At 32.4% G+C, this 57,671-nt stretch carries 45 protein-coding genes, 1 pseudogene and 1 riboswitch (2 of these 47 cut by a window edge); of the genes and pseudogenes, 42 read left to right on the top strand and 4 right to left on the bottom strand.

All coding sequences use genetic code 11. The annotated features are described in order from the left end of the window. From CLRAG_RS18465 to CLRAG_RS18365, 21 genes are all read left to right on the top strand, one after another. Nucleotides 1-382, top strand: the 3' portion of a protein-coding gene (locus CLRAG_RS18465) for a formate--tetrahydrofolate ligase (RefSeq protein WP_065079737.1). Its footprint begins 1,295 nt before the window's first position; the window shows 382 of its 1,677 coding nt (coding positions 1,296-1,677); the start codon falls outside the window, past its left edge; its stop codon occupies nucleotides 380-382. Nucleotides 383-402: 20 nt separating this feature from the next. Then, nucleotides 403-1,035 carry a cyclodeaminase/cyclohydrolase family protein gene (locus tag CLRAG_RS18460; RefSeq protein ID WP_013240368.1) on the top strand — a complete coding sequence of 211 codons (633 nt, stop codon included), beginning with the start codon at nucleotides 403-405 and terminating at the stop codon, nucleotides 1,033-1,035. 102 nt (nucleotides 1,036-1,137) lie between these two features. After that, nucleotides 1,138-1,992 carry a bifunctional 5,10-methylenetetrahydrofolate dehydrogenase/5,10-methenyltetrahydrofolate cyclohydrolase gene (locus tag CLRAG_RS18455; protein ID WP_065079736.1) on the top strand — a complete coding sequence of 285 codons (855 nt, stop codon included), beginning with the start codon at nucleotides 1,138-1,140 and terminating at the stop codon, nucleotides 1,990-1,992. A gap of 27 nt (nucleotides 1,993-2,019) precedes the next feature. After that, entirely contained in the window at nucleotides 2,020-2,670 is a 651-nt protein-coding gene (locus CLRAG_RS18450) for a methylenetetrahydrofolate reductase C-terminal domain-containing protein (RefSeq protein ID WP_013240366.1), read from the top strand. 22 nt (nucleotides 2,671-2,692) lie between these two features. Beyond that, nucleotides 2,693-3,574 (top strand): methylenetetrahydrofolate reductase, encoded by an 882-nt coding sequence (locus CLRAG_RS18445; RefSeq protein WP_065079735.1) that lies wholly within the window; start codon nucleotides 2,693-2,695, stop codon nucleotides 3,572-3,574. A 34-nt stretch (nucleotides 3,575-3,608) separates the two neighbouring features. Next, complete coding sequence (lpdA, locus tag CLRAG_RS18440) at nucleotides 3,609-4,991, top strand: dihydrolipoyl dehydrogenase (RefSeq protein ID WP_065079734.1); 1,383 nt, start codon at nucleotides 3,609-3,611, stop codon at nucleotides 4,989-4,991. Between the two features lie 138 nt (nucleotides 4,992-5,129). Beyond that, a complete protein-coding gene (locus tag CLRAG_RS18435; protein ID WP_065079733.1) occupies nucleotides 5,130-5,903 on the top strand; it encodes an ATP-binding protein in 774 nt (257 codons plus the stop codon). Nucleotides 5,904-5,921: 18 nt separating this feature from the next. Continuing rightward, complete coding sequence (gene acsD, locus CLRAG_RS18430) at nucleotides 5,922-6,866, top strand: acetyl-CoA decarbonylase/synthase complex subunit delta (protein ID WP_065079732.1); 945 nt, start codon at nucleotides 5,922-5,924, stop codon at nucleotides 6,864-6,866. A gap of 38 nt (nucleotides 6,867-6,904) precedes the next feature. Next, entirely contained in the window at nucleotides 6,905-8,257 is a 1,353-nt protein-coding gene (gene acsC, locus CLRAG_RS18425) for an acetyl-CoA decarbonylase/synthase complex subunit gamma (protein WP_065079731.1), read from the top strand. A 110-nt stretch (nucleotides 8,258-8,367) separates the two neighbouring features. After that, nucleotides 8,368-9,153: a carbon monoxide dehydrogenase/acetyl-CoA synthase methytransferase subunit gene (acsE, locus tag CLRAG_RS18420; RefSeq protein WP_013240360.1), complete on the top strand. Its 786-nt coding sequence runs from the start codon at nucleotides 8,368-8,370 to the stop codon at nucleotides 9,151-9,153. A 58-nt stretch (nucleotides 9,154-9,211) separates the two neighbouring features. Next, nucleotides 9,212-11,338 (top strand): acetyl-CoA decarbonylase/synthase complex subunit alpha/beta, encoded by a 2,127-nt coding sequence (gene acsB / locus CLRAG_RS18415; protein WP_065079730.1) that lies wholly within the window; start codon nucleotides 9,212-9,214, stop codon nucleotides 11,336-11,338. 156 nt (nucleotides 11,339-11,494) lie between these two features. Further along, nucleotides 11,495-11,869 carry a glycine cleavage system protein GcvH gene (gene gcvH / locus CLRAG_RS18410; RefSeq protein WP_063554284.1) on the top strand — a complete coding sequence of 125 codons (375 nt, stop codon included), beginning with the start codon at nucleotides 11,495-11,497 and terminating at the stop codon, nucleotides 11,867-11,869. 37 nt (nucleotides 11,870-11,906) lie between these two features. Further along, the gene (acsV, locus tag CLRAG_RS18405; protein WP_065079729.1) at nucleotides 11,907-13,841 is read left to right on the top strand and encodes a corrinoid activation/regeneration protein AcsV; all 1,935 of its coding nucleotides are present in this window, start codon (nucleotides 11,907-11,909) and stop codon (nucleotides 13,839-13,841) included. A gap of 194 nt (nucleotides 13,842-14,035) precedes the next feature. After that, nucleotides 14,036-14,230 carry a CooT family nickel-binding protein gene (locus CLRAG_RS18400; protein ID WP_065079728.1) on the top strand — a complete coding sequence of 65 codons (195 nt, stop codon included), beginning with the start codon at nucleotides 14,036-14,038 and terminating at the stop codon, nucleotides 14,228-14,230. A gap of 23 nt (nucleotides 14,231-14,253) precedes the next feature. Continuing rightward, the gene (locus CLRAG_RS18395; RefSeq protein WP_065079727.1) at nucleotides 14,254-14,598 is read left to right on the top strand and encodes a DUF8180 domain-containing protein; all 345 of its coding nucleotides are present in this window, start codon (nucleotides 14,254-14,256) and stop codon (nucleotides 14,596-14,598) included. A 311-nt stretch (nucleotides 14,599-14,909) separates the two neighbouring features. Then, nucleotides 14,910-15,545 carry a DUF3786 domain-containing protein gene (locus CLRAG_RS18390; RefSeq protein WP_065079726.1) on the top strand — a complete coding sequence of 212 codons (636 nt, stop codon included), beginning with the start codon at nucleotides 14,910-14,912 and terminating at the stop codon, nucleotides 15,543-15,545. Between the two features lie 24 nt (nucleotides 15,546-15,569). Continuing rightward, nucleotides 15,570-16,412: a formate/nitrite transporter family protein gene (locus CLRAG_RS18385; RefSeq protein ID WP_065079725.1), complete on the top strand. Its 843-nt coding sequence runs from the start codon at nucleotides 15,570-15,572 to the stop codon at nucleotides 16,410-16,412. A 199-nt stretch (nucleotides 16,413-16,611) separates the two neighbouring features. Continuing rightward, a complete protein-coding gene (locus CLRAG_RS18380; RefSeq protein WP_065079724.1) occupies nucleotides 16,612-18,063 on the top strand; it encodes an NAD(P)/FAD-dependent oxidoreductase in 1,452 nt (483 codons plus the stop codon). A 21-nt stretch (nucleotides 18,064-18,084) separates the two neighbouring features. Beyond that, nucleotides 18,085-19,350: an NAD(P)/FAD-dependent oxidoreductase gene (locus CLRAG_RS18375; RefSeq protein WP_065079723.1), complete on the top strand. Its 1,266-nt coding sequence runs from the start codon at nucleotides 18,085-18,087 to the stop codon at nucleotides 19,348-19,350. 1 nt (nucleotide 19,351) lies between these two features. Beyond that, on the top strand, nucleotides 19,352-19,726 hold the full coding sequence (locus CLRAG_RS18370; RefSeq protein WP_065079722.1) for a DUF1667 domain-containing protein: 375 nt from the start codon (nucleotides 19,352-19,354) through the stop codon (nucleotides 19,724-19,726). A gap of 302 nt (nucleotides 19,727-20,028) precedes the next feature. Continuing rightward, nucleotides 20,029-20,613, top strand: a complete 585-nt coding sequence (locus CLRAG_RS18365; protein WP_065079721.1) for a DUF1836 domain-containing protein — start codon at nucleotides 20,029-20,031, stop codon at nucleotides 20,611-20,613. Nucleotides 20,614-20,675: 62 nt separating this feature from the next. Here CLRAG_RS18365 and CLRAG_RS18360 read toward each other — a convergent pair whose 3' ends face one another. After that, nucleotides 20,676-21,308 (bottom strand): RusA family crossover junction endodeoxyribonuclease, encoded by a 633-nt coding sequence (locus CLRAG_RS18360; RefSeq protein ID WP_065079720.1) that lies wholly within the window; start codon nucleotides 21,306-21,308, stop codon nucleotides 20,676-20,678. 502 nt (nucleotides 21,309-21,810) lie between these two features. On the opposite strand from CLRAG_RS18360, the gene tsaD reads away from it, so the two are divergent. From tsaD to CLRAG_RS18335, 5 genes are all read left to right on the top strand, one after another. Next, the gene (gene tsaD, locus CLRAG_RS18355) at nucleotides 21,811-22,836 is read left to right on the top strand and encodes a tRNA (adenosine(37)-N6)-threonylcarbamoyltransferase complex transferase subunit TsaD (protein ID WP_065079719.1); all 1,026 of its coding nucleotides are present in this window, start codon (nucleotides 21,811-21,813) and stop codon (nucleotides 22,834-22,836) included. 508 nt (nucleotides 22,837-23,344) lie between these two features. Further along, nucleotides 23,345-26,791: a pyruvate carboxylase gene (locus tag CLRAG_RS18350; RefSeq protein ID WP_207644840.1), complete on the top strand. Its 3,447-nt coding sequence runs from the start codon at nucleotides 23,345-23,347 to the stop codon at nucleotides 26,789-26,791. A gap of 174 nt (nucleotides 26,792-26,965) precedes the next feature. Next, complete coding sequence (gene proC / locus CLRAG_RS18345; RefSeq protein ID WP_065079717.1) at nucleotides 26,966-27,778, top strand: pyrroline-5-carboxylate reductase; 813 nt, start codon at nucleotides 26,966-26,968, stop codon at nucleotides 27,776-27,778. Nucleotides 27,779-27,805: 27 nt separating this feature from the next. Further along, nucleotides 27,806-28,660, top strand: coding sequence for a patatin-like phospholipase family protein (locus tag CLRAG_RS18340; protein ID WP_065079716.1), 855 nt, complete (start codon nucleotides 27,806-27,808; stop codon nucleotides 28,658-28,660). A gap of 22 nt (nucleotides 28,661-28,682) precedes the next feature. Next, nucleotides 28,683-31,604 (top strand): insulinase family protein, encoded by a 2,922-nt coding sequence (locus CLRAG_RS18335; RefSeq protein WP_065079715.1) that lies wholly within the window; start codon nucleotides 28,683-28,685, stop codon nucleotides 31,602-31,604. A 78-nt stretch (nucleotides 31,605-31,682) separates the two neighbouring features. Here the strand turns inward: CLRAG_RS18335 and CLRAG_RS18330 are convergent, their stop codons facing one another. Both CLRAG_RS18330 and CLRAG_RS18325 read right to left on the bottom strand, forming a co-directional pair. Further along, nucleotides 31,683-33,473: a carbon starvation CstA family protein gene (locus tag CLRAG_RS18330; protein ID WP_023162325.1), complete on the bottom strand. Its 1,791-nt coding sequence runs from the start codon at nucleotides 33,471-33,473 to the stop codon at nucleotides 31,683-31,685. A 289-nt stretch (nucleotides 33,474-33,762) separates the two neighbouring features. Beyond that, complete coding sequence (locus CLRAG_RS18325) at nucleotides 33,763-35,556, bottom strand: carbon starvation CstA family protein (protein ID WP_023162324.1); 1,794 nt, start codon at nucleotides 35,554-35,556, stop codon at nucleotides 33,763-33,765. A 316-nt stretch (nucleotides 35,557-35,872) separates the two neighbouring features. On the opposite strand from CLRAG_RS18325, the gene CLRAG_RS18320 reads away from it, so the two are divergent. The 7 genes from CLRAG_RS18320 (at nucleotide 35,873) to CLRAG_RS18290 (ending at nucleotide 43,388) form a co-directional block, all read left to right on the top strand. Then, on the top strand, nucleotides 35,873-37,561 hold the full coding sequence (locus tag CLRAG_RS18320) for a LytS/YhcK type 5TM receptor domain-containing protein (protein WP_065079714.1): 1,689 nt from the start codon (nucleotides 35,873-35,875) through the stop codon (nucleotides 37,559-37,561). Further along, the gene (locus CLRAG_RS18315; protein ID WP_065079713.1) at nucleotides 37,554-38,324 is read left to right on the top strand and encodes a LytR/AlgR family response regulator transcription factor; all 771 of its coding nucleotides are present in this window, start codon (nucleotides 37,554-37,556) and stop codon (nucleotides 38,322-38,324) included. The genes CLRAG_RS18320 and CLRAG_RS18315 overlap by 8 nt, the downstream gene beginning before the upstream one ends. 130 nt (nucleotides 38,325-38,454) lie before the next feature. After that, the gene (locus CLRAG_RS18310; RefSeq protein WP_065079712.1) at nucleotides 38,455-38,742 is read left to right on the top strand and encodes a thiamine-binding protein; all 288 of its coding nucleotides are present in this window, start codon (nucleotides 38,455-38,457) and stop codon (nucleotides 38,740-38,742) included. Nucleotides 38,743-38,782: 40 nt separating this feature from the next. Next, nucleotides 38,783-39,724: a 3-hydroxyacyl-CoA dehydrogenase family protein gene (locus tag CLRAG_RS18305; RefSeq protein WP_065079711.1), complete on the top strand. Its 942-nt coding sequence runs from the start codon at nucleotides 38,783-38,785 to the stop codon at nucleotides 39,722-39,724. Nucleotides 39,725-40,095: 371 nt separating this feature from the next. Further along, nucleotides 40,096-41,367 carry a dihydroorotase gene (locus CLRAG_RS18300; RefSeq protein WP_065079710.1) on the top strand — a complete coding sequence of 424 codons (1,272 nt, stop codon included), beginning with the start codon at nucleotides 40,096-40,098 and terminating at the stop codon, nucleotides 41,365-41,367. A 290-nt stretch (nucleotides 41,368-41,657) separates the two neighbouring features. Further along, nucleotides 41,658-42,575, top strand: a complete 918-nt coding sequence (locus tag CLRAG_RS18295) for an ABC transporter ATP-binding protein (protein ID WP_154105028.1) — start codon at nucleotides 41,658-41,660, stop codon at nucleotides 42,573-42,575. Nucleotides 42,576-42,593: 18 nt separating this feature from the next. After that, nucleotides 42,594-43,388: an ABC transporter permease subunit gene (locus CLRAG_RS18290; protein WP_065079708.1), complete on the top strand. Its 795-nt coding sequence runs from the start codon at nucleotides 42,594-42,596 to the stop codon at nucleotides 43,386-43,388. 379 nt (nucleotides 43,389-43,767) lie between these two features. On the opposite strand, the gene CLRAG_RS18285 is transcribed toward CLRAG_RS18290, so the two are convergent. After that, complete coding sequence (locus CLRAG_RS18285) at nucleotides 43,768-45,681, bottom strand: ABC-F family ATP-binding cassette domain-containing protein (protein ID WP_065079707.1); 1,914 nt, start codon at nucleotides 45,679-45,681, stop codon at nucleotides 43,768-43,770. A gap of 423 nt (nucleotides 45,682-46,104) precedes the next feature. On the opposite strand from CLRAG_RS18285, the gene CLRAG_RS18280 reads away from it, so the two are divergent. From CLRAG_RS18280 to guaA, 9 genes and pseudogenes are all read left to right on the top strand, one after another. After that, nucleotides 46,105-46,737, top strand: a complete 633-nt coding sequence (locus CLRAG_RS18280) for a redox-sensing transcriptional repressor Rex (RefSeq protein ID WP_065079706.1) — start codon at nucleotides 46,105-46,107, stop codon at nucleotides 46,735-46,737. A 392-nt stretch (nucleotides 46,738-47,129) separates the two neighbouring features. Continuing rightward, entirely contained in the window at nucleotides 47,130-49,403 is a 2,274-nt protein-coding gene (locus CLRAG_RS18275; RefSeq protein WP_065079705.1) for a bifunctional dihydroorotate dehydrogenase B NAD binding subunit/NADPH-dependent glutamate synthase, read from the top strand. 143 nt (nucleotides 49,404-49,546) lie between these two features. Then, nucleotides 49,547-50,455 carry a DNA-3-methyladenine glycosylase family protein gene (locus tag CLRAG_RS18270; RefSeq protein ID WP_065079704.1) on the top strand — a complete coding sequence of 303 codons (909 nt, stop codon included), beginning with the start codon at nucleotides 49,547-49,549 and terminating at the stop codon, nucleotides 50,453-50,455. An 86-nt stretch (nucleotides 50,456-50,541) separates the two neighbouring features. After that, nucleotides 50,542-50,712 (top strand): annotated as a pseudogene (locus CLRAG_RS21335) (4Fe-4S dicluster domain-containing protein); the annotation flags it as partial. Between the two features lie 143 nt (nucleotides 50,713-50,855). Beyond that, nucleotides 50,856-51,572 (top strand): TVP38/TMEM64 family protein, encoded by a 717-nt coding sequence (locus CLRAG_RS18265; protein WP_065079703.1) that lies wholly within the window; start codon nucleotides 50,856-50,858, stop codon nucleotides 51,570-51,572. Between the two features lie 511 nt (nucleotides 51,573-52,083). After that, nucleotides 52,084-52,368, top strand: coding sequence for a co-chaperone GroES (gene groES / locus CLRAG_RS18260; RefSeq protein WP_013240324.1), 285 nt, complete (start codon nucleotides 52,084-52,086; stop codon nucleotides 52,366-52,368). Nucleotides 52,369-52,427: 59 nt separating this feature from the next. Then, nucleotides 52,428-54,062 carry a chaperonin GroEL gene (groL, locus tag CLRAG_RS18255; protein WP_065079702.1) on the top strand — a complete coding sequence of 545 codons (1,635 nt, stop codon included), beginning with the start codon at nucleotides 52,428-52,430 and terminating at the stop codon, nucleotides 54,060-54,062. Between the two features lie 331 nt (nucleotides 54,063-54,393). Further along, nucleotides 54,394-54,491, top strand: a riboswitch (purine riboswitch). 113 nt (nucleotides 54,492-54,604) lie between these two features. After that, entirely contained in the window at nucleotides 54,605-56,059 is a 1,455-nt protein-coding gene (gene guaB / locus CLRAG_RS18250; protein ID WP_065079701.1) for an IMP dehydrogenase, read from the top strand. A 91-nt stretch (nucleotides 56,060-56,150) separates the two neighbouring features. After that, on the top strand, nucleotides 56,151-57,671 hold the 5' portion of the coding sequence (gene guaA / locus CLRAG_RS18245; RefSeq protein WP_065079700.1) for a glutamine-hydrolyzing GMP synthase. 12 nt of this gene lie beyond the right edge of the window; the window shows 1,521 of its 1,533 coding nt (coding positions 1-1,521); the start codon lies at nucleotides 56,151-56,153; the stop codon falls past the right edge of the window.

Genomic DNA, 57,671 nt, shown 5'->3' with positions numbered 1-57,671 from the left:
GAAAAATGACTTCCAGTTTGCTTATGATGAAAAATTACCAATTAGAGATAAAATAAGAGCAGTAGCTCAAAAGATATATGGTGCTGATGATGTTACTTTCACAAGTCAGGCAGAAAAAGAAATTGATGAGCTTGAAAAATTAGGATTTGGTAAAACACCAGTATGTATAGCAAAGACCCAATACTCCTTAACTGATGACCAGACTAAACTTGGAAGACCAACAGGATTTAATATTACAGTAAGACAGGTTACAATTTCTGCTGGAGCAGGTTTTGTAGTTGCAGTAACTGGTTCAATAATGAAGATGCCAGGTCTTGGAAAAGTTCCATCTGCTGAAAAAATAGATGTAGATGAGAATGGAGTAATAAGCGGATTATTCTAAAACATTTAGGAGGAAACAATATGAAATTAGCAGATAAAAGTTGCACAGATTTTATAGAAGTTCTTGCATCTAAAGCTGCAACTCCTGGTGGAGGCGGAGGATCAGCTATTACAGGTGCTATAGGAATGGCACTTGGAGGCATGGTATGTAACCTTACAATAGGAAAGAAAAAGTATGCACAGTATGATGAAAAGGTAAAAGGCATACTTAAAAGATCTGATGAGCTTCAAGCAGAGCTTTTAAAGATGATGGATGCAGATGCAGAATGCTTTCTGCCTCTTTCAAAGGCTTATGGAATGCCAAAAGACACTGAAGAGCAGAAAAAAATAAAAGAAGAAACTCTAGAAAAGTGTCTAAAGCAAGCATGCAGTGTTCCAGTAAGCATTGTTAAGCAAGCTTATGAAGCAATAAAACTCCACGAGGCACTTGTAGATAACTGCTCCAAACTTGCAATAAGTGATGTTGGTGTAGGAGTTCAGTGTCTAAGAGCTGCTATTATTGGAGCACAGCTTAATGTCATAATCAACATTAATTCCATTAAAGATCAGGAATATGTTAAAAAGGTAAAAGCAGAGACGGAACCTTTAGTTGAAGAAGGCATTAAGATTGCAGATAAGGTATATGAAAAAGTAGTTAGTGCACTTTCCAAATAAAATTATTATTCTCCAGAAGAAATCTTAATTTCTTCTGGAGGCACTTGTAAATTAGTTTAGTATGGTACAGATAGCTAATTTTAATATGAAGGAGATATAAGTATGGGTCAAATAATTAAAGGTAAACCAGTGGCAGATGCTATAAGTGAAGCTTTAACTAAAGAAGTTAATGATTTAAAGGTAAAGGGTATTACTCCAAAACTTACATTAGTAAGAGTTGGAGCAAACGGAAGTGACCTTGCTTATGAAAAAGGAGCTCTAAAAAAGTGCGAAAAAATTGGAATAGAGGCAGTTGTTAAAGAGCTACCAGCAGATATATCACAAGACAAGTTTATTGAAGAATTGAAAAAAATAAATGCGGACAAGACTGTAAATGCAATAATGGTATTCAGACCATTTCCTAAGCAATTAGATGAAAGCGTTATAAAATATATAATCGCCCCTGAAAAAGATGTAGATTGCTTTAGTCCTGTAAATGTTGCTAAATTGATGGAAAAAGATATGACAGGATTTGCACCTTGTACACCATCTGCTGTTATAGAAATCCTTAAGCATTATAAAGTTCCTATGAAGGGAAAGAATGCAGTTATAGTAGGAAGATCTATGGTAGTTGGAAAACCAGCGTGCATGCTCCTATTAAATGAAAATGCTACAGTTACCGTATGTCATTCAAAAACTACTGATATGCCAAAGGTTTGTTCCCAGGCAGACATACTGGTAGTAGGCATAGGAAAAGCTAAAATGATAGATTCAAAATATGTAAAAGATGGTGCCGTAGTTATAGATGTAGGCATAAATGTAGATGAAAGTGGAAAGCTATGTGGAGATGTAGATACAGAAGACTGTGAATCAAAAGCTTCAATGATAACACCTGTTCCTAAAGGAGTAGGCTCTGTTACATCATCTATACTTGCACAGCATATTGTAAAGGCCTGTAAGTTACAAAATAACCTATAAACCTGTGAAATAAATGGAGGAATAAATATGATTATTTCAGAAAAAAAATCTTTTGATGAATTATTGGATTACCTTAAAGACAGTGAAAAAGTAATAATCACAGGATGTTCTTTATGCGCAACTACCTGTAAAGTAGGCGGAGAAGAAGAAGTATTAGCAATGAAAGCCAAGTTAGAAGAACAAGGCAAAAAAGTTTTAGGCTATAAAATACTTGATCCTTCCTGCAATCTTTTAAAAACAAGAAAAGATTTAAAGTCCTTAAAAGCTGAATTAAAAGAAGCAGATGCAGTAGTATCCCTAGCTTGTGGTGATGGAACTCAAACTGTAGCCAAGTTAGTAAAGATTCCCGTTTATCCAGGTAATAACACTATGTTTATAGGCGAAGTAGAAAGAGTTGGACAATATGCAGAAGCTTGTAAAGCTTGTGGAAATTGCCAGCTTGGATGGACAGGGGGAATATGTCCAATTACAATGTGTGCAAAGGGACTTTTGAATGGACCTTGCGGTGGTGCAAGAGATGGTAAATGTGAAGTTGATCCTGAAAATGATTGTGCTTGGATATTAATATACAATAAATTAAAAGAACTAGGACAGCTCGATAATTTGACAGAATTAAGAAAGCCAAGAGATTATCAAATAAGTGCTCATCCTAGAAAAATAAATTTAAATGCTAAGTAATAATCAGAAGGGGGATTAAAAAATGAGCTTATTGAAGGAAGCTTTTGAAAAGGGAGAGTTTGCAGTTACAGCTGAAATGGCACCTCCAAAGGGAACGGATCTTTCTCATTTAATTGAATGTGCCAAAAAGATAAAAGGAAGAGTTCATGGAGTTAATGTAACGGATTTTCAGTCTGCTACGTTAAAAGCTACATCTTTAGCTACTTGTAAAGTGTTAAAAGATGCAGGATTAGAACCTGTATTTCAAATAACAGGAAGAGATAGAAACAGAATAGCAATTCAAGGAGAATTGTTATCTGCAGGTGTTTTTGAAATTGAAAATGTTTTAGCTCTTACTGGAGATTATACTGCTACAGGAGATCACCCTGGTGCAAAGCCAGTTTATGATCTAGATAGTGTTGGAATATTACAGGTGGCAAGCATTTTAAATGGCGGAAAAGACATGGGTGGAACTGATTTAAAAGGGAAACCAGATTTCTTTTTAGGGGCCTGTGTTACACCTAGATATGATCCGTTAGAGCTTCAAGTTATAAAGATGAAGAAGAAAATTAAAGCTGGAGCTAAATTCTTTCAAACTCAAGCTGTTTATGATATGGAAACTTTAAAGAAATTCAAAGAAGAGACTAAAGCTCAAGGTGTAGATGCTAAAGTTATGGTAGGCATAATACCTTTAAAGTCAGCTGGTATGGCTAAATACATGAATAAAAACGTGCCTGGTATATTCGTACCTGATGAACTTATAGATAGAATGAAAAATGCTGAGGATAAAGTTCAAGAAGGCATAAAGATAGCAGGAGAATTTATAAAGGCCGTAAAAGAATCAGGACTTTGCGATGGAGTTCATATAATGGCAATTGGTGCGGAAGAAAATGTGCCATTAATATTGGACGAAGCAGGATTATAAAAATATAGGATTAAAAAATAAGGGGCGATTAGGAATGAAATTAGTTGTAATTGGTGGAGGACCAGGAGGATATGTAGCTGCACTGCAAGCTGCAATTTTAGGAGCAGATGTTACTGTAGTTGAGAAGAAAGCTGTAGGAGGAACTTGCTTAAATGTAGGATGTATACCTACAAAAGCACTGCTTGCTTCCACAGATGTTTTAAGTGTAATAAAAGGAGCATCAAAATTTGGAATTAATGTTGAAGGTGAAGTAAAACCTGATTTTGATGCAATTATGAAGAGAAAAGATAAAGTAGTAGATCAACTTGTAAAAGGCATAGAATATATGTTTGAACATAGAGGGGTAAAGCTTATAAGGGGAACAGGAAAACTTATAAGCAATAAAGAGGTAGAGGTTACAAAGCAGGATGGATCTAAAGAATCCATAACGGCAGATAAAATTATACTTGCTACTGGTTCTGTACCTGTTACACCTGGAGTATTCAAGTATGATGGTAAAAAGGTTATAACTTCAGATGAAGTTTTGAATTTAGAGAAACTTCCAAAGTCAATGATACTAGTTGGTGGAGGTCCTATAGGATGTGAAATAGGATTCTTCTTAAATAGTATGGGAGTAGAAGTTAAGGTAGTTGAAGCTCTTCCACATCTTGCACCACTTGAAGATGAAGATGTTGCAAAACAACTTCAGAGAATTTTCAAACAGCATAAGATTAAATACTTTGTAGGCGATGGTATAACTAGTGTAGAAGTTAAAGGTGATACGGTAACTGCTACATTGGGAAGCGGAAAAGTTTTAGAGGCTGAAACACTTCTCATAGCAGTTGGAAGAAGAGCTTATGCTGAAGGTTTAGGTTTGGATGATATTGGTATTAAGAAAGATCAAAAAGGAAGAATAATTGTAAATGAATATTTAGAAACTAATGTAGAGGGAGTTTATGCAATAGGTGATTTAATTCCTACTGCTGCTCTTGCACATGTAGCTGAAAGAGAAGGTATTGTAGCTGTTCAAAATGCAGTTTTAGATAAAAAGAAGAAGATGAGTTACAAAGCAGTACCTGGTTGTACATTTGTAGAACCAGAAATAGCTTCTGTAGGTATGAAAGAGAAAGATGCTGAAAAAGCAGGAATCCAGTACAAGGTTGGAAAATTTGACTTTAGGGGGCTTGGAAAAGCTCAAGCTATGGGTAAATTACAAGGATTTGTAAAGATTATTACAGACGAAAAGGACGTAATAATTGGAGCTGCTATTGTAGGTGATAGAGCAACAGATATGATTTCAGAATTAGGTGTTGCTTGTGAGCTTGGTTTAACAGCAGAACGAGTTGGTGAAGTTATTCATCCACATCCGACTTTATCTGAGGCAATGATGGAAGCTCTTCATGATGTACACAAACAATGTGTTCATTCTGTTGATTAAATTGTTTAATGTGTATAGGGCTATCGTGCCCTATACATATAATATATAATTAAAGATGTTTTCTACATAAGAGGCATAAAATTTATAATAGGCTTTTTATAAGTAATCTGAAACACAGCAATATAAGGAGGTTGTACTATGGGATATAAAATAGCTGTAGCAGGTAAGGGTGGTACCGGCAAAACTACTTTGACAGGTCTTTTAATAGATTATTTGACAAAAAAAGGTTCAGGACCTATTTTAGCAGTAGATGCTGATGCAAATGCTAATTTAAATGAAGTACTTGGAACAGACATTGAGGAAACTATTGGAGAAATAAAAGAGGACGTAAATAAAAAATCACTTGAAGGGGATAATTTTCCTGGAGGTATGATGAAAGCAGATTATTTAAAGTATAAATTAAATGCATCAGTAGCTGAAGGAGACGGTTATGACCTTATTGTTATGGGAAGATCCCAGGGGCCAGGATGTTATTGTTATGTTAATGGAATACTTAAAGCACAAGTGGATTCACTTTCTGGTAATTATGATTACATAGTAGTTGATAATGAAGCAGGAATGGAACACTTAAGTAGAAAACTTATAGATCCTATTGATACTCTATTTCTGATAAGCGATTGTTCCAGAAGAGGCATACAGGCTGTTGGAAGAATAAAACGGTTAGTTGCTGAATTAAAGTTAAAAGTTGGCCAAATCTTTCTTATCGTAAATAGAGCTCCAGAAGGTAAATTGAATTCAGGAATAAAAGAAGAAATAAAAAAGCAAGAACTGGATTTAGTAGGAGTTGTGCCGATGGACCAAATGGTCTATCAATTTGATTCAGATGGAAAAGCATTAGTAGAGCTGCCAGAGGATTCTTCATGCAGAAAAGCATTGAATGAAATACTATCAAAAATTCAATTTGAAAATTAAATTAAGGAGGCATACATTATGTTCAAAAAACCAACACAAAAATTTTCAGGCAAAATTGGTGAAGTTGAAATTGGAACAGGAGAAAAAGTATTAAAATTAGGAGGAGAATCAGTATTACCATTTTACACTTTTGATGGAGATACAGGAAATAGCCCAAAAGTAGGTATGGAAATTTTGGATGTATATCCAGAAGACTGGATAGATCCTTTAAAAGACATATACAAGGATGTTGCAAAAGATCCTGTTAAATGGGCACAATTTGTAGAAGAAAAATATAGTCCAGATTTTATATGCCTAAGACTTATAAGTGCTGATCCAAACGGTACAGATGCTGCACCAGAAGATTGTGCTAAAACAGCTAAAGCAGTAGTTGAAGCTATAAAAACTCCATTAGTAGTTGCAGGTACAGGAAATCATGAAAAAGATGCAAAATTATTTGAAAAAGTTGCTCAGGAAACTGAAGGACACAATATACTTTTAATGTCTGCAGTAGAAGATAATTATAAGACAGTAGGAGCTGCAGGCGTAATGGCTTATAATGACAAAGTTGTAGCTGAATCTTCAGTTGATATAAACCTTGCAAAACAGATAAATATTTTAATGAATCAACTTGGAATAGACAATACAAAGTTTGTTGACAACGTAGGATGTGCAGCAGGTGGATATGGTTATGAATATGTTATATCAACTTTAGACAGAGTAAAACTTGCAGCACTTGGTCAAGATGATAAAACTCTTCAAATTCCTATAATAAGCCCTGTTTCTTTCGAAGCTTGCAAAGTAAAAGAAGCAATGGATTCAGAAGAAGATTCACCACAATGGGGAAGTCAGGAAGACAGAACAGTTTCCATGGAAGTTGCAACAGCATCCGGAGTATTAGCATCAGGAACAGATGCTGTAATATTACGTCATCCAAAATCTGTAGAAGTAATTAGAAATTTTATTAAGGAATTATTAGGTTAATTAAAATTTATACTGGGATTAAATAAGGAGGATTAAAAATGGCTTTAACAGGATTAAATATATTTAAATTAACACCAAAAAAGAATTGTAAGGATTGTGGTTTTCCTACTTGTCTAGCTTTTTCAATGAAAGTAGCAGCAGGAGCTGTGGAAATAGGAAAATGTCCTCATATGAGTGATGAGGCAATGGAAAAATTAGCTGAAGCTACTGCACCAATTATGAAGACAATAACTATTGGTAAGGGAGATAATGAATATAAATTAGGTGGAGAAACTGTTTTATTCCGTCATGAAAAAACTTTTGTAAATAGAAATAGATTTGCAGTTGCATTTTCCGATAGTATGGATGATGCAGAAGTAGATGCTAAGATCCAACATATAAAAGATGTAGATTATGTTAGAATCGGTGAACAAATGAAAACCGAATTTGCTGCAATAAAATATGCAGGAAATAAAGACAAATATCTTGCTTTGATAAATAAAATAAAAGCAAGTGGAGTAAAAGTAGCTTATGCTCTAGTTTGTGAAGATGCAGCAGTAATGAAAGAAGCTCTTCCACTAGTTAAAGATGAAAATCCATTAGTTTATGGAGCTAATAAAGATAACTTCAAAGAAATGGTTGAACTTGTAAAAGAAGATAAATTAGCTTTAGGTGTAAAGGCAGACGGATTGGAAGCTCTTTATGGTTTAGTAGAAGAAATACAAAAATTAGGATATAAGAACTTAGTACTTGATCCAGGTGGAAAATCCATTAAAGAAGCTTTTGAAAATACAGTTCAAATTAGAAGAATAAATATTGAAAATCAGGATAGAACTTTTGGATATCCTTCTATACTATTCCTAGATGAACTTACTAAAGCTGATAAATTTATGGAAGTAGCTTTATCTACATTATTTACTTTGAAATATGGTTCATTACTTGTTTTAAGTGATATGGATTATGCAAGAGCACTTCCTCTTTATAGTATAAGACAGAATGTATTTACAGATCCACAAAAGCCAATGACAGTTGATTTGGGCATACATGGAATTAACAACCCAGATGAAAACTCACCAGTATTATGTACTGTTGACTTTGCTCTTACTTACTTCCTAGTTTCAGGAGAAGTTGAAAGATCTAAAGTTCCAGTATGGATGGTTATACCAGATGCAGGTGGATATTCTGTTCTTACATCTTGGGCTGCAGGTAAATTTACTGGTGCTGCAATAGCTGATGAAATAAAGAAATGTGGAATATCAGAGAAGACTAAGAACAGAACTCTTTTAATCCCAGGAAAGGTTGCAGTTTTGAAAGGCGAATTAGAGGAACTTCTTCCAGACTGGAATATAGTAATTAGTAGTACAGAAGCTATGTTTATTCCTAAGTTATTAAAAGAGTTAACTGCTAAGTAAGAAATATTTAAGTAAGAAATAGGCAATAATTAAAAATTTTTAATTATTGCCTGACAATATAAATTAACACTAGTTTATAAAGATTAAGGTAAATAGGAGGTCATCTGAACATGGATAAATTTATGATTATAGGCGAAAGAATTCACTGCATATCTCCATCTATAAGGAAGGCTATTGAGGAGAGAAATCCTGAACCAATATTTAAAAGAGCAAAAGAACAATTGGATGCAGGAGCTAATTATCTAGATTTTAATATAGGACCAGCAAGAAAAGATGGAGAAGAAATAATGCAGTGGGGTGTTAAGGCTCTTCAAAGTGAATTTGACAATGTTCCACTAGCACTTGATACAACAAATAAGAAGGCTATAGAGGCAGGACTTAAAGTTTACAATAGAGAAAAAGGAAAACCTATCATAAATTCTGCAGATGCAGGAGAAAGAATTGGAAATATAGATTTAGCTGCAGAGTATGATGCTATGAGCATAGCTCTTTGTGCAAAAGAAGGAATAACAAAAGACAATGATGAAAGAATAGCATATTGTACAGAAATGCTTGAAAAAGGTATGGGTCTTGGAATGGAGCCTACAGATTTACTGTTTGATCCATTATTTTTAGTAATAAAGGGCATGCAGGATAAACAAAAAGAAGTATTAGAGGCTATTAAATTAATAAGTGATATGGGTCTTAGAACTTGCTGTGGATTAAGCAATGTTTCAAATGGAGCACCTAAGGAAATAAGACCAATAATGGATGCAACTTTTGCAGCTATGGCAATACAATGTGGTCTTACTTCTGCAATAATGAATCCATGTGATAAGAGATTAATGGAGACAATAAAGACTTGTGATGTTGTAAATGGTGCTGTTTTATATGCAGATTCTTACTTAGAGTTATAATTTAGAGTTATAATTTAGAGTTATAATATATAATATTTTAAATTAGGAGGGGCTAAAAATGAATTTATTTCAAACTGTATTCACTGGTTCAAAGCAGGCTTTAGCAGCTGCTGAAGGCATAGTTAAGCAAGCTGTTGACGAGAAGGGTAGAGACTATAAAGTAGCATTTCCTGATACTGCATATTCATTATTAGTAATTTTTGCAGCTACAGGAAAAAAGATAACTAATGTAGGAGAATTAGAAGGTGCATTAGATATAGTAAGAAGTTTGATAGTTGAGGAGGAAATGCTTGATAAGCTTTTAAATTCAGGACTTGCAACAGCTGTTGCAGCAGAAATTATAGAAGCTGCAAAGTATGTCCTTTCAGATGCTCCTTACGCAGAACCATGTGTAGGATTTATCTCAGATCCAATAATTAGATCATTTGGAGTACCACTTGTTACAGGTGATGTTCCAGGTGTAGCAGTTGTACTTGGAGAATTCCCAGATTCTGAAACTGCAGCAAAAGTAATAAAGGATTACCAATCAAAAGGATTACTTACTTGTTTGGTAGGCAAAGTAATAGATCAGGCTATAGAAGGCAAAGTTAAGATGGGACTTGACCTCAGGGTTATTCCACTTGGATATGATGTTACATCCGTAATTCATATTGTAAGTTTTGCTATAAGAGCTGCACTTATATTCGGAGGAATTAAGGGCGGACAGTTAAATGATATATTGAAATATACAGCAGAAAGAGTACCTGCTTTTGTAAATGCATTTGGACCATTAAGCGAACTTGTAGTTTCAGCAGGTGCAGGAGCTATAGCACTTGGATTCCCTGTAATAACTGATCAGGTTGTACCAGAAGTTCCTACATTGTTGTTAACTCAAAAAGATTACGATAAAGTTGTTAAAACTTCATTAGAAGCTAGGAATATAAAGATAAAGATAACTGAGATCCCAATTCCAGTTGCTTTTGCAGCAGCATTTGAAGGTGAAAGAATAAGAAAGAATGATATGCTTGCAGAGTTTGGTGGAAATAAGACTAAAGCTTGGGAATTAGTTATGTGTGCAGATCAGGGAGAAGTTGAAGATCACAAGATAGAAGTTATAGGACCAGATATAGATACTATAGATAAGGCTCCTGGAAGAATGCCTCTTGGAATGCTTATTAAAGTAAGTGGAACAAATATGCAGAAGGATTTTGAGCCAGTGCTTGAAAGAAGACTTCACTACTTCTTAAACTATATAGAAGGAGTAATGCATGTTGGTCAGAGAAATCTTACTTGGGTAAGAATAGGTAAGGAAGCTTTTGAAAAAGGATTTAGATTGAAACATTTTGGTGAAGTAATATATGCTAAAATGTTAGATGAATTTGGTTCAGTTGTAGATAAATGTGAAGTAACTATAATAACTGATCCAGATAAGGCTGAAGAATTGGAAGGCAAATATGCTGTACCTAGATATTCAGAAAGAGATGCAAGACTTGAATCATTAGTTGATGAAAAAGTTGATACTTTCTATTCATGTAATTTGTGTCAATCATTTGCACCTGCACATGTATGTATAGTAACTCCTGAAAGACTTGGACTTTGCGGTGCAGTTTCATGGCTTGATGCTAAAGCTACACTTGAATTGAATCCAACAGGACCATGTCAGGCAGTTCCAAAAGAAGGCGTGGTTGATGAAAATTTAGGTATTTGGGAAAAAGTAAATGAAACTGTTTCAAAAATTTCTCAAGGCGCTGTAAAGAGTGTTACATTATACAGTATATTACAAGATCCAATGACTTCCTGTGGATGTTTTGAGTGTATTACAGGTATAATGCCAGAAGCAAATGGTGTTGTAATGGTAAACAGGGAATTTGGAGCAACAACTCCTCTTGGAATGACATTTGGTGAACTTGCATCTATGACAGGTGGTGGAGTTCATACTCCAGGATTTATGGGACATGGAAGACAATTCATAGCTTCAAAGAAGTTTATGAAAGGTGAAGGTGGACTTGGTAGAATAGTTTGGATGCCAAAAGAATTAAAAGACTTTGTTGCAGAAAAATTAAATAAGACAGCAAAGGAATTATATAATATAGATAATTTTGCAGATATGATCTGTGATGAAACTATAGCTACAGAATCTGAAGAAGTATTAAAATTCTTGGAAGAAAAAGGCCATCCTGCATTAAAGATGGATCCAATAATGTAGTAAAATTTTTTAAGTACTTAAATGATAGTGACAGGAGCAGCTGTCACTATTGTTTTAATAAATGAATTATTAAGTTGAGAGTGTAAGTCTGAAATTTTGTATAAACCGTTTACTCATCCAATTATAAAAAATTTAATTTATAAAGGAGTGTTACTTATGGATTTTCCAAAAGAATTAAAGTATAGCAAAGAACACACATGGGCAAAGATTGAAGGAGACACAGCACTTATAGGCATAAGTGATTTTGCACAGGATCAACTTGGAGAGATATTATTTGTAGAAATGCCAGATGTAGGAGATGAAATTACTCAAGGAGTTTCTCTTGGAGTTGTTGAATCATCTAAAAAGGCTTCAGATGTAATATCTCCATTATCTGGAGAAGTGCTCGAAATTAACGAAAAACTAGATGATGAACCAGAATATATAAATGAGAATGCTTATGATGCATGGATAGTAAAAATAAAAGTAAAAGACAGTGGAGAAGTTAAAAACTTAGTAGATGCTTCTGAATACGAAGCAGGTTTGAAATAAACAAAGGTTACTTTTCACAAGGAGGTATTCACAAAATATGGTAAAAGTTAAATTTACTCCATACAACAAAGAAATAGATGTTTTAGAAGGAGAAAATCTGCTGGAGGCTATAAGAAAAGCAGGTGTATTTATAGACACTCCATGTAATGGAAGTGGGTCCTGTGGAAAATGTAAAGTTAAGATAACAGCTGGAAATGTTATATCAGAAGATAGCAGGCATATTACAGAAAAAGAAAAAAAGGAAGGATATGTGCTTGCCTGTCAGTGTAAGGTTAAAGAAGATATATCAGTAGAAATACCAGGAACTGCATCCTCTTCAATGCATGGAATGAAAATAGAAGATTTCTCAAGCAAGAGAGAATATGAAATATTTGAAAGAGCTAAAAATCAAATATTAAAATGTGGTATGGAATTTAAGACTTATGTAAGGAAGGACTATTTAGAGTTAGATCTTCCTAATTTAAATGATAATATATCTGATTTTGAAAGATTAAAAAGGCATATTAAAAATCATTTAAATTGCAGTAATGTATTTTGTAGATTACCCATATTGAGGAAGATACCTCAGCTTTTGAGAGAGGCAGATTTTAAAGTAACCATAACTCATATACCTAGAGGAGTAGGTAAAACTACAATTATTGATATAGAAAAAGGGGATACGACAGATAAGATTTATGGAGTGGCAGTGGATATTGGCACTACATCTGTGGCAGCGTGTTTGGTGGATTTGTACAATGGTGAATTAATTGCAAAAGCTTCATCTGGAAATGCTCAAATAAAGTATGGAGCAGATGTTATAAACAGAATAATGTATTCTACTAAAGGTAACGGACTACAGGAATTGAATCACGCAGTGATACAGGAAACTATAAATCCCCTCTTAAATAAGATGTATATGGATTCAGGAATAAGAAAGGAACAAGTGGTATCCTTTGTTACGGCTGGTAATACAACTATGTCTCATCTTTTTTTGGGGTTGTATTCAAATTTTTTAAGAATGGAGCCATATATACCTGCTTTTGTTAAGACTCCTTTTATAAAAGCTTCCGAACTAAATATAGAAGTTAACCCTGAAACATTTATATATTTGATCCCTTGTGTAGCAAGTTATGTAGGGGGAGATATAACTGCAGGTGTATTGTCTTCGGGAATGTGGAATACTGAAGATAATATACTATTTATAGATTTAGGAACAAATGGTGAGATTGTATTTGGAAATAAAGAATATCTGATGACCTGTGCTTGTTCTGCAGGACCTGCCTTTGAAGGTGGAGAAATAAGTTGTGGAATGAGGGCATCAGGAGGTGCCATAGAAAAGGTTAAAATAGGTAGTGACTATGAACCTATAATTAGCGTTATTGGCAATGAAAAGCCTCTTGGAATATGCGGTTCAGGTATTATAGATTTAATATGTTCAATGATGTTTGCAGGAATTATTGATAGGAAGGGCAAAATAGTAAAAAATTTAAAAACTAATAGAGTTAGATTTGATGAAAACGGAATAGGGGAATATATTTTAGTTTTTAAAGAACAATATGATTTGGATAGAGATGTAAGTATAACAGATGTGGATATAGACAATTTTATTAGGGCAAAAGCAGCAATTTATTCTGGGATTACTACACTTTTAAATAACCTGGGAATGGATTTTACCATGATTGATAAAATCTATATAGCAGGAGGCATAGGAAATAGTTTAAATATAGGTAATGCTGTAAAGATAGGAATGCTGCCTGATATAGATCAGCATAAAATAAATTATATAGGTAATAGTTCTCTTATGGGATGCTATTTGACACTGATGAGTGAGGATGCAAGGCACAAACTGGAGGAAATAGCAAATCATATGACCTATGTAGAGCTTAGTGTAGATCCATTATATATGGATCAGTTTGTATCAGCTTGCTTTTTACCACATACGGATATAGAAAAATTTCCTAGTGTTAAGAAGCTTTTAGATAAATCTATTTAATCATATTAAAATTAATATTCTGCCATTTTATCATTATGTTATTTTAATAACATAGTAAAAGGAGTATACTTAAATTGAAGTTAATTTTTAACTTAGGGTAAACATTTATTCTGATATCAGGTTGGGCGAGTACCTTACCTGATATCAGAATTAATACCCTGTTTATATGTAAAATTTAAGAGGAGGTAATAAAAATGTGTGAATCAACAGCTTATTTGGTAACACCTGAAGGTGAACGTAAAATTATGGATTATGTAGTGGATATAATTCCAAAAGAAAATGGTAAGTTGTCATTGACAGACATTTTAGGAGAAGAAGAGATAATAGAAGGCATGTTAAAGGAAGTAAGACTTTTGGAGCATAAGATTGTAATAGAAAAGGCAATGTAGCTATTGTATAAGGAGGTACTAGAATGAACAACGAACATGAATGTCACCACCATCATGACGATGCATCTCATACTCATGAACATTATCATGATGGTATAGCTCATACTCATACACATGTTCACGATGATGATCACCATCATACTCATGAAATGTTAGATGGAGATGAAAGTAAGGAAGAAAAAACATTAAAAATACTTTTGGCTCACTGGGTGGAGCATAATAAATCCCATGAAGAAGGATTTGCAGAATGGGTAGAGAAAGCAAAAAATATGGGAAAAGTAGAAACTTCACAATTTATTGAAAAGGCAATCGGCTTTATGAAGCAAGCTGACAATATGTTGGAAGAAGCAGAAAAGCATATGGAATAGCTTAGATTAGGTTTGTTAAACAACTTCAATTTTATCAATGAATCTTACTTAGTGGGACCCACTAAGTTTAGATGAATTATCTAGGGGCGTAGCTACTGTTATGCACAGCATAAGAACTCTAAATCGCTAAAGCTCAAGAGTTCTAGTATCTCCCACTTTGATAGAAGTGGGAGTGTTACAGTAGATAGCCATCAGATAGAAAAATATAGGGTTGAAGTTGTTTAGTCCTATATACCATCTATGAGGAGATTATATAATTATTAGAAAATTAAAAAAATAATAATGCTATTTGTTTTGGAGGGATGTAATAGATGTACAAGAATGGTATAGACAAAAAACCAAAGGATGAAATACCCTATGATCACTATAAAAGTGTATTTAAGAATTTTAAACCTGAAGAAATGGCAAAAAATACAGGGTGCGTATACAATGAATCCAGAGGGGAAATAGAAGTAAAATTGATGGGAAAAAATGTAGTAGTAAAATATCCTTCCGGTGAGGTTCTTAATGAGGATGGTTCTGAAATGGAAAAATATCCTCCTAGGACTTTAATTTTGAGATATCTGATGCAGGGCAAAGGATTAGCACCTTCTGATAAATATATAACCTATAGAGAAGTGGATGGCGGAAATGTGTATTATAATAATTTTTATGGGAGATGCCTATTAAGATTATCTAAAACCTTTGGAAACAATATAAACAAATTTAAAGAAGTGTTTGAAAGTCTAGGAGCTCAAGAAGTAAGCATGGGGGATGCTGCTTATAAATTTAGATTTTTAAACAACATATATGTTATTTTTGCATTATGGGAAGGTGATGAAGAATTTGCACCTTCGTCCCAGATATTATTCAATAGTAATGTGCCATTTTATTTTACGGCTGAAGATTTAGCTGTTGTAGGAGACACATCTATAGGAATTATAACAAATTTAGCATATAAGAAATAAGAGATAAGAGATGGGGGTCTCGAAATGGAAAATAATATGTTAAAGCCAAATGAAATATGTAATGCTGCTGTAGGAGCGGGTTGTTCTAAAGCAGCACTAAAGACTTACCAACAAGCAGTACTTGGAATACTCGCGGGGGCGTTTATTGCATGTGGTGGTGTTGTTTCTGCCGTTGCATCTCATGGCATAACAAATGTTGGAGTTGCAAAGCTTGTAGGAGGAGCTGTCTTCCCGGTAGGACTTATGTTAGTAGTTATATGTGGAGCAGAGCTTTTTACAGGAAATTGTCTAATGGTTGTGCCACTAGTTGGCAAAGAGATAACCTTTAAGCCTATGATTAAAAACTGGATAGTAGTTTACATATTTAACTTTATAGGATCAGTTCTTGTAGCTTTTTTAGTATTTGAATCAGGGACTTTTGGTATGAGTAGTGGAAAGCTTGGTGGAACGGTTATAAAGGTAGCTTCTACTAAGGCATCACTTTCTTTTGGTACTGCTTTCTGCAGCGGAATAATGTGTAATTTTTTAGTATGTCTTGCAGTGTGGGGTGCTTTTGCAGCTAAAGATATGATAAGTAAAATTTTAATAATATGGTTTCCTATAATGACTTTTGTAACTTGTGGATTTGAGCATAGTGTTGCCAATATGTACTTTTTAACAGCTGGACTTTTTGCAAAATCCAATGCTTCATTTGTAGCAGCATCAGGAATTTCGCAAGATAAAATAGTATCTACAGCTGGAATAGTTCATAATTTAATACCTGTAACTTTAGGTAATATAGTTGGAGGATCAGTATTTGTTGGGTTAGCATATTTTGTTGTTTATAAATATAAATCTTCTAAACAAAAGGTGAGGGTATATAAATAAGGTATTTTTATACCCTTGATTGTTATTTAATTATCATTCTTTATTCTTGAATAGTGTGATCGCATATGTTAAACTTAATTTAATATTAAGAAATATGGTTATGACAGAGTAAAAAGAGAGCCAAAATTTTAAGACATTTAAGTGGTGCCTTAAGGTTGGCTCTTTTTATTTTTTACTATTACATAAGGAGGAATATTCAGTGTTTGATGTTACTATTATAGGAGCTGGAGTTGTTGGAAATGCTATAGCAAGAGAGTTGTGTAGATATAAACTTAATATATGTGTGGTAGAAAAAGATTCTGATGTGGGAAATGGTACTAGCAAAGCAAATAGTGGTATAGTTCATGCAGGGTTTGATGCAGAACCAAATACGTTAAAAAGTAAACTAAATGTGATTGGAAATAGTATGTTTGATAACCTCTCTAAAGAATTAGATTTCACATTTAAAAAGGTTGGTTCATTAGTGCTTTGCTTTAATAAATCTGAGGTGAAAAATCTGGAGAAATTAAAACAACAGGGGATTGTAAATGGAGTTCCTGATCTTGAAATAATAGATGGGGATAAAGTAAGACAAATAGAACCCAATATATCAAAAAATGTAGTTGCTGCACTATATGCTCCAACGGGAGGAATAGTTTGTCCTTATGAAATGACCATAGCACTGGCTGAAAATGCAGCTGTAAATGGAGTGAAATTTAAATTAAATACAAGAGTAATATCTTTAAAAAAGAGTAAGAAATTTTATATAATAGAAACAAATAGAGAAAATATAGAAACGAAACTTATAATAAACGCAGCAGGATTGTTTTCAGATGAAATTAATAATATGATAAGTGCTAGAAAAATTAAAATAGTTCCAAGAAAAGGGGAATATTGTTTATTTGATAAGACAGCAGAACATACAGTTTCAATGACTATATTTCAATTACCTACTAAGAAGGGAAAAGGAGTTTTAGTTACTCCTACAGTAGATGGAAATTTGCTTATAGGGCCTGATGCAGAAGATATAGAAGATAAAACAGACTTAACTACTACAAGTAGAGGGATAGATTTTGTAATTTCTAAGGCAGCTTTAAGTGTAAATAAGCTGCAAATGAAACAGATTATAACTTCTTTTTCTGGGCTTAGGGCACATAGTACAGAAGGAGACTTTATAATTGGAGAAGCAGAGGATGCGGAGAATTTTATAAATGCAGCAGGTATTGAATCACCTGGTTTAACCAGTTCTCCTGCTATAGCAGAAATGGTTAGAGATATTGTAGTTAGTAAGCTAAAACCAGAAAAGAACGATAAATTTAACCCTATAAGAAAAGGAATACCTAAATTTAGAGAAATGACAAATGAAGAGAGAAAACGTATGATTGCCAGTAACCCAAAGTATGGTAAAATTATATGTAGATGCGAAACTGTTACAGAAGGAGAAATATTAGATGCCATAAGGAGGCCTCTTGGTGCAAGGACAATGGATGCTGTGAAAAAGAGAACTAGGTCAGGCATGGGAAGATGTCAGTCAGGATTTTGCTCACCGAGAGTAGTTGAGATTTTGGCAAGAGAATTGAAGATCTCACCACAAGACGTAACTAAGTTTGGAAATAATTCAAATATATTAGTAGGAAAAGATAAACAGAGTTCTTGGCATCAGATAAATTAGGATAATTTGGAGGTTTAAAATATGCAAGAATATGATGTAGTAATAATAGGAGGCGGGCCTGCAGGGCTTGCAGCTGCTATATCAGTTAAAGAAGTAGGGATAGATAATATACTTATACTAGAGAGAGAAAATGAACTAGGGGGAATATTAAATCAGTGTATTCATAATGGATTTGGTCTCCATACTTTTAAAGAAGAATTGACAGGACCTGAATATGCTCAGAGATTTATAGATAAGGTAGAAGATTTAAAGATACAATATAAATTAAATACTATGGTGCTTGATTTAAATAAAGATAAGTGCATAACGGCTGTGAATGAAGAAGAAGGTATAATTGAAATAAAGGCTAAATCTATAATTTTATCTATGGGATGTAGGGAAAGACCAAGAGGAGCCATAAATATACCGGGAAGCAGATGTGCTGGGATATATACAGCAGGAGCAGCTCAAAAATTTGTAAATGTAGAAGGATATATGCCGGGAAAAGAAGTTGTAATACTTGGTTCTGGTGATATAGGTCTCATAATGGCAAGAAGAATGACGCTTGAGGGGGCAAAAGTAAAAGCTGTTGTGGAACTTTTGCCTTATTCTAGCGGGCTTAAGAGAAATATAGTGCAGTGCCTTGATGATTTTAGAATTCCACTGAGGTTAAGTTATACCGTAATAGATATAAAGGGAAAGGAAAGAGTAGAAGGCGTGACTATTGCTGCAGTAGGTAAAGATAGAAAGCCTGTTGAAGGTACTGAAGAATATATACCTTGTGATACTTTGCTTTTATCTGTTGGACTTTTGCCGGAAAATGAACTTTCGAGAAAAGCTGAAATAAATTTATCTGATGTAACAGGAGGACCTATAGTTGATGAAAGTTTGGAGACTAATGTAGACGGAATATTTGCCTGTGGAAATGTATTACATGTTCATGATTTAGTTGATAATGTAACATTAGAAAGCATAAATGCAGGTAAGAATGCAGCTAGATATGTAAAAGACGGAAAAAGATTTAGTGGACATAAAATAGAAGTTATAGCTGCTAGTGGTGTCAGGTATACAGTACCAAAGTATATAAATTCTAAAAATGTAGAAAAATCAGTAGATGTTAGATTTAGAGTAGGGGATGTATTTGAAGATAGTTTTATATCAGTTTATTTTGATAAGACGAGAGAAATGTACATAAAAAAGAGGATACTTACTCCAGGAAAAATGGAAACAGTTAATATTAGTAAAGAGCTGCTGAATAAATATACGAATTGTAGGGAGATAACAATAAAGCTGGAAAGGGAGCAGTAGTATGAGTACAAGAGAATTAACTTGTATAGGATGTCCTATGGGATGTCAGCTTTTAGTTAAGCTTAATAAGGATAAAGTTGTAGAAGTTACTGGAAATACATGTAAAAATGGAAAAGAGTATGGAGAAAAGGAATGTACTAATCCTACTAGGATAGTTACTTCTTCTGTATATGTAGAAGGCGGAGAAATGGATGTACTTCCAGTTAAAACAGAAAGGGACATCCCTAAAGACAGGGTATTTGATTGTATAAAGCTGCTCAAGGGAAAAGTAGTTAAGGCACCTATTAAAATAGGAGATATAATAGTAGAAAATGTAGTAAATTCAGGAATAAATATTATAGCTACGAAAAATGTAAAAAGAAGTAAGAGAAGCTAACATACTTACTTTTTTGCTACAGCAAGTAAACAGTAGTGTAACAGTAAATAAATATTATTCTAGAAGAATATGTTATAATAATATTGAGAATTTACTGGAGATAAACAGAGTTCTTGGTTTCAGGTGGAGTTTTTTCTCCATCTGAAACTTAGAAATCGTTATCTAGGGGCGTAGCAGCCGTTATCCCCCACTTTATAAGAAAAGCAGATATCCCAAATCTTTAATTTGGTGATAGTTGCTTTCACAGAGTGCGATGGGGGTATTACGGATGGTAACCATCGGATAAAGCTAGGAGGTATAATATGGATAAAATTACATTAGATGAATTGACAAATGAGCTTGGAAATTTTACACAGTTAAAACTTGAAAGCATACCAGATATAGATTTATACATGGATCAGGTAACTACTTTTATTGAAGAAAAGTTAGGATATTTAAAGAGAAATAAAGAAGATACAGCTATTACTAAAACTATGATAAACAATTATACTAAAGCAGGTATACTAATGCCGCCTAAAAAGAAAAAATATTCTAAGCAGCATATGATACTTATTATATTGACATATTACTTAAAACAAATTTTATCCATAGGTGATATACAGAGTTTATTTTCTTCTCTAGCTGAATCTATAAAAGAAGGAGAAGATCATACAAAAGATTTAGATAAGATATACCAGGATTTTTTGAAAATAGAAAAAATTCAAGTGGAGAGTTTTGTAAAAGATTTTAAATCAAAAATCACTGAGAATGATACCTTTAATTGTAATGGGGAAGAATTAGAACAGGATGAAAATAAACTTATAACAGTTGTAGTTATGTTGATTGTAAGGGCGAATATAGAAAAGAAAATGGCGGAAAGTATAATAGATAATTTCTTTGAAAAATAAATTGAGTACATAAACTTGCAGACTTGCAAATTTATGTACAAGTACAATAAGAGCTTAAAAAGTTATTTAAATAGTTTATTAAAACAATCTTTGCAAATCATGACTGTACCTTTGTTTGCAGATATTAGTTCACTACTACTTACTGATTTTTGACAAATTTCACATACGCGATGTTCATGCTCTTCATGGAAACTTGATGTTTTTTTAGTGTTTTTAAAGCTTCTTTTCTTATTTGGAGGAGGTGAGTAGTTTATAGGTTCATCTATGGTAGTTTTTTTAAAAACATTGTAGCTCATGTCATAAGTACTCTCACCAAATAACTCCAGTTCAAATCTAGGATAATCCTGGTCATAATGTTCTTCTATGATTAATCTTCTAATTTGGGCATCATTTATTATGAGTCCACTTTTTTCAATACCATCAAATATACTTTTAGTTATGTTGTTGGTATCAGGGTGTCTTTTTTTACTCTTATAGTATACTTTTAAAAGGGCTATAAGGGATTCTTCTATAACTAGTCCAGGATTTTGACTTCTGCATTCATAAGCTATTTCTTCTTCATAGAGGGCATATCTGTCGTGATATTTCCCGGAATTATAGGGCAATATGGCTCTTCCATTTACGTTAAACAGCTTAAAATTTGACTTAGATATAGGAGAACCTTTTACTACAATTTTTGCATAAGGTTTGATCATATTTATTTCTCCAGTATATAAAGTTTAGATAACTTAACTTTGCCACATAAGAAATTTTGAATTAATATAAAAATAATACGAAGCAAAGCCTCGCAAGTTAAGAATTAATAATGAAAAGTTAATAGTGAAGGATGATTTTTAGCTGCCGCAAAAAATCTTTAAATTTATATAAATCAGCAATGTTTCGCTTTAGCGAAACGAGTTATGAAAAGCTTAATCAAAGATTTTTTGTAGTGTAACGGAAAAAAATCCACATTAACTATTAATTCTTCATTCTTAACTATTAATTAAAAAAGTTGCTTCGCAAAGTTTTTAAAATGTGAAAGTTGAGTTAAATTATAATATGGCTATATTATATCATATGGATTTTAAGTCCCGGGAAATAAGTTGGAAATATACTATACTATAAAAAAGATAAGTAGTATAATTCAATGGTAGCTAAACAAGTGGATTAGAGACAAATTTTAATAACTTTATATGAAATGTAGGAAGGTAAGAAATTATGGAAAGAGATATAAAAATACTTGCTATAGAGAGCAGCTGTGATGAAACTTCTGCAGCTGTGGTGGTAAATGGAAGAGATGTTTTGTCTAATATAATATCTTCGCAGATAGATATACATACGAAATTTGGAGGAGTAGTGCCAGAAGTAGCCTCAAGAAAGCATATAGAGGTTGTAAGTCTTGTAGCACAGCAGGCTATTGAAAAGGCTGGTATTACATTTGATGATATAGATGCTGTAGGAGTTACTTATGGACCAGGACTTGTAGGGGCACTCCTTGTAGGGCTTCAGTATGCAAAAGGATTAGCTTATGCACTTAACAAGCCTTTAATAGGAGTAAATCACATAGAAGGACATATAAGTGCTAATTTTATACAATATAAAGATTTAAAACCGCCTTTTGTATGTATGGTTGTATCTGGAGGGCATACTTATTTGGTTTATATGAAGGACTATGGAAAATTTGAGGTTATGGGTCAAACTAGAGATGATGCGGCTGGAGAAGCCTATGATAAAGTTGCAAGGGCTATTGGACTTGGGTATCCAGGAGGACCTAAAATTGATAAGTTAGCGAAGGAAGGAAATCCAGATGCAATTAAATTTCCTAGGGCAAATTTTCATGATGGAAGTTCCCTTGATTTTTCCTTTAGTGGCTTAAAATCTGCTGTGCTAAATTATTTGAATCAAAAGGAAATGAAAAATGAAGAAATAAACAGAGCTGATGTAGCAGCATCGTTTCAAAAGGCTGTAGTAAGCTTTTTAGTAGACAATGCTATGAAGGCATGCAAGTTGAAAAATGTAGATAAAATAGCTGTAGCAGGAGGAGTAGCTGCAAATAGCTGTCTTAGAGAAACTTTAAAAAATGCAGGTCATGAAAGGAATATAGAGGTTTTGTTTCCAGAGATTATATTATGCACGGATAATGGAGCTATGATAGGAAGTGCCGCATATTTTGAGTATATGAAAGGGACTAGAAGTCCTCTAAGTTTAAATGCAATTCCAAACTTAAAACTAGGAGAAAGATAGATAAGTTATAGAGTTTCTAACTTAAAAATAAACTTATACGTAAGAATATTTAACCGTATTTGCGGCTTACCAAAATATTCGGAGTATAAGTTTATTTTCGTTTAGAAACTCTATCATGTTGAATAATTTACCACAATATATTGAGTAGCATAAATAATATATAGAATATACTATTTACAAAATGCATTACACGATATATAATAAATGGTATCGATATTGATTTTCTGTATAAAGAAAAATTGCAAATAGCATATTAATATATATATTGTCAAACTATAAACTGTAGATAACAAATTCCATTGTAACGTATACATACAGTATTCACACACTATACAAGAAGATTTTCAAAATAAAACTGTTATGCAAGGCAAAAAAAATAAAAATTCAATTGAAATAATTTTGATACTTATATATAATAGTAATGTGACTCAGATATTTAATAGTAAATATTAATAAATATTAATGAATATTAATATTTATACAAAATATATAATTTTTATAAAAGGGGATGGCGTACTTGTTAAAGAGGTTTAAGAGGGTTCTTGTAGCGAATAGAGGAGAAATAGCCATAAGAATATTCAGAGCATGTAAAGAATTGGGAATAACTACTGTAGCAGTATATTCAAATGAGGATAAGAGATCTCTTTTCAGAACTAAAGCTGATGAATCCTATATGATAGGGAAAAATAAGGGACCTGTAGAAGCATATTTAGATATTGATGAAATAATAGATATAGCTTTGAAGAAAAATGTAGATGCAATACATCCGGGTTATGGATTTCTATCAGAAAATCCTGAATTGGCAAAAAAGTGTAAAGAAGCAGGTATTGAATTTATAGGACCTACATCAGATATGATGGAGATGCTTGGTGATAAGATAAAATCTAAGATTGTTGCACAAAAGGCTGGGGTTCCAACAATACCAGGAGTTCAAGAGGCTATAAAGACAGAAGAAGAAGCTTTAAAATTTGCTAAGTTCTGTGGATATCCTGTCATGATTAAAGCAGCTGATGGCGGTGGCGGCAGAGGAATGAGAATAGTAAGGGAAGAAAAAGATCTCGTAGAATCCTACAACAGTGCTAAAAACGAATCCAGAAAAGCTTTTGGTTCAGAAAAAATATATATTGAAAAATATATTGAAAGTCCAAAACACATAGAGGTGCAGGTACTCGGAGATAAGTACGGCAATATTGTCCATCTGTATGAAAGAGATTGTTCTATACAGAGGAGACATCAAAAGGTGATAGAATTTACACCATCTTTAGCCCTCTCAGAAGAAAAAAGACAACAAATATGTGAAGATGCTTTAAAAATTGCAAGAACTGTAGGATATACAAGTGCAGGTACCTTGGAGTTTTTGGTTGATAAAAACGGAAATCACTATTTCATAGAGATGAATACTAGAATTCAGGTAGAACATACTGTAACTGAAATGGTTACAGGAATAGATATAGTTCAAGATCAAATACTTATTGCAGAAGGGCATTCACTTGATTCTAAGGAAATAGGAATAAAATCTCAAGATGATATAGAGTTAAAAGGATATGCAATACAATGCAGAATTACGACAGAAGATCCTTTAAATAATTTTGCACCAGATACAGGAAGAATAGATATGTATAGAACTGGTTCTGGATTTGGTATAAGACTTGATGGAGGGAATGGATTTACAGGCGCAGTAATAAGTCCTCATTATGATAGTTTGCTAGTAAAAACTGTATCTTGGTCAAGAACTTTTGAAGATGCCATAAGAAAGGCAATAAGGTCTATAAATGAGACTGTTATATCAGGAGTAAAGACAAATGCAGACTTTATAATAAAAGTGTTAAGTCATGAAAAGTTTATAAAAGGTGAATGTGATACTAATTTTATTGAAGATAATCCAGATTTATTTGATATAAAACCAAAACTAGATAAAGAGATGAGTGTACTTAAATTTATAGGAAATAAAGTAGTAAATGAGACTCGTGGAAAGAAGAAGAAATTTAATATACCTATTGTACCAAAAGTAGAAGAAAATATTAAATTGAGTGGAACGAAGCAGATACTTGATACCAAAGGAGCAGATGGATTAGTTGATTGGATAAAATCACAAGATAAGCTTCTTATTACAGATACTACTATGAGAGATGCCCATCAGTCGCTTATGGCAACTAGGGTGAGAACTAGAGATTTGCTTAAGATAGCAAAAGCACAATCAGTATTGACAAACGATCTTTTCTCCATGGAAATGTGGGGAGGAGCAACTTTTGATGTAGCTTATAGATTTTTAAATGAATCTCCTTGGGAAAGACTAGAAAAACTTAGAGAAAAGGTTCCTAATATACTATTCCAGATGCTCATAAGAGGAGCTAATGCAGTAGGATATAAGAACTATCCTGATAATGTTATTAGAGAATTTATAAAACAATCTGCAGCTTCAGGTATTGATGTATTTAGAGTATTTGATGCTTTAAACTGGCTTAAAGGAATGGAAGTTTCTATAGATCAGACATTAAAAGAAGGAAAAATAGCTGAAGCATGTATGTGCTATACAGGAGATGTATTAGATGACAAGGAAGATAAATATACACTTCAGTACTATGTAAACTTAGCTAAAGAAATAGAGAAAACTGGAGCACAGATTCTTGGAATAAAGGATATGTCTGCCCTATTAAAGCCATATTCTGCTTATAAACTTGTAAAAGCACTTAAGAATGAGGTATCTATTCCAATACATCTTCATACTCATGATACTACAGGTAATGGTGTGGCAACAGTACTCATGGCTGCCGATGCAGGACTTGATATAGCTGATACTGCATTCAATAGTATGTCTGGGCTTACTAGCCAGCCAGCTTTGAATTCAATAGCAGCAGCACTTAAAAATACACCTAGAGATACTAAGTTAGATGCAGATAATCTTCAAAAAATATCTAACTATTGGGAAGATGTAAGGCCTATATACAGTCAGTTTGAGTCAGGACTTAAGTCGAGTACTGCAGAAATATACAAGTATGAGATACCAGGAGGTCAATATTCAAACTTAAAACCTCAGGTTGAAAGTTTTGGGTTGGGGGATCGTTTTGAAGATGTAAAGGAAATGTATAAGAGAGTTAATAAAATGCTTGGCAACATAATTAAAGTAACTCCTTCTTCAAAAATGGTAGGAGACCTGGCTATATTCATGATACAAAATGATTTAGATGAAAAGAATATTTATGAAAAAGGTAAGAGCTTAACTTTCCCAGATTCTACAATTTCTTACTTTAAGGGAATGATGGGTCAGCCTATGGGAGGATTCCCAAAGGAACTTCAAAAAGTAGTTTTAAAGGGAGAAGAACCTTTTACGGTAAGACCAGGAGAACTTTTACCACCAGAAGATTTTGCCAAAATAAAAGAGTATTTAACTAAAAAATATAAGAGAGAATTTAATAATAAAGAACTTATAAGCTATGCTATGTATCCTGATGTATATGAAGGTTATCTTAAATTCTTAAGTGAATATGGTGATCTTAGCAGAATGGAAAGTGAAACATTCTTCTATGGACTTGCGGAAGGAGAACTTTGTGAAGTTGAAATAGGAGAAGGAAAGAGTTTATTTGTACAGTTATTAGAGATTACAAAAGTTGATGATGAAGGATACAGATTCTTAGTATTTGAGGTAAATGGTATTAAGAGAGACATAAGGATAAAAGATAACTTGGCTTTCTCTGGATCAGGAATAAAAGAAAATTCATGTGTTATGGCAGATGAAGATGATGAAAAAGAAATAGGATCAAGTATACCTGGAAACATTGTTAAAGTACTTGTAAAACCAGGAGATAAAGTAGAAGAGGGCCAGAGCTTAATTGTAATAGAAGCTATGAAAATGGAAACAAATGTTTCAGCTGCTGAAGCAGGAGTAATTGATGGAGTATTTGTAAAAGAAGGCCAGAGAGTTAAAACTGGAGAACTTTTAATTAGATTAAAATAGGTAAATATTATTAAAGGTACTATTAGAGTTTCTAATAGTACCTTATTTTTTAATACTCTAATAGCTTAACTTCACTAACTTAACCAGTTATGTTAGAATATATTAATAATGACAATTTAGCGGTTTAAATTTAGGCATTTGAAAGAAAACAAATTGTAGGAAAGAGGTATGAAGATGAACAAAAATATTGGATTTATTGGATGCGGAAACATGGCTCAAGCTATAATTGGCGGAATAGTAAAGTCAGGATTAATTAACAGTAAAAGTATAATGGCAAGTAATAGATCTTATGAAAAACTTAAATCTACTGAAGAGAAATACGGAATTTTGACGGCTAAAAGCAATGATGAAGTGGCTAGATTTTCAGATTTGCTTTTTTTGAGTGTAAAACCAAACGTATATAAAAAAGTTATAGAAGAAATAAAAGAAGAAATAAAAGAAGATGTAGTTATTGTTACTATAGCTGCAGGTGTAGATATTAAATCTGTAGAAGGATGGTTCGAAAAGAAATTACCTATAATAAGAACTATGCCAAATACCTCTGCTCAAGTGGGGGAGAGTATGACTGCAGTATGTGTTAATGATGTAGTTAAAGAAGAAGATTTAAATTTTACGGTGGATATTTTTAAAAGCTTAGGAAGAGCGGAAATAGTAGATGAAAAACTTATGGATGCAGTTGTAGGTGTAAGTGGATCTTCAGGCGCCTATGTATATATGTTTATAGAAGCACTGGCAGATGGTGCAGTTTTAAGTGGAATGACAAGAAAAATGGCCTATGAATTTGCAGCACAGTCAGTTTTAGGTGCAGCAAAAATGGTACTTGAGACAGGACAGCATCCGGGAATACTCAAAGATAATGTATGTTCTCCAGCAGGTACAACTATAGATGCAGTTTATTCACTTGAAAAAAATAACTTTAGGGGAACGGTTATTGAAGCTGTGAAAAAATGTACAGAAAAATCAATTGAAATGTCAAAGCGTGTTTGATGTTATAGTAAGAAAGGTGCAGAACATATGGAAGGTATAGGATTAGTTTTAGAAGGCGGAGGTATGAGAGGATTATACACTGCTGGAGTATTAGACTTTTTTATGGAGAAGAATTTGTATTTCCCTTATGTTATAGGAGTATCCATGGGAGCTTGCAATGCATGCTCCTACATTTCAAGACAAAAGGGAAGAAACAAAAGGATAAACATAAACTATGTGAATGATTCCAGATATTTGAGCTGCAGAAATTTGATATTTAAGAAGGGACTTTTTGGAGTAGATTTTATATTTGATGAAATACCAAATAAACTAGAGATATTTGATAAAAAATCTTTCAATAATGCAAGTGAAAAATTTATAATAACAACTACAGACTGCGATAGAGGTGAACCTGTATATTTTGATAAAAATCAATGTTTAGATGAAGAAATATTTAATGTGATAAGAGCTTCTAGCAGCTTACCTTTTATGGCTTCTATAGTAAAATTTAGGGGGCTAAATTTATTAGATGGAGGAATTTCAGATCCCATACCTATAAAAAAATCTATAAAAGATGGGAATAATAAAAATGTAATTATTTTAACCAGAAATAAGGATTATGTAAAAAAGCCTTTTAGAATGAAATTTTTAGCAAACAAAATATACTATAATTATAAAGGGTTAGTGAATGCAATGATAGACAGACATAAAAAATACAACAATACTTTAAGCTATATAGAACAACTTGAAAGAGAAGGAAAGGTATTTGTAATAAGGCCTAAAGATCAGCTTAAAGTTAGGAGGATAGAAAAAGATAAAAATAAGCTCACTGAACTATATAATCAAGGGTATAAAGAAGCTTCACAGTGTTATGATAAATTAGAGAAATGGATTGTGGGGTAAATAATAGGAAGGGAGAATTGATATGGATTTAGGAAAAACATACAATGGCTTTAAATTACTAGAGAAGGAAAAATTAGATGAGATAAATTCTGAGGAAATGCTTTTTGAACATGAAAAAAGTGGTGCTAGATTATTTTTCCTAAAAAATGAAGACGACAATAAAGTATTCTCAATAAGTTTTAGGACGCCGCCGGATGACAGCAGAGGTGTTCCACATATACTTGAACATTCTGTATTGTGTGGTTCAAGAAAATTTCCTGTAAAAGAACCTTTTGTAGAACTAGTGAAAGGCTCTCTCAATACTTTTTTAAATGCAATGACATTTCCAGATAAAACCATGTATCCTGTAGCGAGTGTTAATGACAAGGATTTTGTAAATCTTATGGATGTATATTTAGATGCAGTTTTTTACCCTAATATATATAAGTACCCAGAAATAATGATGCAGGAAGGGTGGCATTATGAACTTGATAGCAAAGACAAAGATTTAACTTATAAAGGTGTAGTATACAATGAAATGAAAGGTGCTTTCTCATCTCCAGAGTCCATACTTCTTAGAAAAATGATGGAATCTCTCTATCCAGATACCCAATATGGAGTAGAATCTGGAGGAGATCCAGATGTGATACCGGAGCTAACTCAACAGCAGTTTGTAGAATTTCATAATAAGTATTACCATCCATCAAATAGCTATATATATTTGTATGGTAATATGGACATTATGGAAAAACTGAAATTTTTAGATGAACAGTATTTAAGCAACTTTACTAGAAAAAATGTAGATTCTACTATATTAAATCAGACTTCTTTTAGTAGTGAGAGACAGATGACAATTAAATATCCTATTTCAAGTAGTGAAAGGGAAGAAGATAAAACATTTTTAAGTATGAACTATTCAGTGGGAAAAGCTGTGGACAGTGAGCTGTACCTAGCATTTGATATACTGGAGCATTTACTTTTAGAAACTCCATCTTCACCTTTAAAAAAGGCACTAATTGATGCTAATATAGGGAAGGATGTATTTGGAGTATTTGAACCAAGTATGCTTCAGCCTATGCTTGGAATAGTATGTAAAAATTCTAATGAAAGTGAAAAAGATAAATTTAAGCAGGTAGTAGAAACTACTTTAAAAGATATGGTTAACAAGGGTATCGATAAAAAGCTTGTAGAAGCTTCGTTGAATATAAAGGAATTCCAGCTTAGAGAAGCAGATTATAGGGGATATCCTAAGGGATTAATATATGGGATGAAGTCCATGGACAGTTGGTTGTATGGTGAGAAGCCATGGATTCACTTAAATTATGAAAAAGTATTGGATAAGATAAAATCTGAATTGGACAATAATTATTTTGAAAAACTTATAGATAAATATATTTTAAAAAACAACCATAGATCTATGGTAATAGTTAAACCTGAAAAGGGTCTTGAGGAAAAGAAGGAAAAAGCATTAAAGGAAAAACTAAATAATTTTAAGAAGGGACTTTCAGACAGTGAATTAGAAAAAATAATACAAGATACTCAAAAATTGAAAAAGAGACAGGAAAGTGGGGATAGCAAGGAAGACTTGATGAAAATACCACTTTTGTCCATATCAGATATAGATCCAAAGGCTAAGAGATTGAAACTTGAAGAAAAGGAAGAGGATAAAGTAAAAGTATTGTTTTATCCAACATTCACTAATGGAATTTATTATTTAAACCTTTATTTTGATAGTAATACAGTAAAAGAAGAACTTATTCCATATATATCACTTTTAAGTGCGGTACTTGGAAAAGTCAGCACTGAAAATTGTTATTATGAAGAACTGGCCAAAGAAATAAATATATATACAGGAGGAATAGGTTATTCTGCTCAATCCTTTGGAGAAAATGGAAATAGCCACAAATTCTATCCTAAGTTTGTAGTAAGATCAAAGGTTCTTGTGGATAACTTACCAAAATTAATTTCAATATTGAATGATATAATAAATCATACAAAATTTGAAGAAAAGAAGAGATTGAGAGAAATAATTCAGGAAACTAAATCTAGAATAGAGATGGCTATTTTTGAAAGAGGCCATGTAGTAGCTGCAAATCATGTTTCATCTTATTTTTCGCCTATAAGTAAATATGAAGATATGCTCAGTGGTTTAGAGTTTTATAAATTTATATCAGATTTAGAAAAGAATTTTGATAGTAAGTCAGAGGAAATAAGCAAAAAATTAGAGGAAGTTTCAAATAATATATTTAATAAAAATAACCTGACTGTAAATATAACTTGTGATGAAAAAGATTATGGTAATTTTAAAAGTGCTTCTAAGGATTTATTTCATGAATTAAAAGATAATGAGATATGTAAAGTAGAGTATAATTTTGACTTGAAGCCTAAAAATGAAGGACTTATGACTTCATCTAAAGTTCAATATGTAGCTAAAGCTTATAACTATATAGATCTCGGATATTCTTATAGTGGAAGCCTTCAGGTATTAAGATCCATAGCTAATTATGAATATTTATGGAATCAGGTAAGAGTTCAAGGAGGAGCTTACGGAAGCTTTGCATCTTTTCAGAGAAATGGAAATATGTTTTTTACATCCTATAGAGATCCAAATTTGAAACATACTGTTGAGGTATATGATAATGCAAGTAAGTTCTTTGCAAACTTTAAAGCAGACAGCAGGCAGATGACTAAATATATAATAGGTACTATATCAGATTTGGATTTTCCACTGTCACCTTCTATGAAGGGAGAACGTGCTGCTGAAAACTATATAAGACACATAAGTTATGATGACCTACAAAAGGAAAGAGAAGAAATACTAAGTACTAAGCCTGAGGACATAGCAGGGTTTTCAGAACTTATTTCCAGCGTAATGGACAAAAATAATGTATGTGTACTTGGAAATGAACAAAAAATAAAAGAAAATAAAGATATATTTAATAATATGGTTAGTTTGTTTGAATAAGCATAAAATAAAATAATCCACAGTGTGAATACATATTTATTCACACTGTGGATAACATTTTAACTTTAGGGTGTTTTACTAAACTGCGGTATTTTCAGGTGTATTGTCATACTTCCCTGATTTTAAATCTGAAATCCAATGCTTGATACTTTCGTAAAGTATAACTATCAATATGGCCATAACGATTAGAGATAATACTGTAAGTGTAGTTTTACCGTGTGGAATATAGTTGCCAGTTATATTTTCAATTGAAGCTGTTAAAGTTGCCACACTTATAAATGCCATTGGTATTACTGTAATTGGCATGTACTTCTTTTTGCCCATTCTTATAAGTACTGATGTACCTATTGCAAAGGCTATAGCTGCTAAGCTTTGGTTTGCTACACCAAATAGAGGCCAGATAGTTGATATATTACCTGTATACAGTAAGTAGCCCCAACATACAGACATAAGCAAACTGAAGAATATTATGTTAAACCAAGAATCCTTTTTTGCAAGAGGCTTGCAGAACTTACCGATTAAATCTTGAAGTAAGTATCTACCTATTCTAGTACCTGAGTCTATAGTTGTCAGTATAAATAATGCTTCAAACATTATACAGAAATGATACCAGTAAGACATCAATCCTTTTAAGCCAGGAATCTGATAGAATACGTAGGACATACCAACTGCAAGAGATACAGATCCACCAGTTCTTCCTGCTAAATTTTCTCCTACTAGCTGTTGCAGCATAGGGAGTTCTTTTGGAATCATGCCTAGTTTTGCAAATACAGCTGGTGTTGAATTTATAGCAAAGTAATCCGCAGTTGGAAGGCAAGTTGCAGCAATTAATGCCATTAAAGCTATAAAGGATTCTAGAAGCATAGAACCAAAACCTATAGGAAGTATATCTTTTTCATTTGAAATAAGTTTAGGTGTAGTACCAGAACCTATTAATGAATGGAAACCTGATAGAGCACCACAGGCAATGGTTATAAATACAAATGGGAATACTTTACCTGAAACTATAGGACCGCCGCCATTTACAAATTTAGTGATAGCAGGCATCTGAAGTTCTGGTCTTACAAATATAATACCTACTGCAAGTACTGCCATAACTCCAAGTTTCATGTAAGTACTCAAATAATCTCTTGGCAGTAACAAAAGCCATACAGGAAGTACAGCTGCACAAAAACCATAAGCGGCAAGTATAAGTGACATTTGTTTTACATTGAAAGTAAGAAATGGTGCTAAAGCTGAATGCTGAACAGTTGGTCCTAAAATAACTCCAAGTAATATAAGTACCATACCAATAATTGTACCTTCAGCTATTTTACCTGGTCGTAAGAATTTAAGATAAATACCTATAAAAAGTGCAACTGGAATAGTAAATCCAACTGTAAACGTTCCCCATGGACTGTTGTTAAGTGAGTTTACTATAGGAAGTCCAAGACCTGCCATTGTTATTATGAGTATGAATATAACTGAAACTGATGTAATATAACCCATTCTTTCACCAAGATTTTTCCTGGCAATTTCGGCAATTGATTGTCCATCTTGTCTAACTGAAGCAAATAAGATAACCATGTCGTGAACGGCACCGCCTAGTACACCACCTATTAAAATCCAAAGTGTACCTGGAAGATATCCGAATTGCGCTGCTAAAACTGGTCCTATAAGTGGTCCAGCACCTGCAATTGCAGCAAAATGATGTCCAAGAAGTATCCATTTGTTAGTTGGTACATAATCATGTCCATCTTCGAACTTTTTAGACGGGACTTCTCTTGTTTCATCTAATGCTAGAACTTTTGCTGCTACAAATGATCCATATATTCTGTAGCCTGCGACTAATACAAGAGCGCCTATAATTACTAGTACTATAGAATTCATATAAAAACCTCCTTTTTAATTTTTAATAATTATAAATAGTTCATTAATAATTAATTATATGAATTTTATTACATGTTTATAATAGTCTGAATTTATTGATTTTCATACCCAAATATTCCAAAGTGCAAAAAAACGGATGCGAATGGTCAAAAATAACATGTGAATGGTATTTACAATGAGTTGAATAACATAATTGAATTTTACAGTGTGAAAAATTTATAAAAAAAATTCACAGTGTGAATTTTTTTTCATACACACTGTGAATAAAACTTTTAAGGATAAACCCTATTTATCCAACTATTTTTTCTTCTTGAGGCTTATCATAATCTCCGGATTTTAAATCTTTAATCCAGTGTCTTATGCTTTCATAAAGTATAATTATTACTATAGCTATGAGAATTAAAGATAACACTGTAAGTGTAGTTTTATGATTTGGAATATAGTTTCCTGTTATATTTTCAACTGATGCAGTTAAAGTAGCCACACTTATAAATGCCATAGGTATTATTGTAATAGGTATATACTTTCTCTTGCCCATTCTTATAAGTACTGAAGTACCTATTGCAAAGGCTATAGCTGACAAACTTTGATTTGCCACACCAAATAAAGGCCATATTGTAGATATATTACCTGTACACAGTAAATATCCCCAACAGAAAGACATAAGCAAGCTGAAGAATATTATGTTAAACCAGGAGTCCTGTTTTGCAAGAGGCTTACAGAATTTTCCGAATAAATCCTGAAATAAATATCTTCCTATTCTAGTACCTGAGTCTATAGTAGTGAGTATAAATAATGCTTCAAACATTATGCAGAAATGATACCAGTAAGACATCAATCCTTTAAGTCCAGGAATTTTATAGAATACGTAAGACATACCAACAGCTAATGATACTGAACCGCCAGTTCTTCCTACTAAGTTTTCTCCTACTAACTGCTGAAGCATAGGGAGTTCTTTTGGAACCATACCTAGTTTTGCAAATAGAGCTGGTGTTGAATTTATAGCAAAGTAATCAGCAGTTGGAAGACAAGTTGCTGCAATTAATGCCATTAAAGCTATGAAAGATTCTATAATCATTGATCCATAACCAACAGCTAAAATATCCTTTTCATTGGCAATAAGCTTAGGGGTTGTACCAGTACTTATCAATGAATGGAAACCTGATAGAGCACCACAAGCTATAGTTATAAATATAAATGGAAATACTTTACCTGGAACTATAGGTCCTCCACCATTTACAAATTTAGTAAGAGCAGGCATTTGAAGTTCTGGTCTTACAAGTACAATACCTACTACAAGTGCGGCCATAACTCCAATTTTCATGTAAGTGCTTAGGTAACCTCTTGGAATAAGTAAGAGCCATACAGGAAGAACAGCTGCACAGAAACCGTATATAGCAAGTATAAGTGACATTTGCTTTACATTAAAAGTTAAATATGGAGCAAGTGCTGAACTTTGGATAGTTGGTCCTAAAATAACTCCTAATAAAATAAGTGCCATACCAATTATGGTACCTTCACCTATTTTACCTGGTCTTATAAATTTAAGATAAATACCTATGAATATTGAGACTGGAATAGTAAAACCTACGGTAAAAGTTCCCCATGGACTACTGGCAAGAGAGTTTACTATTGGAAGCCCAAGGCCTGCCATGGTAATTATTAGTATAAAAATAACAGAAATTGATGTAATATAACCCATTCTTTCGCCTAAATTTTTTCTTGCAATTTCGGCTATGGATTGACCATCTTGTCTAACTGAAGCAAACAATATAACCATATCGTGAACTCCTCCAGCTAGTACACCACCTATTAAAATCCAAAGTGTACCTGGAAGATATCCGAATTGTGCTGCTAAAACTGGTCCTATAAGTGGCCCAGCACCGGCAATGGCTGCGAAGTGCTGTCCTAAAAGCATCCATTTGTTTGTAGGCAAATAGTCATGCCCATCCTCAAATTTTTTAGCGGGAACTTCTCTTGTTTCATCTAGAACTAGGACTTTTGCGGCTAAAAATGATCCATAAAGTCTGTAGCCTATAACTAATACTAAAGCTCCTATAATTACTAGTACTATAGAGTTCATATAAGTACCTCCTTGTAAAATTTTTAATAAATTAAAAGTGCTTGATTAATAGATAACAATGGTAACGTTATTACATATTGATAATAGTCCGAATTTATTCGTTTTCATACTAATGCACTCTAAAATGGTAAAAAAGGGTGATAAATAGTCGAAAATAGATGGTAATCGGTAAGAGGTATTTATATAATAAAGTTAACAAAGCAATTGAATTTTGTTATTATAATATAAGGGGTGCTATTATATTTTTTAGGCACAAAAGTTCAAATAGTTGGTTCCTGCTAGTTCTCATAGATAATTATACGAGGAGTGATATACTTTGATTTATCTTAAATTACTTCAGAACATGGCCTTAATTGCTTTATCTGCATATATGTACAATCATTCTAGTATTTTAAAACAATTAATCAAAGATGAGCTGGGAACTGCAGATAAAATTTTACTTGTAATATTTTTTAGTACTCTAGGTATTTTAAGTAATTATACAGGGGTAAATGTAGAACCAGCTAATAATATTAATTCAGAAACTATGGCTTTGGGGTATCTGGGAATGCATGATGCTATAGCTAACACAAGACCTATTGCAGCCATAGTGTCCGGATATATTGGAGGACCTTTAATTGGAGTTATAGTAGGATTGATTTCAGGAGTCCATAGGTATGCTTTAGGTGGGTTTACAGCTGTTGCTTGCACTATTGCAACTATAGTAGAAGGGCTTATAGGAGGTATTGCAAGAAAATATTCCAAGGATGAAAGCCTTAATGTAAAACACGCATTTTTTGCGGCCATAGTTGCAGAATGTTTTCAAATGATAATAATTCTAATATTTGCAAGACCTCTTATAAGTGCACTTATATTAGTAAAAATTATAGCTGTCCCAATGATACTTATAAATTCATTAGGTACTGTTATTTTTATAAGTATAATAAAAAGTGTTAAGGAAGAATATAATAAAGTTGGAGCTATAGAAGCACAAAAGGCTTTAAACATTGCAAAGAGAACTGTAAAATATATGAGAAAAGGACTTGGAGAGGAAACAGCTAAAAATGTATCAAAAATAATATATGAAGTAGCAAATATTGATGGAATACTTATAGGGGATAAAAGTGATATTTTGACTTGTTCTGTTAAAAACATAAATAAGATAAGATTAAGAGAAAGTATATATAAGGGTGATAAATTTCCTGTTTATAAAATCATAAATGAAGGACAGATGTTTTTTGTGTGTGCACCATTTAATATACCAAACTCTGGTTTTCAAGGAGTACTGGGACTTGGATTGAAGTCAAAAAAAGATATTAACAATTATTTTATACAATTTGTACAAGAACTAAGCGATTTACTCTCTAACCAGATAGAATTATATAAACTAAATAAATTGGCAGAAGAAGCATCTATAGCAGAATTTAAAGCGCTAAGATCCCAGATACAACCTCATTTTTTGTTTAATGCCCTAAATACTATATCGTCATTTTGTAGGACAAACCCCTCTAAAGCTAGGGAACTTATTATAGATTTATCAAATTATTTTAGACAAACTTTAAAGAGAGAAGAGGATTTTGCCTATTTAAAAGATGAATTAGAATTTACTAAATCATACATTTCTATTGAAGAAGCTAGATTTGGAAATAGGCTGAAGCTAATTATTGATATACCAGATAAAATGATGACAGCCAAGGTTCCTGCATTCATACTACAGCCTATTGTAGAAAATGCTATAAAACATGGAATACTGCCCAAACCTGAGGGCGGCAGTGTATATCTTAAGGCATCTTTTAAGGATAAAGACATATTATTTTCAGTAGAAGATACCGGGGTAGGTATGAGCAATGAAAGATTAAATGAAATTTTAACTAAATGGCCTGGAATAGGATTGAAGAATGTAAATGAAAGATTAAAACTATTATATGGGGAAGACCATGGGCTAAGTATAAAGACTTCTTTAAATAATGGAACTGAAATTAGTTTCCTCATATCAATGAAGGAGGTTTCATCGGTAAATGGATAAACTGAAATGTGTTATTGTAGAAGATGAGATTCCTGCTGCGGAGGAATTGAATTATATAATATCAAAATATGAGGATTTATGTGTAGAAGGAATTGCATACGATGGTAAAAGTGGACTAGATCTTATAAAAAATAAAAAACCAAATGCTGTATTTTTAGATATAAATATGCCTTTAAAAAATGGTATTGAATTGGCAAAGGTCATTAAAAAATTTGATAAGTCAATAGATATAATATTTGTTACTGCTTATGAACAATATGCAGTTCAGGCTTTCGAAATATATGCCCTTGATTATGTACTTAAACCTTTTGATGAAAAGAGAATAGCTGTTACTATAAGAAGATTAATTAGCAAATGGCGTGAAAAAAGTTCAGAAAATGAAAAAATACCTGATATATTAAATGAAATAGTAAGTAAAATAGACAAAGAGAGTAATTTGGTAAAAAGAATTCCTTGTGAGAGGCAAGGAAAGATAATTTTAGTAAATGTAAAGGATATCTATTATTGCTACATAGAAGATGATAAAACCTATGTTAAAACTAAAAATGACAGATATCTGGTTGGGACAACTCTTTATCAGATAGAAGAGAAAACTAATTTTTTTAGATGTCATAGGAGCTACCTGGTAAACATGGATAATATAAAAGAATTATATTCTTGGTTTAATGGAACTTATAAGCTGGTTATGGATGATGAAGAAAAATCAGAAATTCCTATAAGCAGAAGTAACGTAAAAAAATTAAGAGAATTGCTTAAGATATGAATTATAGAGTTTCTTGGTTAGAAAGTTAGCTTATACAGATCATGTAATGACAAATTTCAATTAGAAACCTTATATATGGTTTGTAATTGACAAAATAGTTAAAAATTAAATTGTGAAGGAGAAATGTATTATGGCAGTAGTAAATGTAAGTCTTCAAGTGTTACCTGTAGTAAAGGATAAGGATTTGTATGGTGTTGTTGATAAGGTTATAGAGTATATAGCTTCTACTGGGGTAAAGTATGAAGTAGGACCTATGGAAACTACTATGGAAGGTGAATTGAGTGAACTTCTGAAAATAGTAGAAAAGGCTCAAAGTATATGTGTAGAAGGAGGGGCGGAGAGAGTTGCATCTATAGTAAAAATAGATTATAAGCCAACAGGTGTGACTATGGAAGAGAAAATTGGGAAATACAGATAAACTGGTTTTCAACTTTTGTATTAGGAAGAGGTAAAGAATAATGAACATCAAAGATATAGCAGTTTTAGGAACTGGAACTATGGGACATGGTATAGCATTACTTTCTGCAAAAGCAGGATTAAATGTAGTTATGTATGGCAGATCTGATGCAAGCTTGGAAAGAGGATTTAATAATATAAAATCTAGCTTAAATAGTTTAAAGGCTGCAGGAAAATTGTCAGATGAAAAATGTGAAGAAATTTTAAGTAAAATAAAGGGTGTTAAAACAATTCAAGAAGCTGCTAAAGATGCTGATTTTGTAATAGAGGCATTAGCTGAAAACTTAGAGTTAAAACAGGATATCTTTAGGCAGTTGGATGAAATTTGTTCACCAGATGTAGTTTTAACTAGTAATACTTCAGGACTTAGTCCAACAGCTATAGCTAAGAATACAAAGTACCCTGAAAGAGTAGCAATTGCCCACTTTTGGAATCCACCACAGCTGATTCCATTGGTAGAAGTAGTACCAGGAGAAAAAACATCACAGGATGCGATGAAAATAGTCATGAACTGGGTTGAGTTTATAGGTAAAAAAGCTGTTCGCATGGAAAAGGAATGTTTAGGGTTTATAGGGAATAGACTTCAACTTGCACTTCTTAGAGAAGCCTTATATATAGTAGAACAAGGTTGGGCAAAACCAGAAGAGGTAGATAAAGCCATGGAATATGGACATGGTAGAAGATTACCTGTTACAGGCCCATTATGCAGTGCAGATTTAGGAGGCTTAGACATATTTCATAATATATCTACATATTTATTTAAAGATTTATGTAATTATACAAAACCTTCTAAGTTAATGCAGGATAAAGTTGAAGCTGGAAATTTGGGAAGTAAGAGTGGACAAGGATTTTATAATTGGACACCAGAAGATTTAGAAAAGAAACAAAAAGAACGTACAGAAGTACTTTTAGACTTTTTAGAGAGAGATTCTAAGGAGAAATAGAGTTTCTAAGCAGAAAATCAATTTATACGCAGACATATTTTTAAGTTAAGAATTAATAATGAAAAATTAATAGTGAAGGATGATTTTTAGCTATCGCAAAAAATCTTTAAATTTATATGAATCACCAATGTTTCGCTTTAGCGAAACGAGTGGTGAAAAAGCTTAATCAAAGATTTTTTGTAGTGTAGTGGAAAAAAATCCACATTAACTATTAATTCTTAACTATTAATTATTAAAAATATGCTTACGTATAAGTTGATTTTTAAGTTAGAAACTCTTTTTACATTTTCTATGGGAATAGATAGCTAAAGTTATCTGTTTCTGGTAGAATAAATGCAAAATAGCTTATGAATATAGTAGGAGGATTTTGAATGATACTTATAAAAAACGGATATGTCATTGACCCATTGAGCAAATTAAATGAAAATGTGGATATTTTAATAGATAATGAAAATGTAGTAAAAATTGATAAAAACATAGATGAAAAAAATGTAGATAAGGTTATAGATGCGTCTTCTTGCATAGTTGCTCCAGGTTTTATAGATATACACAGTCATTTTAGAGATCCTGGTTTTACCTATAAAGAGGATATATTTACTGGAGCAAATGCAGCTGCAAGGGGAGGATATACAACGGTTATATGTATGGCGAATACTAAACCGGTGGTAGACAATGTTGAGACTTTAGACTATATATTGAACAAGGCTAAAATGGCAAGAATTGAAGTACTTCAAGTAGCTTCTATAACAAAAGGAATGGCTGGAAAAGAAATTGTAGACATGAAAAAGTTAAAGGAAGCTGGAGCAGTAGGATTTTCTGATGATGGTAAACCAATTATAAGTTCAAAAACAGCAGTTGAGGCTATGAACATGGCAAGGGAGCTTGATGTAGTTCTTAGCTTTCACGAAGAAGATCCGGAACTAATAAGTGAAAATGGAATAAATTCAGGGAAAATAGCAGACGCATTAGAGATAAAAGGCTCTCCCAGAGAAGCAGAAAATGTGCTTGTTGCAAGAGATGCAGCACTTGCAATATCAACTAAAGCAAAAATTGATATTCAACATATAAGCTCTGGTTTATCTGTTGAACTTGTTAGATGGGCAAAAAAGATGGGTGCAAATATAACGGCAGAGGCAACACCGCAGCATTTTAGCATAACAGAAGAGGAAGTCTTGAAAAAGGGAGCAAATGCAAAAGTAAATCCACCTTTGAGAATGGAAAGTGACAGAAAGACTATAATCGAGGCACTGAAAGATAACACAATTGAAATAATAGCTACAGACCATGCACCTCATTCAAAAAAAGAAAAAGAAGGTAAAATTTCTAAAGCACCAAGTGGAATGATAGGCCTTGAAACTGCACTTTCTCTTGCAATTTCAAAATTAGTTAAACCAGGATATTTAAGTTACATGGATGTTATAGAAAAGTTTACTGTAAATCCTGCAAAGTTGTATAGATTGGATAGGGGATATATAAAAGAAGGACATAGGGCAGACATTGTAATATTTAATCCTGAGGAAGAATATGTGGTAAGTGACTTTTATTCTAAGTCATGCAATTCTCCTTTTATAGGTGAAAAGTTGTATGGAAAAGTAAAGAACACAATATATAAGGGAACTATTGTGTATGAAGACGAAAAATAGTGTGCTATCTGAGAAATAAGCTATATATGAGCCTTGCTTAATAAAAAGAAGCAGGGCTTTAATTATGAAATCATGTTTCCTGCAAGTTGATTTTTTCAACTAAGATCAACTACAACTCCATTTACGGTAAATAGGTCAACATCTAAAATATTATTTATAGGCGATAGAAAGAAATGAATATTTTAATAAGGTAGATAAATGATTTGAGGATAATAATTGTAATGGAACAAATACTCGTATAGATGAGACAACAATCAAGAAAAAACTGAAAGAAAGGTTAGGTGAAAAAAGTGAATGCAATAAGTATAAAAAATCTTAAAAAGTCTTACGATGGGCAGATTAATGCTTTGAACAATATAAGTCTAAGTATACCAAAAGGCCAGATATTTGGATTTCTTGGCCCTAATGGTTCAGGAAAAACCACTACAGTTAGAATTCTTAATGAAATTCTTTCGGCAACGTCAGGATATGCTGAAATTTTAGGAATACCTGTGGGAAAAAATAATATTGAAATTCATAGATTATGTGGGGTTATGACTGAAAGTTCTTCCTGTTATGAGAACCTTACTGCTGAGCAAAATTTAATATTTTTTGGCAAAATGCATGGAATGGGTGAAAAATTGCTTAATGAACGTACTGATTTTATATTGAAAAGGCTGGAGTTATTAGATGTAAAAAACAGGAAGGTAAAATCTTTCAGTACGGGAATGAGAAAGAGAGTTTCTCTGGCTGTAGCATTAGTTCATAATCCTAAGATTTTATTTCTTGATGAACCTACTTCTGGTTTAGATCCAGAAAATGCACTAAATGTTACAAGGCTTATAAAAGAACTTGCAGAGGAAAACGAGGTTACAATATTTCTTTGCACCCATCAATTAAAATATGCTGAAGATATCTGCACACTATATGGTTTTATAAATAATGGTAGTATCCTTGGTTTAGGTACATTTAATGAACTTGCTTTAAGGAAAAATGCAGCTCTTCAATTAAAAATTAGAGGAAAAAATATTTCGGAAAAACTTGGATTTATCCATGAAGGTAATAATATATATAGCAAATCTATTTTAGGAGATAAAGAGGCAAATACTCTAATACAAGGCATACTGACAAGCAGTGGGGAAATTTATGAGGCGATGCAGAAGAAATGGTCACTAGAACAACTGTACTTTAAATATATAAAAGGCACATCTAATGATGTAACTTTATAAGTCTGGAGGGGTTAGAGTATGAATATAAGTGAAAAAGCATTGATCTATAAAGATATAAATGAAATAACAAGTTCAAAACGTGTTATTATGCCTATGACTATTGTACCGATTATTTTGATTGTAATCATACCATTAGGAATACTTATTGGTGCGAACTTTATTAGAAATGATTCAAGTATGCTTACAAAAATGGCTCCTCTTCTAAGAAAATTGCCTCCTGAATATGCAGCATATACTCCAGCTAAGCTTTTAATAAAAGTAAGTATAGACTTTATGTTTCCGTCATACTTTCTTATAATTCCAATAATGTGTTCAGGAGTTATTGGAGCCAGTAGTTTTGTGGGAGAAAAAGAGCATAAAACTATGGAGTCTCTGCTTTACACACCAATATCCATGGAACAATTGCTTAGAGCTAAGATTTTAGGGGTTTTTGTGCCATCCTACATCGTGACTTTCATTTCATTTATAGTCTTTGGCATCATATGTAATATAGGTGGTTTTATCTATTTTGGAGGACTCATTTTCCCGGACATAAAATGGATTATAATCATACTTTGGATTTCACCTGCAATCAATTTATTATCGCTAACATTTACTGTTATGGTATCGGCAAAATCAGAAACATTTCAGGAAGCACAACAGGTAAGCGGGCTTCTTGTCATTCCAGTGATTCTTATATTAGTAGCTCAAATGACAGGTATACTTTTACTCGATAATCTTGTAATGCTTATAGCAGGTGGTGTTCTCTTAGTACTTGATTATCTATTGATAAAAAGGATTTCCTCTAAATTTATTCCAGAGAAATTGATTTAAATAGCTGTTTGTAATTCTTTAAATGTACTTTAAGTTTCATGATATACTGAAACTGATTATGGTGCAGTTATGAAATTATGCATATGTTTTCATTCATTAATATAAGATTTTTTGGTTGCTATAATTTATATCTGTTTCTGACTTAAAAATAAACTTATACGTAAAATATGATAACAAAATTGAAGTTACATTTAAAAACTTTTTGGTAAGTCTTAGCGAGGCATTTTAGAAATCTTAGAAGCTTAGATATGTCTGAGGTACGAGTTTATCTAAGCTTCTTTAGATTTCAAAATGCCGAGCTTTAGACTTATTAAAAGTTTTTAACGTAACGAAATTTGTTAGCATATGGTTAGTATAAGTTTATTTTTGTTTAGAAACTCTATAACATGTTCTCCCAATCAGCGTATAAAGTTTCTATTTCATTTTGTGTATCTGAAAGTTCCTTATTTACAGCACTGCTTTTTTCAGGATTAGAATAAACTTCCTCTAGGCACAGTTCTTTCTGAAGTTCAAGTACGTGGTCTTCTAAATTTGAAATTTCTTCTTCAATGTTTTTAACTTTAGATTTCTTTTCACGTTTAGACTTTTCAAGTTCTCTTTTCTTTTTTTTCTCATGTTGTATTTGAGTTTTAGTCTTTGAACTTTGTTCCTCTTCCATTTCAAATCTCAAGGGATTCTTTTTCTTTTCCACATAATAGGTGTAATTACCCAAGTATTCTTTTGCACCATTTTCATTTAATTCATATATTTTATTGACGGATTTGTTTAAAAAGTATCTGTCATGGGAAATTACAAGCACGGTGCCATTGTAGTTTAATAAAGCTTCTTCTAAGGCTTCACGGGATGTTATGTCAAGATGGTTTGTGGGTTCATCTAAAAGTAAAAAGTTAGATTCAGACAATATAAGCTTCAATAAATTTATCCTGCATTTTTCTCCACCACTTAAAGAAGATATTTTTTTAAATACGTCATCTCCTGTAAATAAAAAGCTGGCTAGAGCATTTCTTATTTCTGTAGTGGTGAGCTTAGGATAGCTATCCCATACTTCGTCTATAATTGTTTTTTCAACATTTAAGTCAGATTGTTCTTGGTCATAGTAACCTACTAACACATTTTTACCTAATTTGCAAAGTCCAACATCTTGTTCTAATTTACCTAGGATTATTTTAAAAAACGTAGTTTTGCCTCTACCATTTTCACCAATTAGAGCTGTTTTTTCTCCTTTTTTTATATCAAAATTTAAGTTTTTAAACAATAGTTTTTCATCAAAACTTTTACTTAAGTTCTCTACGTGAAGTACATCATTTCCACTGTTTATCTGAGTTTTAAATGTTATGCCTTTAATTTTTTCATCTTTGTCAGGAGCAGCTAGTCTATCAATTTTGTCTAACATCTTTTGTCTGCTTTCTGCTGCCTTTATGCTTTTTTCCCTGTTAAAAGATCTATATTTTTCAATAATTTCCTCTTGCTTTTTTATTTCTATTTGCTGCATGTTATAGGCTTTTAGCTGGACTTCATAATTTTTTTGTTTTAACTCCAAAGAAGTAGTATAATTTCCGTTATAAAAATTTATATGACCGTTTATGAGTTCCATAGTTGACTGGGTTATAGCATCTAAAAAGTATCTATCATGAGATATTACTATGATAGTACCTTTATAGGATTTTAAATATTCTTCTAGCCATTCTATAGCGTTTAGATCCAGGTGGTTAGTAGGTTCATCTAAAAGAATGATATCAGGTTTAGATAAAAGCAGTTTACAAAGTGCCACCCTTGTTTTTTTCCCACCGCTTAGCACAGTTATAGGATCGAGAAATTCATTTTCTTGAAAACCTAATCCACTTAAAACTCTGTTTATTTCAGCTTTGTAGGTATAGCCACCCCTGTTTGTATAAAGCTCTGAACAGGTGGTATATTTATCTATCAATTTATTTCTATACTCTTCATTTTGGGCATCGTAAGGTTCGTTCATCAAGGCTTCTAATTTATTTAACTTATTTTCCAAATTAATTAGATCCTGAAACACAGTAAGCATCTCGTCATATATAGTATTTGAAGAATCCAATGACAGATGTTGAGTTAGATATCCTACTGTTTTAGCTTTATCTATAAATAAATTTCCACTGTCATAATTTATTTTACCTGTTAAAATGTTAAATAAGGTGGATTTGCCAGCTCCATTTGGACCGATTAATCCTACTTTTTCTCCATCATTTATGTTGAAAGTTATATTTTCAAGTATAATTTCTATTCCATAACTTTTATGAATATTATTGCAACTTAAAACAACCATTAGTAACACCTTCCTTAATCATTAACATTTTACTATGTATAGTAACTTTTTTGTAGTCCTATGTTATAATTATAATTAGAAAATTGTAATATGGGCTAATTGGTGTTTTAAATTTATTTTTAAAAGAAATTATAATTAATTAACTTTCAATTACATTTGTAAGGATTGGGAATGTAGGCAAATTAATAATATTTGTTACTGCTCATTATTTACGAATGTTAAAAGGTAACTAAAAAAGTGAGTACTATATTGTATAAAACATGTAAATAATTAATATAATTTACATATAAATGTATTGATTTATGTCTGTATGAATAGGATAATTAAATATATATCAAAGTAATTTATTTAGATACAATAATGGTATTCTAAAAATCAAAAAAGTATTTAAGAGAAATCAAAGAATATAGAAGAAGGTGTAGTATGGATAAAAAAAAGAATATATCAATGGCTGTTATAAAGAGATTGCCAAAATACCATAGGTATTTAATGGATTTAATGAAAAATGACGTAGATAGAATATCCTCTAAGGAATTAAGTGAAAAAATAGGGTTCACAGCTTCACAAATAAGGCAGGACTTAAACTGTTTTGGAGACTTTGGACAGCAGGGATATGGGTATAACGTAGGTGAACTATACGGGCAAATATGCAATATACTTGGTCTTACGAGAACTTATAGGACTGTTATAATAGGTGCAGGTAATATAGGTCAGGCTATAGCTAACTATACTAGATTTGAAAAAATAGGTTTTCGTTTAGAAGCTATTTTTGATATAAATCCTAAACTTATAGGTATTAGAATTAGGGATATCGAGATAAGGGATATAGATTATTTAGATGATTACTTAAAAGAAAATAGTATAGATATAGGAGTTATATGTGTACCTAACAATAATGCCCAAAAGGTTTGTGATATTTTAGTTAAAAACAAAGTTAAAGGTATTTGGAATTTTGCTCCTGTAGATTTGGTTACTCCAGAAGACATAAAGATTGAAAATGTTCATTTAAGTGATAGTTTATTAACATTGACATGTCTTTTAAATGATATAGATTAAAAACTTAAATGAATTCTTTAAGTTAAAAAATTCATTTGTTAGAAAATAAATTTAAATTATAAATATTTAGTAAAAATGAGCAATATTATGAATATAGTTTATATTTTTAGCATATTGTAATTGTTTTCTTGTGCAATTTTCATAATTATATGATATAATTATATAGGTTTATATTAGGTCAAATATGAGTTGAGAAAGGGGCAAAAAGCCGTTTAGTCAGATGTATCTTATTGGGGGGTATTTACTGATGTTGTAGGGTGAATTTCATCCGAATTTACGCCCTTGGAGTGAAAGACCAAACGAAAGTAGCTAACTAGCAAAATCGAACACTATGAAAAGGGAAATAGCCATAGATCTTATGATTTATGTACTAGAAAAAATGGCACAAAAGTATGTACAAGATTGTTAACAAAAAAGAGTTATCACCAAACATATTCTTAATGGATATTGAGGCACCAAGAGTTGCCAAGTCCTGTTTACCAGGACAATTTATCATAGTCAAAATGGATGATAAAGGGGAAAGAATACCTCTTACTATCTGTGATTATGATGCAGAAAAAGGAACTGTTACTATTGTATTTCAGACATTAGGAGCTTCAACTAAAAAAATGGCTAAATATGAAGTGGGAGAGTATTTTGAAGATTTTGTTGGACCACTTGGACATTGCTCAGAACTTGTAGAGATGGATCTTAAAGAACTTAAGAAGAAAAATATAATGTTTGTAGCAGGGGGTGTAGGTACTGCACCAGTTTATCCACAGGTAAAATGGCTTCATGAACATGGAGTTGCTGCAGATGTTATAGTTGGATGTAAATCAAAAGATCTTTTATTATTTGAAGATGAATTGAAACCAATTTGTGGAAATTTATATATAGCAACGGATGATGGGAGTTATGGATATAAGGGCTTTGTTACGAATCTTTTGAAAGAACTTATTGACAAGAAAGATAAAGAATATGATTGTGTAATTGCCATAGGACCTATGATAATGATGAAGTTTATAACTCAAGTTACGAAACCATATGGAATTAAAACAATAGTAAGTTTAAATACTATAATGGTAGATGGAACTGGAATGTGCGGAGCTTGTAGGGTTACTGTAGGTGGAGAATTAAAATTTGCCTGTGTAGATGGTCCTGAATTTGATGGTCATCTTGTAAATTTTGATGAAGCTATGAGAAGACAAGCTATGTACAAGACTGAAGAAGGAAAGAAACTTCTGCAAGAAGAAGAAGGGGACACTGGAAGTAGAGAAGGTAAAAAGTGTAGAGCAGAAGAAAAACTTGAAAGAATGAAAAGAGTACCTATAAAGGAACAGGATCCTAAAGTTAGAGCTACTAATTTTGATGAAGTTTGCTTGGGATACACTGAAGAAGAAGCTGTAAAAGAAGCTTCAAGATGCTTGAATTGTAAAAAGCCTATGTGTGTTACTCAGTGCCCTGTTACAATAACTATACCTAAGTTTGTTGAACAGGTAAAAAATAGAAACTTTGAAGAAGCTGCTAAAATAATAGCAGAATCAAGTGCACTTCCTGCTGTATGTGGAAGAGTATGTCCTCAGGAAACTCAGTGTGAAGGAAAATGTGTACTTGGCAAAAAAGGTGATGCTGTTGCTATAGGTAAGCTGGAAAGATTTGTAGCAGATTGGTCAAGAAAGAATAATATCGATTTATCTAAGACTTTACCTAAAAACGGCAAAAAAGTAGCTGTTATAGGAAGTGGTCCTTCAGGACTTACTTGTGCAGGAGATTTAGCAAAGCTTGGATATGACGTTACTATATTTGAAGCACTTCATGAAGCAGGAGGAGTACTTGTATATGGTATTCCAGAGTTCAGACTTCCAAAGGATACTGTAGTAAAACATGAAGTTGAAAATGTAAAGAAATTAGGAGTAAAAATAGAGACAGATGTAATAATAGGAAGAACTGTTACTATAGATGAACTAGTAGAAAAAGAAAAATTTGATGCTGTATTTATAGGTTCAGGAGCAGGACTACCAAGGTTTATGGGAATACCTGGAGAAAACTTAAATGGAGTATTCTCTGCAAATGAATTCTTAACAAGAAGTAATTTAATGAAAGCATATAGGGATGATTATGCAACTCCTATAAAAGCTGGTAAGAAAGTAGCTGTAGTAGGAGGCGGAAACGTAGCTATGGACTCTGCAAGGACAGCTCTAAGACTTGGAGCAGAAGTATACATAGTATACAGAAGATCCGAAGCAGAACTTCCAGCAAGAGCAGAGGAAGTACACCATGCAAAAGAGGAAGGAATAAAGTTCAATCTTTTAACTAATCCTGTAGAAATATTAGGAGATGAAAAAGGTTGGGTTAATGGAATACGCTGTATTAAGATGGAACTTGGAGAACCAGATGCATCTGGAAGAAGAAAACCAGTTGCAATAAAGGGATCAGAATTTGATTTAGATGTAGATACTGTAATTATGGCCCTTGGTACTTCACCAAATCCACTTATATCAACTACAACAAAAGGACTTGAAATGAATAAGCGTAAATGCTTAATAGCAGAAGAAGAGACTGGACTCACTACAAGAGAAGGAATATATGCAGGTGGAGATGCAGTAACAGGTGCTGCTACTGTAATACTTGCAATGGGTGCAGGTAAAAAAGCTGCTAAGGCTATAGATGAATATCTGAAAAAATAATTATATATTGAATAAAGGAGCTGTATCACATTTCTGGTACAGCTTTTTTAATATTGATTGAAAATTATCTTAATAAAATGGTATACTATCAGAAATAAGTATACCATTTTGGTAAAAATTTTACGGAGAAAAGGAAGTATAATATGGATTTTAATTATGTAGAGGATTTTGAAAATGGGATTATAATAAAAAATGTTCGAAATTTTGAATTAGCCCATATATTTGAATGTGGGCAGTGTTTTAGATGGCATAGAGAAGAAAATGGCAACTATATAGGCGTAAGTTTTGGAAAAGTAATAGAGGTAGAAAAAAAGGGAGAGGATGTGATTTTATATAACACATCGCAGCAGGATTTTAAGGAAATTTGGGCAGATTATTTTGATTTGTATAGGGACTATAATGAAATAAAAAATATACTTAGTAAAGATCCTGTTTTAAAGAAAGCTATAGAATTTGGAGAAGGAATCAGGTTATTAAAGCAGGATCCCTTTGAATTGATAGTTTCTTTTATAATATCTGCTAATAATAGAATCCCAATGATACAGAGAGCCATAAAAAATATAAGTGAAAAATGGGGAGAGCCTTTAGAATATAAAAATAAAGTTTATTACAGTTTTCCTAAAATAGATAAATTAAAGGAAGCCACTTTAGAAGAACTTGCTTCTTGTGGAACTGGTTTTAGAAATAAATATATTAAAGATACTGTATCAAAGATTTATTATAATGGAACTAAAACTAAAGAAAATTACGATGAAAAATATGATATTAATTGGATTAAAGATCAAGAGGATGAGGTATGCCATAAAGAACTTCAAAAGTTTATGGGTATAGGTCCTAAAGTATCAGATTGCATTATGCTTTTCTCTATGCAAAAATATTTTGCATTCCCTGTGGATGTATGGGTTAAGAGAGCTATGAACTATTTTTATCTAGCACCAGACGTATCACTAAAAAAAATAAGGGATTTTGGAATAAGCAAGTTTGGCAAGTTGTCAGGATTTGCACAGCAGTATTTATTTTATTATGTTAGGGAAAATAATATAAAGTTATAGAATAGCTATATATAGATGATAAAAATTCAGTGAAAAATTAGCATTCTTTATCTGGATCACTTATGCATATAATCTGTTCAAATTTATTTATTAAGGGAATGATGTGTGAAGGTGGATGTATTGGGGGACCGGCTACTATGATTTCTTCTATGAAAGCTAGAGGATAATTGATTAAATTTAGCAAGCAATCTGATAAAAAGTCTGTGCTTTCTAATGAAAAACTTGAAGAATTTAAAGATGTAAATCTTAAAAGATAAACTATAGGGTTTTTAAGTTAGAATACCGATATTGTTAAGTAAAATTTAATAAATTATACAAAAAACTGTGGTAAGATTTAATGTATATAACAAAATGAATTGAACATAATGAATATTAATTACATTAAATTAGGTGATATAGATTGAAAAAACTAAAAAGAATTTTAAAGAAATATAGACCATATATAGTGCTAGCAATTATATTGTTTATATTAATTGCAGTTGCATATGAATATTACAATAAATACATGTATATATTTAGAGATCCAAATAAAATAAAGAATTGGATTATGTCCTATGGCAAATATGGGGTAGTAGTATTTTTGTTTGTTCAATTTTTGCAGGTAGTTGCTTTTTTTATACCTGGAGAGATTGTCCAAATTGCAGGAGGATATATATATGGAACGTTGTTTGGAAGTATCATATCAATTTTAGGCATAACTTTTGGCAGCATAGCAGCTTATAGTATATCTAGAATTTATGGGAAGCCTCTTGTAAACAAAATAATATCTGACAAGGATTTAAAATTTTTTCATAAAATGTTGAATTTAGGCAGTATAAACTTTATAGTATTTTTGTTATATGTAATTCCAGGAATACCTAAGGATGTTCTGGCTTATATATGTGGAATATCGAACATTAGCTTTAAACACTTTATACTTTATTCAACTTTAGGAAGGTTGCCTGGAGTAATTATTTCAGCGTATTTTGGATCAAAAATATATACTGGAAATAGAATAGTTCTTATATTAATAGGAATCACAATGACACTTTTATTTGTAATAGGTGTGTTAAAAGGAGAAAAGATAATAGTTAAGATAACAAAAAATAAAACTTCAGAAAGCGATAAACAACTTTAATTGTATTGTTTATCGCTTTTCTAATCAATGAATCTTACTTAGTGGGAAAAGCAGAGAACTTAAATCTTTGATTTAAAGTGAATCGCTTTCTCTTTAGAGTTTTGTTTCTCCCACTAAGTTTAGATGAATTATCTAGGGGCGTAGCTACTGTTATCTCCCACTTTGATAGAAGTGGGAGTATTAGAGCAGGTAGTCATCGGATAAATTTTAAATGTTTTGTATATATAAGCCTAATTGGAAGATAATAATAGGTATGGTTTTACATATGAAAAGTTTATATATTAAGATATATATGAAATTAATAGTAATAAAGCGAAATAGCTATCTAATTAAAGAATAATCAAGATTTTTACTGTAAAATAGGTTAATAACTGGTAAATTTAAATTTGAAAATATAGATATTATTCATTATTATAATAATTGTATTAGCACTCACAATTAATGAGTGCTAACAATAAGAGCTAAAAATTAATTTTAAATACATTTAAAATATTTTTAAGGAGGGGTTTAGATGAAAATTAGACCACTTGGAGACAGAGTTGTAATTAAAAAATTAGAAGCTGAGGAAACTACAAAAAGCGGTATTGTTTTACCAGGAAGTGCTAAAGAAAAACCACAAGAAGCAGAAGTTGTGGCAGTAGGAATTGGTGGAACAGTAGATGGAAAAGAAGTTAAAATGGAAGTAAAAGTAGGAGATAAGGTGTTATTCTCCAAATATGCTGGAAATGAAGTAAAAATAGATGCACAAGAGTACACTATTTTAAAACAAGATGACATATTAGCTATAATTGAGTAGTTAATTAATTGAGAAAGATAAGTATCTTATATAACAGTTAGTTGTAAGGAGGGTTTTTTATGGCAAAAAGTATTTTATTTGGTGAAGATGCAAGAAAATCAATGCAAGAAGGCGTAAATAAGTTAGCAAATGCAGTAAAGGTTACACTTGGACCTAAGGGAAGAAATGTAGTACTTGATAAGAAATTTGGTTCACCACTTATCACAAATGATGGTGTTACAATAGCAAAGGAAATAGAATTAGAAGATCCATATGAAAATATGGGAGCACAGCTTGTAAAAGAAGTTGCTACAAAGACAAACGATGTAGCAGGAGATGGAACAACTACAGCTACTTTGCTTGCTCAAGCAATAATAAGAGAAGGATTAAAAAATGTTACAGCTGGAGCAAATCCAATGCTTATAAGACAAGGTATAAAGATGGCTGTAGACAAAGCTGTAGAAGAAATTAAGAAAGTTTCAACAACTGTAAAGGGAAAAGAAGATATAGCAAGAATTGCAGCTATATCAGCTTCTGATGAAGAAATAGGTAAATTAATAGCTGATGCCATGGAAAAGGTAGGCAATGAAGGTGTCATAACTGTTGAGGAATCAAAAACTATGGGAACTGAATTAGACGTAGTTGAAGGTATGCAGTTTGACAGAGGTTATTTAAGCCCATACATGGTTACTGATTCAGAAAAAATGGAAGCTGCAATAGAAGATCCATATATATTAATAACAGACAAGAAGATATCAAATATTCAAGATATATTACCATTACTTGAGAAAATAGTTCAACAAGGAAAGAAGTTACTTATAATAGCTGAAGATGTAGAAGGAGAAGCACTTGCAACTTTAGTTGTAAATAAGTTAAGAGGAACATTTACTTGTGTAGCAGTAAAAGCACCTGGATTTGGTGACAGAAGAAAAGAAATGCTTCAGGACATAGCAATACTTACTGGAGGACAGGTAATATCAGAAGAATTAGGAAGAGACTTAAAAGAAGCTGAATTAGAGGATTTAGGAAGAGCTGAATCTGTAAAGATAGATAAAGAAAACACTACTATAGTAAATGGACGAGGAGATAAGAAAGCCATAGCAGATAGAGTATCTCAGATTAAGGTTCAAATAGAAGAAACTACTTCAGATTTCGATAAAGAAAAACTTCAAGAAAGACTTGCAAAACTTGCAGGTGGAGTAGCTGTAGTAAAAGTTGGAGCAGCAACTGAAACTGAATTAAAAGAGAAAAAATTAAGAATAGAAGATGCTTTAGCAGCTACAAAAGCAGGTGTTGAAGAAGGTATGGGACCAGGAGGCGGAACTGCTTATATAAATGCAATTCCAGAAGTTGAAAAATTAACTTCAGATATACCAGATGTAAAAGTTGGTATAGATATAATAAGAAAAGCATTGGAAGAACCAATTAGACAGATAGCAAACAATGCTGGTGTTGAAGGTTCAGTAATAATTGAAAAAGTTAGAAATAGTAAAGTTGGCGTTGGATATGATGCATTAAAAGGTGAATATGTAAATATGGTAGAAAAGGGTATTGTAGACCCAACTAAGGTTACAAGATCAGCACTTCAAAATGCAGCATCCGTATCAGCTACATTCTTAACTACAGAAGCAGCAGTTGCAGATATTCCAGAAAAAGCACCTGCAGGTCCAGCAGCAGGAGCACCAGGAATGGGCGGAATGGAAGGAATGTACTAATCTAAAAGCAAATATAAATGAAAAATTGAACCCTAGCATTATGTAAATGCGGGGTTTAATTTTTATCCGATGACTATCTGCTCTAATACTCCCACTTTTCCAAGTTGGAGTCAAACTCCATCTGATGCTAAGAACTCTGTTTATATTAAGTAGCATAATAGAAAGTTTTTTAAATGCATGTATATATAGGGTACCTAAAGGGGAATCTATAATATAATTTAGGATTATTTTAAGTATATGAGGAATTTTTCATTGACAAAAAGAAAAAAATTGAATAAAATAGTGTAAATAGTTATTAAAAGAGATAGAAATTCATTAAAATTTGTAAAAAGTGAATATCTTTTGTCCAGCTCATATATACCCTCAATAAGGAAGGGAGTATCTACCGGAAGCCGTAAATTTCTGACTATGAGCGGAATTATTATGGTACAAGTCATATTAATTTCGCATACATATGGGAATTTAATATGGCTTTTTTATTAAATCTTATCAAAAATGATTAAGCAGAAATATATTATATTATGATTTAGGAGTGATTTTAATTGGCAAAAATTTTAAAAAAAGCATACACTTTCGATGATGTACTTTTAGTACCAAACAAATCAGAGGTCTTACCCAGAGAAGTTTCTCTAGCTACTAATCTAACTAAGACTATAAAGTTAAACATACCTCTTATGAGTGCAGGAATGGATACTGTTACAGACTCAAAAATGGCTATTGCTATGGCAAGAGAAGGCGGCATAGGTATAATACATAAAAATATGACCATAGAAGAACAGGCTATGGAAGTAGACAAGGTAAAAAGACAGGAAAATGGAGTAATAACAGATCCTTTCTTCCTTTCACCTGATAATAGTATAAATGATGCCCTTAGCCTTATGAGTAAGTATAGAATATCTGGAGTACCTATAACCGTAGAAGGGAAATTAGTTGGTATAATTACTAACAGAGATATAGTTTTTGAAACGAACTATGATAAGAAGATTTCCGAGGTTATGACAAGAGAAAAGCTAATAACAGCTCCAGAAGATACTACTATAGAAGAAGCTAAAGAGATATTAAAAACAAGTAAAATAGAAAAGCTACCTTTAGTAGACAAGAATAATAATTTAAGAGGACTTATAACCATAAAAGATATAGAAAAAGTAAAGAGATTCCCAAACAGTGCTAAGGATTCTAGAGGAAGGCTTTTATGTGGTGCTTCTGTAGGAGTTACAAAAGATATGATGGAAAGAGTAGATGCTCTTGTACAAGTAGGAGTTGATGTTTTAAATGTTGATACAGCTCACGGACATTCTAAGGGAGTTTTAGATGCAGTAAAAACTATAAAAGAAAAATATCCAAACGTACAAATTATTGCAGGAAATATTGCAACAGCAGAAGCTGCTAAAGATTTAATTGAATCTGGTGCAGATGCAATTAAGGTAGGTATTGGACCTGGATCTATATGTACTACTAGAGTAGTAGCAGGAGTAGGAGTTCCACAGCTTACTGCAGTAATGGACTGCGTAGAGGAAGCTAATAAATACGACATACCAGTTATTGCAGATGGAGGAATAAAATATTCAGGAGATATAGTAAAGGCATTAGCTGCTGGAGCAAAAGTAGTTATGATGGGATCAATGTTTGCAGGTTGTGAAGAAGCACCAGGTGAAACTGAAATATATAAAGGAAGAAGTTATAAAGTTTATAGAGGAATGGGTTCTCTAAGTGCTATGGCTTGTGGTAGTAAAGATAGATATTTTCAGGAAGGAAATAAAAAATTAGTTCCAGAAGGTGTAGAAGGAAGGGTCCCTTATAAAGGATCTGTAGCAGATACTGTATTCCAACTTTTAGGAGGAATACGTTCAGGAATGGGATATTTAGGATCACCTACTTTAAATGATTTGTATGAAAAAGCTACTTTTGTAGTTCAATCTTCAGCAGGACTTAGAGAAAGTCATCCACATGATATTTCCATGACTAAAGAAGCTCCAAATTACAGTGTTAGACAGTAAAAATTATAGTCCAATAGAAGTTTTTATAATATAATTGTATTTGTAATGTTTAATATAAAATGATTTTCTATAATTGGTTAGGAGGAAGTTCATGGAAAAGGAAATGGTCGTTGTAGTTGATTTTGGTGGACAATATAATCAACTCATAGCAAGAAGAGTTAGAGAAAATAATGTATACTGCGAAATACTTCCCTATACTTGCTCTATAGATAAGATAAAGGAAAAAAATCCTAATGGAATAATATTTACAGGTGGACCAAATAGCGTATATGGTGAAAATGCTCCTAGAATAAGTGAAGAGGTATTTAAATTGGGAGTACCTATTTTAGGCATATGTTATGGACATCAACTTATATGCAATATATTAGGCGGAAAAGTTAAAAGTGCAGAAGTAAGGGAATACGGAAAGACAAAGATAGAACTTGATGCAGATAGTGCTTTATTTTCTAATATAGATAAAAATCAAATCTCATGGATGAGTCATACAGATGTTGTATCAGAACCTCCAAAAGGATTTAAAGTAATAGCAAAGACCAATGGATGTCCTGTTGCAGCAATAGAAAACACTGATAAAAAAATATATGGAGTTCAATTCCATCCTGAAGTTGAACACACACCTTTTGGAAGAAAAATGCTTTCTAACTTCTTATTTAAGGTATGCAATTTAAAGGGAGATTGGTCTATGTCTTCCTTTGCAGATGAAAAGATAAAGTTAATAAGGGAAAAAGTCGGAAATAAGAAAGTAATATGTGCCATGTCCGGTGGAGTTGATTCTTCTGTGGCAGCAGTTCTTGTACATAAGGCTGTAGGTAAGCAGCTTACCTGTATATTTGTAGATCATGGCCTTTTGAGAAAAGATGAAGGCGATCAGGTAGAGCATGTATTTAAAAAGCAGTTTGACATGAACTTTATAAGAGTAAATGCTAGAGATAGATTTTTAGGGAAATTAGAAGGTGTATCAGATCCTGAAAAGAAGAGAAAGATAATAGGAGAAGAGTTTATAAGGGTATTTGAAGAAGAAGCTAAAAAACTAGGAGATATAAGCTTCTTAGTTCAAGGCACTATATACCCGGATGTAGTTGAGAGCGGTCTTGGAACCTCTGCAACTATAAAGAGCCATCATAACGTAGGTGGACTTCCAGAAGACATGGATTTTAAGCTTATAGAACCTCTTAGAGAATTGTTTAAAGACGAAGTTAGGGCAGTAGGAGAAAAGCTTGGTATACCTCATAAATTGGTTTGGAGACAGCCTTTCCCAGGACCTGGTCTTGCTATAAGAGTACTTGGAGAAATTACTGAAGAAAAGCTTGCAATAACAAGAGAAGCAGATGCTATATTTAGAGAAGAAATAGCTATTGCAGGACTAGATGAAAAGATATGGCAGTATTTTGCTTGCCTTCCTAATATACGTTCTGTTGGAGTAATGGGGGACGAAAGAACTTATTGCTATACAGTTGCACTGAGGGCTGTAGTATCCAGTGATGCCATGACTTGTGATTGGGCAAGAATACCTTATGATGTTTTAGATAAAGTAAGTAGAAGGATAGTAAATGAAGTTAAAGGAGTAAACAGAATTGTTTATGATGTAACTTCAAAACCACCTTCTACTATT

It is taken from the genome of Clostridium ragsdalei P11 (genome assembly GCF_001675165.1).
In the GTDB taxonomy this organism is placed as follows: Bacteria; Bacillota; Clostridia; order Clostridiales; family Clostridiaceae; genus Clostridium_B; species Clostridium_B ragsdalei.
The sequence above is the reverse complement of the archived record's forward strand: the minus strand, read 5'-3'. Positions and strand labels throughout refer to the sequence as shown.

Excerpts from the sequence above, each read along its gene's own strand:
- CLRAG_RS18460 (WP_013240368.1), top strand. The coding sequence starts at position 403 with ATGAAATTAGCAGATAAAAGTTGCACAGATTTTATAGAAGTTCTTGCA.
- CLRAG_RS18455 (WP_065079736.1), top strand. The coding sequence starts at position 1,138 with ATGGGTCAAATAATTAAAGGTAAACCAGTGGCAGATGCTATAAGTGAA.
- CLRAG_RS18450 (WP_013240366.1), top strand. The coding sequence starts at position 2,020 with ATGATTATTTCAGAAAAAAAATCTTTTGATGAATTATTGGATTACCTT.
- CLRAG_RS18445 (WP_065079735.1), top strand. The coding sequence starts at position 2,693 with ATGAGCTTATTGAAGGAAGCTTTTGAAAAGGGAGAGTTTGCAGTTACA.
- lpdA (WP_065079734.1), top strand. The coding sequence starts at position 3,609 with ATGAAATTAGTTGTAATTGGTGGAGGACCAGGAGGATATGTAGCTGCA.
- CLRAG_RS18435 (WP_065079733.1), top strand. The coding sequence starts at position 5,130 with ATGGGATATAAAATAGCTGTAGCAGGTAAGGGTGGTACCGGCAAAACT.
- acsD (WP_065079732.1), top strand. The coding sequence starts at position 5,922 with ATGTTCAAAAAACCAACACAAAAATTTTCAGGCAAAATTGGTGAAGTT.
- acsC (WP_065079731.1), top strand. The coding sequence starts at position 6,905 with ATGGCTTTAACAGGATTAAATATATTTAAATTAACACCAAAAAAGAAT.
- acsE (WP_013240360.1), top strand. The coding sequence starts at position 8,368 with ATGGATAAATTTATGATTATAGGCGAAAGAATTCACTGCATATCTCCA.
- acsB (WP_065079730.1), top strand. The coding sequence starts at position 9,212 with ATGAATTTATTTCAAACTGTATTCACTGGTTCAAAGCAGGCTTTAGCA.
- gcvH (WP_063554284.1), top strand. The coding sequence starts at position 11,495 with ATGGATTTTCCAAAAGAATTAAAGTATAGCAAAGAACACACATGGGCA.
- acsV (WP_065079729.1), top strand. The coding sequence starts at position 11,907 with ATGGTAAAAGTTAAATTTACTCCATACAACAAAGAAATAGATGTTTTA.
- CLRAG_RS18400 (WP_065079728.1), top strand. The coding sequence starts at position 14,036 with ATGTGTGAATCAACAGCTTATTTGGTAACACCTGAAGGTGAACGTAAA.
- CLRAG_RS18395 (WP_065079727.1), top strand. The coding sequence starts at position 14,254 with ATGAACAACGAACATGAATGTCACCACCATCATGACGATGCATCTCAT.
- CLRAG_RS18390 (WP_065079726.1), top strand. The coding sequence starts at position 14,910 with ATGTACAAGAATGGTATAGACAAAAAACCAAAGGATGAAATACCCTAT.
- CLRAG_RS18385 (WP_065079725.1), top strand. The coding sequence starts at position 15,570 with ATGGAAAATAATATGTTAAAGCCAAATGAAATATGTAATGCTGCTGTA.
- CLRAG_RS18375 (WP_065079723.1), top strand. The coding sequence starts at position 18,085 with ATGCAAGAATATGATGTAGTAATAATAGGAGGCGGGCCTGCAGGGCTT.
- CLRAG_RS18370 (WP_065079722.1), top strand. The coding sequence starts at position 19,352 with ATGAGTACAAGAGAATTAACTTGTATAGGATGTCCTATGGGATGTCAG.
- CLRAG_RS18365 (WP_065079721.1), top strand. The coding sequence starts at position 20,029 with ATGGATAAAATTACATTAGATGAATTGACAAATGAGCTTGGAAATTTT.
- CLRAG_RS18360 (WP_065079720.1), bottom strand. The coding sequence starts at position 21,308 with ATGATCAAACCTTATGCAAAAATTGTAGTAAAAGGTTCTCCTATATCT.
- tsaD (WP_065079719.1), top strand. The coding sequence starts at position 21,811 with ATGGAAAGAGATATAAAAATACTTGCTATAGAGAGCAGCTGTGATGAA.
- CLRAG_RS18350 (WP_207644840.1), top strand. The coding sequence starts at position 23,345 with ATGGCGTACTTGTTAAAGAGGTTTAAGAGGGTTCTTGTAGCGAATAGA.
- proC (WP_065079717.1), top strand. The coding sequence starts at position 26,966 with ATGAACAAAAATATTGGATTTATTGGATGCGGAAACATGGCTCAAGCT.
- CLRAG_RS18340 (WP_065079716.1), top strand. The coding sequence starts at position 27,806 with ATGGAAGGTATAGGATTAGTTTTAGAAGGCGGAGGTATGAGAGGATTA.
- CLRAG_RS18335 (WP_065079715.1), top strand. The coding sequence starts at position 28,683 with ATGGATTTAGGAAAAACATACAATGGCTTTAAATTACTAGAGAAGGAA.
- CLRAG_RS18330 (WP_023162325.1), bottom strand. The coding sequence starts at position 33,473 with ATGAATTCTATAGTACTAGTAATTATAGGCGCTCTTGTATTAGTCGCA.
- CLRAG_RS18325 (WP_023162324.1), bottom strand. The coding sequence starts at position 35,556 with ATGAACTCTATAGTACTAGTAATTATAGGAGCTTTAGTATTAGTTATA.
- CLRAG_RS18315 (WP_065079713.1), top strand. The coding sequence starts at position 37,554 with ATGGATAAACTGAAATGTGTTATTGTAGAAGATGAGATTCCTGCTGCG.
- CLRAG_RS18310 (WP_065079712.1), top strand. The coding sequence starts at position 38,455 with ATGGCAGTAGTAAATGTAAGTCTTCAAGTGTTACCTGTAGTAAAGGAT.
- CLRAG_RS18305 (WP_065079711.1), top strand. The coding sequence starts at position 38,783 with ATGAACATCAAAGATATAGCAGTTTTAGGAACTGGAACTATGGGACAT.
- CLRAG_RS18300 (WP_065079710.1), top strand. The coding sequence starts at position 40,096 with ATGATACTTATAAAAAACGGATATGTCATTGACCCATTGAGCAAATTA.
- CLRAG_RS18290 (WP_065079708.1), top strand. The coding sequence starts at position 42,594 with ATGAATATAAGTGAAAAAGCATTGATCTATAAAGATATAAATGAAATA.
- CLRAG_RS18285 (WP_065079707.1), bottom strand. The coding sequence starts at position 45,681 with ATGGTTGTTTTAAGTTGCAATAATATTCATAAAAGTTATGGAATAGAA.
- CLRAG_RS18280 (WP_065079706.1), top strand. The coding sequence starts at position 46,105 with ATGGATAAAAAAAAGAATATATCAATGGCTGTTATAAAGAGATTGCCA.
- CLRAG_RS18275 (WP_065079705.1), top strand. The coding sequence starts at position 47,130 with ATGTACAAGATTGTTAACAAAAAAGAGTTATCACCAAACATATTCTTA.
- CLRAG_RS18270 (WP_065079704.1), top strand. The coding sequence starts at position 49,547 with ATGGATTTTAATTATGTAGAGGATTTTGAAAATGGGATTATAATAAAA.
- groES (WP_013240324.1), top strand. The coding sequence starts at position 52,084 with ATGAAAATTAGACCACTTGGAGACAGAGTTGTAATTAAAAAATTAGAA.
- groL (WP_065079702.1), top strand. The coding sequence starts at position 52,428 with ATGGCAAAAAGTATTTTATTTGGTGAAGATGCAAGAAAATCAATGCAA.